General features: G+C 41.3%; 56 protein-coding genes and 1 pseudogene. 10 read left to right on the top strand and 47 right to left on the bottom strand.

Annotated elements, in window-relative coordinates; all coding sequences use genetic code 11:
• Nucleotides 1-56: 56 nt before the first annotated feature.
• Nucleotides 57-1,085, top strand: a complete 1,029-nt coding sequence (gene queA / locus ACVR1G_RS08765; protein WP_447452799.1) for a tRNA preQ1(34) S-adenosylmethionine ribosyltransferase-isomerase QueA — start codon at nucleotides 57-59, stop codon at nucleotides 1,083-1,085.
• Between the two features lie 226 nt (nucleotides 1,086-1,311).
• On the opposite strand, the gene ACVR1G_RS08760 is transcribed toward queA, so the two are convergent.
• The 15 genes from ACVR1G_RS08760 to ACVR1G_RS08690 form a co-directional block, all read right to left on the bottom strand.
• Entirely contained in the window at nucleotides 1,312-2,076 is a 765-nt protein-coding gene (locus ACVR1G_RS08760) for an amino acid ABC transporter ATP-binding protein (RefSeq protein ID WP_447452798.1), read from the bottom strand.
• Between the two features lie 9 nt (nucleotides 2,077-2,085).
• Nucleotides 2,086-2,760: an amino acid ABC transporter permease gene (locus tag ACVR1G_RS08755; protein WP_447452797.1), complete on the bottom strand. Its 675-nt coding sequence runs from the start codon at nucleotides 2,758-2,760 to the stop codon at nucleotides 2,086-2,088.
• 14 nt (nucleotides 2,761-2,774) lie between these two features.
• Nucleotides 2,775-3,467 (bottom strand): amino acid ABC transporter permease, encoded by a 693-nt coding sequence (locus ACVR1G_RS08750; RefSeq protein ID WP_447452796.1) that lies wholly within the window; start codon nucleotides 3,465-3,467, stop codon nucleotides 2,775-2,777.
• Between the two features lie 9 nt (nucleotides 3,468-3,476).
• A complete protein-coding gene (locus tag ACVR1G_RS08745) occupies nucleotides 3,477-4,334 on the bottom strand; it encodes a transporter substrate-binding domain-containing protein (protein ID WP_447452795.1) in 858 nt (285 codons plus the stop codon).
• A gap of 21 nt (nucleotides 4,335-4,355) precedes the next feature.
• Nucleotides 4,356-5,363 carry a uroporphyrinogen decarboxylase family protein gene (locus tag ACVR1G_RS08740; protein WP_447452794.1) on the bottom strand — a complete coding sequence of 336 codons (1,008 nt, stop codon included), beginning with the start codon at nucleotides 5,361-5,363 and terminating at the stop codon, nucleotides 4,356-4,358.
• A gap of 605 nt (nucleotides 5,364-5,968) precedes the next feature.
• Nucleotides 5,969-6,802 (bottom strand): hypothetical protein, encoded by an 834-nt coding sequence (locus ACVR1G_RS08735; RefSeq protein ID WP_447452793.1) that lies wholly within the window; start codon nucleotides 6,800-6,802, stop codon nucleotides 5,969-5,971.
• A gap of 160 nt (nucleotides 6,803-6,962) precedes the next feature.
• Nucleotides 6,963-8,003, bottom strand: a complete 1,041-nt coding sequence (locus ACVR1G_RS08730) for a serine hydrolase (RefSeq protein WP_447452816.1) — start codon at nucleotides 8,001-8,003, stop codon at nucleotides 6,963-6,965.
• A 168-nt stretch (nucleotides 8,004-8,171) separates the two neighbouring features.
• On the bottom strand, nucleotides 8,172-8,780 hold the full coding sequence (sodA, locus tag ACVR1G_RS08725; protein WP_447452792.1) for a superoxide dismutase SodA: 609 nt from the start codon (nucleotides 8,778-8,780) through the stop codon (nucleotides 8,172-8,174).
• A gap of 345 nt (nucleotides 8,781-9,125) precedes the next feature.
• The gene (gene holA / locus ACVR1G_RS08720) at nucleotides 9,126-10,172 is read right to left on the bottom strand and encodes a DNA polymerase III subunit delta (RefSeq protein ID WP_447452791.1); all 1,047 of its coding nucleotides are present in this window, start codon (nucleotides 10,170-10,172) and stop codon (nucleotides 9,126-9,128) included.
• 55 nt (nucleotides 10,173-10,227) lie between these two features.
• Nucleotides 10,228-10,911, bottom strand: coding sequence for a DUF805 domain-containing protein (locus tag ACVR1G_RS08715; RefSeq protein ID WP_447452790.1), 684 nt, complete (start codon nucleotides 10,909-10,911; stop codon nucleotides 10,228-10,230).
• 830 nt (nucleotides 10,912-11,741) lie between these two features.
• Nucleotides 11,742-12,545: a DUF805 domain-containing protein gene (locus ACVR1G_RS08710; protein WP_447452789.1), complete on the bottom strand. Its 804-nt coding sequence runs from the start codon at nucleotides 12,543-12,545 to the stop codon at nucleotides 11,742-11,744.
• Between the two features lie 126 nt (nucleotides 12,546-12,671).
• On the bottom strand, nucleotides 12,672-14,903 hold the full coding sequence (locus ACVR1G_RS08705) for a DNA internalization-related competence protein ComEC/Rec2 (protein ID WP_447452788.1): 2,232 nt from the start codon (nucleotides 14,901-14,903) through the stop codon (nucleotides 12,672-12,674).
• Nucleotides 14,900-15,547, bottom strand: coding sequence for a helix-hairpin-helix domain-containing protein (locus ACVR1G_RS08700; protein WP_447452787.1), 648 nt, complete (start codon nucleotides 15,545-15,547; stop codon nucleotides 14,900-14,902). Before ACVR1G_RS08700 ends, ACVR1G_RS08705 begins: the two co-directional genes overlap by 4 nt.
• Nucleotides 15,548-15,752: 205 nt before the next feature.
• Complete coding sequence (locus ACVR1G_RS08695; RefSeq protein ID WP_447452786.1) at nucleotides 15,753-16,493, bottom strand: lysophospholipid acyltransferase family protein; 741 nt, start codon at nucleotides 16,491-16,493, stop codon at nucleotides 15,753-15,755.
• Between the two features lie 10 nt (nucleotides 16,494-16,503).
• Nucleotides 16,504-17,433 carry a peptidase U32 family protein gene (locus ACVR1G_RS08690; RefSeq protein WP_447452785.1) on the bottom strand — a complete coding sequence of 310 codons (930 nt, stop codon included), beginning with the start codon at nucleotides 17,431-17,433 and terminating at the stop codon, nucleotides 16,504-16,506.
• Nucleotides 17,434-18,042: 609 nt separating this feature from the next.
• Here ACVR1G_RS08690 and ACVR1G_RS08685 point away from each other — a divergent pair.
• Complete coding sequence (locus ACVR1G_RS08685) at nucleotides 18,043-18,339, top strand: DUF3270 family protein (protein WP_447452784.1); 297 nt, start codon at nucleotides 18,043-18,045, stop codon at nucleotides 18,337-18,339.
• A 147-nt stretch (nucleotides 18,340-18,486) separates the two neighbouring features.
• Here the strand turns inward: ACVR1G_RS08685 and ACVR1G_RS08680 are convergent, their stop codons facing one another.
• The 9 genes from ACVR1G_RS08680 to miaA form a co-directional block, all read right to left on the bottom strand.
• On the bottom strand, nucleotides 18,487-19,281 hold the full coding sequence (locus ACVR1G_RS08680; protein ID WP_447452783.1) for a DUF6612 family protein: 795 nt from the start codon (nucleotides 19,279-19,281) through the stop codon (nucleotides 18,487-18,489).
• 351 nt (nucleotides 19,282-19,632) lie between these two features.
• Nucleotides 19,633-20,064, bottom strand: a complete 432-nt coding sequence (locus ACVR1G_RS08675) for a YtxH domain-containing protein (RefSeq protein ID WP_447452782.1) — start codon at nucleotides 20,062-20,064, stop codon at nucleotides 19,633-19,635.
• 2 nt (nucleotides 20,065-20,066) lie between these two features.
• Nucleotides 20,067-20,465: a DUF948 domain-containing protein gene (locus tag ACVR1G_RS08670; protein ID WP_447452781.1), complete on the bottom strand. Its 399-nt coding sequence runs from the start codon at nucleotides 20,463-20,465 to the stop codon at nucleotides 20,067-20,069.
• Between the two features lie 27 nt (nucleotides 20,466-20,492).
• Nucleotides 20,493-21,278 carry a prolipoprotein diacylglyceryl transferase gene (lgt, locus tag ACVR1G_RS08665; protein WP_447452815.1) on the bottom strand — a complete coding sequence of 262 codons (786 nt, stop codon included), beginning with the start codon at nucleotides 21,276-21,278 and terminating at the stop codon, nucleotides 20,493-20,495.
• Nucleotides 21,275-22,204: an HPr(Ser) kinase/phosphatase gene (hprK, locus tag ACVR1G_RS08660; protein ID WP_447452780.1), complete on the bottom strand. Its 930-nt coding sequence runs from the start codon at nucleotides 22,202-22,204 to the stop codon at nucleotides 21,275-21,277. The genes lgt and hprK overlap by 4 nt, the downstream gene beginning before the upstream one ends.
• A gap of 201 nt (nucleotides 22,205-22,405) precedes the next feature.
• Nucleotides 22,406-22,675 carry a PspC domain-containing protein gene (locus tag ACVR1G_RS08655; RefSeq protein ID WP_447452779.1) on the bottom strand — a complete coding sequence of 90 codons (270 nt, stop codon included), beginning with the start codon at nucleotides 22,673-22,675 and terminating at the stop codon, nucleotides 22,406-22,408.
• Nucleotides 22,676-22,785: 110 nt separating this feature from the next.
• A complete protein-coding gene (locus ACVR1G_RS08650; RefSeq protein WP_447452778.1) occupies nucleotides 22,786-23,241 on the bottom strand; it encodes a SprT family protein in 456 nt (151 codons plus the stop codon).
• Nucleotides 23,228-25,360 carry a Tex family protein gene (locus ACVR1G_RS08645; RefSeq protein ID WP_447452777.1) on the bottom strand — a complete coding sequence of 711 codons (2,133 nt, stop codon included), beginning with the start codon at nucleotides 25,358-25,360 and terminating at the stop codon, nucleotides 23,228-23,230. The genes ACVR1G_RS08650 and ACVR1G_RS08645 overlap by 14 nt, the downstream gene beginning before the upstream one ends.
• A gap of 43 nt (nucleotides 25,361-25,403) precedes the next feature.
• Nucleotides 25,404-26,300, bottom strand: a complete 897-nt coding sequence (gene miaA / locus ACVR1G_RS08640) for a tRNA (adenosine(37)-N6)-dimethylallyltransferase MiaA (RefSeq protein WP_447452776.1) — start codon at nucleotides 26,298-26,300, stop codon at nucleotides 25,404-25,406.
• Nucleotides 26,301-26,370: 70 nt separating this feature from the next.
• Here miaA and ACVR1G_RS08635 point away from each other — a divergent pair, with 70 nt between their 5' ends.
• Nucleotides 26,371-26,547 carry a DUF3042 family protein gene (locus tag ACVR1G_RS08635; protein WP_447452775.1) on the top strand — a complete coding sequence of 59 codons (177 nt, stop codon included), beginning with the start codon at nucleotides 26,371-26,373 and terminating at the stop codon, nucleotides 26,545-26,547.
• 112 nt (nucleotides 26,548-26,659) lie between these two features.
• Here ACVR1G_RS08635 and ACVR1G_RS08630 read toward each other — a convergent pair.
• The 4 genes and pseudogenes from ACVR1G_RS08630 to trhO form a co-directional block, all read right to left on the bottom strand.
• Nucleotides 26,660-26,853 (bottom strand): annotated as a pseudogene (locus tag ACVR1G_RS08630) (TfoX/Sxy family DNA transformation protein).
• A gap of 111 nt (nucleotides 26,854-26,964) precedes the next feature.
• On the bottom strand, nucleotides 26,965-27,423 hold the full coding sequence (locus ACVR1G_RS08625; RefSeq protein WP_447452774.1) for a hypothetical protein: 459 nt from the start codon (nucleotides 27,421-27,423) through the stop codon (nucleotides 26,965-26,967).
• Nucleotides 27,413-28,072 carry a uridine kinase family protein gene (locus ACVR1G_RS08620; protein ID WP_447452773.1) on the bottom strand — a complete coding sequence of 220 codons (660 nt, stop codon included), beginning with the start codon at nucleotides 28,070-28,072 and terminating at the stop codon, nucleotides 27,413-27,415. The genes ACVR1G_RS08625 and ACVR1G_RS08620 overlap by 11 nt, the downstream gene beginning before the upstream one ends.
• A 54-nt stretch (nucleotides 28,073-28,126) precedes the next feature.
• A complete protein-coding gene (gene trhO, locus ACVR1G_RS08615) occupies nucleotides 28,127-29,113 on the bottom strand; it encodes an oxygen-dependent tRNA uridine(34) hydroxylase TrhO (RefSeq protein WP_447452772.1) in 987 nt (328 codons plus the stop codon).
• Nucleotides 29,114-29,257: 144 nt separating this feature from the next.
• Between trhO and ACVR1G_RS08610 the strand changes: the two genes are divergently transcribed.
• Complete coding sequence (locus ACVR1G_RS08610; RefSeq protein ID WP_447452771.1) at nucleotides 29,258-29,923, top strand: DUF6287 domain-containing protein; 666 nt, start codon at nucleotides 29,258-29,260, stop codon at nucleotides 29,921-29,923.
• A 125-nt stretch (nucleotides 29,924-30,048) separates the two neighbouring features.
• Here ACVR1G_RS08610 and ACVR1G_RS08605 read toward each other — a convergent pair whose 3' ends face one another.
• The 3 genes from ACVR1G_RS08605 to ACVR1G_RS08595 are packed head-to-tail and all read right to left on the bottom strand — an operon-like array spanning nucleotide 30,049 to nucleotide 32,047.
• Complete coding sequence (locus ACVR1G_RS08605; protein WP_447452770.1) at nucleotides 30,049-30,738, bottom strand: Bax inhibitor-1/YccA family protein; 690 nt, start codon at nucleotides 30,736-30,738, stop codon at nucleotides 30,049-30,051.
• A gap of 24 nt (nucleotides 30,739-30,762) precedes the next feature.
• Nucleotides 30,763-31,266: an HDIG domain-containing metalloprotein gene (locus ACVR1G_RS08600; protein WP_447452769.1), complete on the bottom strand. Its 504-nt coding sequence runs from the start codon at nucleotides 31,264-31,266 to the stop codon at nucleotides 30,763-30,765.
• Nucleotides 31,267-31,306: 40 nt separating this feature from the next.
• Nucleotides 31,307-32,047, bottom strand: a complete 741-nt coding sequence (locus tag ACVR1G_RS08595) for a TrmH family RNA methyltransferase (protein ID WP_447452768.1) — start codon at nucleotides 32,045-32,047, stop codon at nucleotides 31,307-31,309.
• Nucleotides 32,048-32,103: 56 nt separating this feature from the next.
• Here ACVR1G_RS08595 and ACVR1G_RS08590 point away from each other — a divergent pair, with 56 nt between their 5' ends.
• Entirely contained in the window at nucleotides 32,104-32,382 is a 279-nt protein-coding gene (locus tag ACVR1G_RS08590) for an acylphosphatase (RefSeq protein WP_447452767.1), read from the top strand.
• Between the two features lie 81 nt (nucleotides 32,383-32,463).
• On the top strand, nucleotides 32,464-33,390 hold the full coding sequence (gene yidC, locus ACVR1G_RS08585; protein WP_447452766.1) for a membrane protein insertase YidC: 927 nt from the start codon (nucleotides 32,464-32,466) through the stop codon (nucleotides 33,388-33,390).
• Between the two features lie 186 nt (nucleotides 33,391-33,576).
• On the opposite strand, the gene ACVR1G_RS08580 is transcribed toward yidC, so the two are convergent.
• The 7 genes from ACVR1G_RS08580 to ACVR1G_RS08550 all read right to left on the bottom strand — a co-directional run bounded on the left by ACVR1G_RS08580 (nucleotide 33,577) and on the right by ACVR1G_RS08550 (nucleotide 42,645).
• Nucleotides 33,577-33,705, bottom strand: coding sequence for a hypothetical protein (locus tag ACVR1G_RS08580; protein ID WP_447452765.1), 129 nt, complete (start codon nucleotides 33,703-33,705; stop codon nucleotides 33,577-33,579).
• 129 nt (nucleotides 33,706-33,834) lie between these two features.
• A complete protein-coding gene (greA, locus tag ACVR1G_RS08575) occupies nucleotides 33,835-34,320 on the bottom strand; it encodes a transcription elongation factor GreA (RefSeq protein ID WP_447452764.1) in 486 nt (161 codons plus the stop codon).
• Nucleotides 34,321-34,458: 138 nt separating this feature from the next.
• Nucleotides 34,459-36,342: an endolytic transglycosylase MltG gene (gene mltG, locus ACVR1G_RS08570; RefSeq protein ID WP_447452763.1), complete on the bottom strand. Its 1,884-nt coding sequence runs from the start codon at nucleotides 36,340-36,342 to the stop codon at nucleotides 34,459-34,461.
• Between the two features lie 100 nt (nucleotides 36,343-36,442).
• Entirely contained in the window at nucleotides 36,443-36,934 is a 492-nt protein-coding gene (locus ACVR1G_RS08565; RefSeq protein WP_447452762.1) for a GNAT family N-acetyltransferase, read from the bottom strand.
• Between the two features lie 356 nt (nucleotides 36,935-37,290).
• Nucleotides 37,291-38,622: a UDP-N-acetylmuramate--L-alanine ligase gene (gene murC / locus ACVR1G_RS08560; RefSeq protein ID WP_447452761.1), complete on the bottom strand. Its 1,332-nt coding sequence runs from the start codon at nucleotides 38,620-38,622 to the stop codon at nucleotides 37,291-37,293.
• 15 nt (nucleotides 38,623-38,637) lie between these two features.
• The gene (gene zapJ / locus ACVR1G_RS08555; protein ID WP_447452760.1) at nucleotides 38,638-39,279 is read right to left on the bottom strand and encodes a divisome accessory protein ZapJ; all 642 of its coding nucleotides are present in this window, start codon (nucleotides 39,277-39,279) and stop codon (nucleotides 38,638-38,640) included.
• 273 nt (nucleotides 39,280-39,552) lie between these two features.
• Nucleotides 39,553-42,645 (bottom strand): pilus expression-regulating Snf2 family helicase, encoded by a 3,093-nt coding sequence (locus tag ACVR1G_RS08550; RefSeq protein WP_447452759.1) that lies wholly within the window; start codon nucleotides 42,643-42,645, stop codon nucleotides 39,553-39,555.
• 239 nt (nucleotides 42,646-42,884) lie between these two features.
• Here ACVR1G_RS08550 and ACVR1G_RS08545 point away from each other — a divergent pair, with 239 nt between their 5' ends.
• Nucleotides 42,885-43,469, top strand: a complete 585-nt coding sequence (locus ACVR1G_RS08545; protein ID WP_447452758.1) for a GNAT family N-acetyltransferase — start codon at nucleotides 42,885-42,887, stop codon at nucleotides 43,467-43,469.
• A gap of 585 nt (nucleotides 43,470-44,054) precedes the next feature.
• Here the strand turns inward: ACVR1G_RS08545 and der are convergent.
• From der to ACVR1G_RS08500, 9 genes are all read right to left on the bottom strand, one after another.
• Entirely contained in the window at nucleotides 44,055-45,365 is a 1,311-nt protein-coding gene (gene der / locus ACVR1G_RS08540; RefSeq protein WP_447452757.1) for a ribosome biogenesis GTPase Der, read from the bottom strand.
• 41 nt (nucleotides 45,366-45,406) lie between these two features.
• Nucleotides 45,407-46,306 carry a primosomal protein DnaI gene (gene dnaI / locus ACVR1G_RS08535; protein ID WP_447452756.1) on the bottom strand — a complete coding sequence of 300 codons (900 nt, stop codon included), beginning with the start codon at nucleotides 46,304-46,306 and terminating at the stop codon, nucleotides 45,407-45,409.
• On the bottom strand, nucleotides 46,307-47,461 hold the full coding sequence (locus tag ACVR1G_RS08530; RefSeq protein ID WP_447452755.1) for a replication initiation and membrane attachment family protein: 1,155 nt from the start codon (nucleotides 47,459-47,461) through the stop codon (nucleotides 46,307-46,309).
• Entirely contained in the window at nucleotides 47,448-47,945 is a 498-nt protein-coding gene (nrdR, locus tag ACVR1G_RS08525) for a transcriptional regulator NrdR (RefSeq protein WP_447452754.1), read from the bottom strand. The genes ACVR1G_RS08530 and nrdR overlap by 14 nt, the downstream gene beginning before the upstream one ends.
• A 139-nt stretch (nucleotides 47,946-48,084) precedes the next feature.
• A complete protein-coding gene (locus ACVR1G_RS08520) occupies nucleotides 48,085-48,762 on the bottom strand; it encodes a response regulator transcription factor (RefSeq protein ID WP_447452753.1) in 678 nt (225 codons plus the stop codon).
• A 90-nt stretch (nucleotides 48,763-48,852) separates the two neighbouring features.
• Nucleotides 48,853-49,389: a YceD family protein gene (locus tag ACVR1G_RS08515; protein ID WP_447452752.1), complete on the bottom strand. Its 537-nt coding sequence runs from the start codon at nucleotides 49,387-49,389 to the stop codon at nucleotides 48,853-48,855.
• A 404-nt stretch (nucleotides 49,390-49,793) separates the two neighbouring features.
• Nucleotides 49,794-50,693, bottom strand: a complete 900-nt coding sequence (htpX, locus tag ACVR1G_RS08510; protein ID WP_447452751.1) for a zinc metalloprotease HtpX — start codon at nucleotides 50,691-50,693, stop codon at nucleotides 49,794-49,796.
• A gap of 9 nt (nucleotides 50,694-50,702) precedes the next feature.
• Nucleotides 50,703-51,257, bottom strand: a complete 555-nt coding sequence (locus ACVR1G_RS08505; RefSeq protein ID WP_447452750.1) for a LemA family protein — start codon at nucleotides 51,255-51,257, stop codon at nucleotides 50,703-50,705.
• A gap of 297 nt (nucleotides 51,258-51,554) precedes the next feature.
• The gene (locus ACVR1G_RS08500; protein ID WP_447452749.1) at nucleotides 51,555-54,062 is read right to left on the bottom strand and encodes a bifunctional 2',3'-cyclic-nucleotide 2'-phosphodiesterase/3'-nucleotidase; all 2,508 of its coding nucleotides are present in this window, start codon (nucleotides 54,060-54,062) and stop codon (nucleotides 51,555-51,557) included.
• 519 nt (nucleotides 54,063-54,581) lie between these two features.
• On the opposite strand from ACVR1G_RS08500, the gene rsmG reads away from it, so the two are divergent.
• The 3 genes from rsmG to ACVR1G_RS08485 are packed head-to-tail and all read left to right on the top strand — an operon-like array spanning nucleotide 54,582 to nucleotide 57,371.
• Nucleotides 54,582-55,295, top strand: coding sequence for a 16S rRNA (guanine(527)-N(7))-methyltransferase RsmG (rsmG, locus tag ACVR1G_RS08495; protein WP_447452814.1), 714 nt, complete (start codon nucleotides 54,582-54,584; stop codon nucleotides 55,293-55,295).
• Between the two features lie 17 nt (nucleotides 55,296-55,312).
• Entirely contained in the window at nucleotides 55,313-56,686 is a 1,374-nt protein-coding gene (locus tag ACVR1G_RS08490) for a TrkH family potassium uptake protein (RefSeq protein WP_447452748.1), read from the top strand.
• Nucleotides 56,687-56,699: 13 nt separating this feature from the next.
• Nucleotides 56,700-57,371: a potassium channel family protein gene (locus ACVR1G_RS08485; RefSeq protein WP_447452747.1), complete on the top strand. Its 672-nt coding sequence runs from the start codon at nucleotides 56,700-56,702 to the stop codon at nucleotides 57,369-57,371.
• Nucleotides 57,372-57,671: the final 300 nt, after the last annotated feature.

Genomic DNA, 57,671 nt, shown 5'->3' with positions numbered 1-57,671 from the left:
AATCCTCTCTCATGATATAATAGGAAAGCTGATAATTAACAGAAAGAAGATAAGCCATGCACACAGATGATTTTGATTTTACTTTACCTGAAGAACTCATTGCTCAGACCCCCTTGGAAAAACGCGACAGCTCAAAACTACTAGTCATTGACCGACAAACACATATGATGACAGATACTCGCTTTGACCACATCTTAGATGAGCTAGATCCTGGTGATGCGCTGGTTATGAACAACACACGTGTTCTTCCAGCCCGGCTCTATGGTGAAAAATCAGAAACCCACGGGCATGTAGAGTTTCTTTTGCTCAAAAATACTCAAGGTGATCAGTGGGAAGTCCTTGCTAAACCAGCCAAGCGACTAAAGGTAGGAACCAAGGTTAGTTTTGGCGACGGTCGTCTCACAGCAACCATTCGTGAGGAATTAGAGCACGGCGGGCGTATCGCCGAATTCCACTACCAAGGTATCTTCCTTGAAGTTTTGGAAAGTTTGGGCGAGATGCCCCTACCACCCTATATCCACGAAAAATTAGGAGACAAGGAGCGCTACCAAACTGTCTATGCTAAAGAGAACGGTTCTGCTGCTGCACCTACTGCTGGTCTGCATTTCACCAAGGAGCTCCTCCAGAAGATTGAGAATAAAGGTGTAAAACTTGTTTATCTAACACTGCATGTTGGACTGGGGACATTTAGGCCTGTTGCCGTTGACAATATCGAAGAGCATGATATGCACTCAGAATTTTACAGTCTATCCGATGATGCAGCACAAACCTTACGTGAGGTAAAAGCAGCAGGTAAACGTATCGTTGCCGTGGGCACTACATCCATCCGTACCTTGGAAACCATTGGGAATAAATTTGGGGGCACTATTCAAGCTGACTCTGGCTGGACCAATATTTTTATCAAACCCGGCTACCAATTCAAAATCGTTGACGCTTTCTCTACTAATTTTCACCTCCCCAAATCAACACTTGTCATGCTGGTGTCTGCTTTCGCCGGTCGTAAATTTGTCCTCGATGCCTACCAGCATGCCATTGAGGAAGGCTACCGCTTCTTTAGTTTCGGCGATGCCATGTTTGTTAAATAGTAAAAGAGCCGCAGATTCCACCTCTCTTCTATCGTTACCTAAAAGTGCTAACGATGGTTTTAAGTGGTCGATCTGTGACTCTTTCTTTTTTTATCGTTGTTATCAAGGGCGCCAAGTTCGGTGATAAACGAGAACCCAGTGCTTTAGTTGTTTAGGCCACCCAGAAATAGAACTAATAGAACTGGATTTATTTTAAATGACTTCCGTCTATAAGCCGTAATTTTGACTAGATAATATAATCAACAGCATAAGCATCGTCTGATAGAATGCGTGCCAAAAAGCGGCGTGTCCGCTCCTCCTTCGGTGCAGAGAAAAATTCCTGAGGCGGAGCTGATTCAATAATATGACCCCCATCCATAAAGACCACATGGTTGGCGACATCCCTAGCAAAACTCATTTCATGCGTCACCACAATCATGGTAATACCTTCTTGCGCTAACTGTTTCATAACACCCAGAACATCACCAATCAGCTCCGGATCCAGAGCCGATGTCGGCTCATCAAAAAAGATAACATCAGGCTTGACAGCAATAGCACGCGCAATACCAATACGCTGCTGCTGACCACCAGATAGCTGATTGGGGTAATAATCTTTTTGGCTCAGCAGCCCCACTTTTTCCAAGGCTTTTAAAGCTATTGGCTCTGCCTCTTCCCTAGGAATTTTTCTTGCAATTACAAGTCCCTCTAAAATATTTTCCATAGCCGTCTTATTGGCAAAGAGATTATAGTGTTGAAAAACAAAGGCTGTTTTTTGGCGGATAGTTAGAATATCCTTCCGATTTAAATTTTCCAGATTATAGGACCGGTTATCTAGGACAAGTTCCCCTTGATCAGCCTTTTCCAGATGATTGAGGCAGCGCAAAAAGGTGGTCTTTCCTGAACCACTGGGACCCAAGATAACAACAACATCTCCCTTATTGACCTGCAAACTAACATTATCAAGGACGGTCTTATCCCCAAACTGCTTTGATAAATTTCTAATATCTAACATAATATCTCCTTAAGCAAACCGCTTTTCTAAGGCTGAAAAGCCCCACTGAATCACCCCACAGATGATAAGATAAATGATAAAAATAACTAAGTAGGACTCAAAATACTGATAGCCATGGGCCGCTTCCACCTTAGCAATCGCTGTGATATCCTTAACTGTCATAACAAAGACCAAGGATGTTCCTTTAACAATATTGATAACCAAATTGCAAAGATTCGGAAGAGCATTTCTCAGGGCTTGAGGAAAAACAATTCTGATATAACTCTGACTTGTCGTCAAACCAATCGACTGAGCGGCTTCTAGCTGTCCTTTATCAACCGTTAAGATAGCGGAACGTAAAATCTCCGACAAGGTTCCCGTTGTCATCAGACTAAAAATGATAAAGGCATAATAAATGGGATTGAGCTTAAAGATATCAAATCCACCTGATTTTAAAATCGCATTTAAGACACTGGGTAAAAGGCTATAGAAGAATAAGATTAGCAGTATGGGAGGTGTTGCTCGAATAAAAGCCAAGTAGACTACAGAAAAAGCTGTTACTCCTTTTACTCTGTAGATTCTTCCCAATGCCAACAAAAGAGCTGGAAAAAAACTCAACAGAATAGAAACAGCCATAATCGCCAAGGTAACGGGAACACCTCTTAAGGAGAGTAAAAATGTATGAAGAATATAGCTAAAATCCATGATCCCTCCTAGGTCTAAGCATTGCCCCTATCCAGACGATGTTCCATCAAGTGAGAGGCTACTGATAAAATCAGAGCAAGCCCCCAATAAATAAGAGCTACCGCTGTATAGGTTTCCAGCGAATAATTTCCCAAATTACGACTGATCAGCAAATTTCCCGCTCCCATAACATCTACCAAACCGATAGTGTAGGCTAGGGCTGCATCTTTCATCAAATTCAAAATAGCCGTTGTAATATTGGGAAGCGCAATTCTAAAAATCTGCGGTAACAAGATGCGGCGGAAAGTCTGATAGCCAGTTAAACCGATACTTAATCCAGCTTCCAGCTGTCCTTTAGGGACTGCTAAATAGGCTGCTTTAAAAACTTCTGATATAGAAGCAGCAAAGAGTAAAACCATGGTCACTACAACAAAAATAGTTCGTGACCAGCTATCAACATCCAAATGGAGCCACCAAACCAAAAATTCAGGCAGGCCATAAAAAACTAAAAAGAGTAAGACAATGGGCGGCGTACAGCGCAAGGCGAAAACATACCCTCTAGCAATGCGTGCCAGCCCCATATCAGGTACGACCTGTGCCCAAGTCAAACCGGCTCCCAGAAGCGTCCCCAAGAACACTGTCAGGGTAATAACCCACAAGGTCAGAGGTAAAGCAGACAAAATCGTTGGCAGAAACTTAAAAATATAGGATGGCGTATAAGAAACCATGGCTCCTCCTTATTTTGTCACGTAATTAAAGACATCTTCTCCAAAATATTTCTTTGATAATTTAGCCAGAGTACCGTCCTTTTCTAATTCTTTAACAGCTTTAGCATACTCTTTAACAAATTTTTTATTAGATTTATTGCGATGAATTAAAGGATAGGTCTCAATACCTTTGTATGGAACCCAGGTCAACTGATCAGCATATTTGTGGTAGGCACCGTCTTTGTCCTTAACCGCCTGCTCAAAGGATAACTTTATATCAAAATAGGCATCATAGCGCCCTTCCAGTACCCAAGCATAGGCATCTGCCATGGTAAAGCTCTCAGCTGCTTTGAGGTCTATTGGACTGTCCTTATGATCCTTGTTATAGTCTTCAATCACATTCCACTGAGCATTTTGAGGGGAAATAGGAACCAGTTTACCACTGGATTGGGCAAAAGAATTAATGTCTTTGAATTTTTCTTTATCGTCCTTACGAATCGTAAAACCGATGACACTAGCACCAATTGCATCTTTAGGAATAATAAATTTTTCAGCCCGCTCCTTCGTATACCAGGCCCCCTTTGTCCCGATATCGTACTTTCCAGATTCCAAGCCAATCAACAAATCTTCATCGCTCGTCCCAGTGTATTTAAACTTATACTGGGGCAGTTTCTTATCAATGGCTTTTAGAACGTCAACTTCATAGCCTGTATGCTTACCCTCGTCATTAACATAATCATAGGGCGCATAATTTTGTGTATGAGCCACTTTTAAGGTAGTTACTTTACCATTAGCGGCACCATCTCCAGCAAGCTGACGGCCAATAAAGGTACCACCAATCAGTAAAACAAGGATTCCCCCAATCACAAACCATTTTTTCTGTACCATCCATTTACCTCCACTTTATCTTTACTGCGCAGCGGCTTCTCTTACCCAAGCGATACGCTCAGCGGCAATATCACTGGGAATTGTACAATCCGCACCAATAACAGTAGCCCTTGTACCTGCTTCTTGCAGCAGGTCTCTCACGTGTGCTTGCACTTCCTCTTTACTGCCACGATAGAGCAGGCCTTCTTTAGTATTGACAAAGCCGCCTAAAACCGTTTTCCCACCAAAGAGTTCACGTCCCTGAGACAGACTAACTCCTTCTGGACCTACTGCCCAGTTGTAAACCTGCGCCGGGTAATCCTTAAAGGACCGAATATCGTTACTGGCCCCTTCATAGCCACAGATATGAAGAACACTTAAGCCATCAGCCTGACGGGCTGCCTCAAGAATCCTCAAATCGCTAGGAGCTATATAGTTCCGATAGTCCTCAGCAGAGACCCTGTCATCCTGAATAGATTGTACACTGAGATAAATCCCTTCAATATTAGCTTCGGTAATGATTTTTCTGACGAGAATAGCAATATCTTCGGCAATGGTATCCAGTACTTTTTTCAAGGTTGATGCATCTTCTTGCAGCAAATTCGCAATAATGGTATCTCCGCTTGCTATCTGACCAGCCAACTGCCATTTAAGGTAAGTCACAGGAGCAAAAATATTATAAATCGCAACAATATCCTCTGTGAAACTATTCTTAATCGCTTTAACTAACTCTACCTGCTGTTCAAACCAAGGATGATCCTCGCCGATAGAATGGATATCAGCTAATTCTTGGACAGAAGAGACATCCGTAGTAATCAGGGGGTTAGGGTAAGTGAAAAAACCATCACTCATAATTTTGATAAAATCAGGATTAACGTCCTTGATAAATTGACGATGCCCTTCAAGATTCTTATTAAAAAGCGTGCGACTGTTAAGCCCTTGTCCTAATTCCTCTTCTGGCAAAAAATGATACCAAAAGCCAACTGGCACTCTATCCACAGCCTCTCCACGAAAAGCCTTTAAAACCCATTCCTTTTTACTATCAGTCATAAGCTCATCTCCTTATCTAAATAAAATGCGAATCCCTTGAACGTTTTAAAGAAAAATAGGAAATAAAACAATCTATGCCATGGTTCTAAAGCAAATTCCCCTGAAGACATCCAGTCTGTACCAGTCATCATCTTCACTAGCTCATACATCTGGTAAAGCATTCAGCACAGTGATTAGCCTAGCCCCAGTAAGAATTACAATCATTTAAAATGAGAACAACATTTGCTCTAAAATGTCTTACTTATATGGCAAAAACAAGAAGAGATATTGTTACTTCCCATAAAACTTGCTCTTATCTTACCATCTCCAAAGACATCTGCCTAATCTATTTTTATTATTGTTGACTATAAATTTTTCTTATGGTTTATCGGACGATGGCCAAACTAAGTGCAACGATTTTCCATAAAAGCCTAAGAATTATTGGCAGTCCAACCATTCATCTTAATATCTACTATAACCGTTTAACATAACTTGATTACAGTTGCTATCGATTCCATAAGTAACACAAAAAAGAGCTGAGCCAAACTCAACTCCTCTCTTAAATATTAACTACTATCCTTCCAAATAAAATAACTCAGCTAAATAATCAATAATTAATGATATTTTTATTTCATTTGTTTCACAGCTGCCTTGGCCTGTTTGACAAGGTAAAGGGACTTTTCTTCCTGAGAAACCTTTTTAAAAAGCTTTTTAGCAATATCTTTATCCTCTGCCAATCGAGCATTTTCTGCCAAGAGATAGTCCCGAAGTACTTCTTCAAGCTTATAGTTAACGGGGATATCATCAAAATCACTAACAGCCTCTTTATCCTTTAATACGCTGTTCATCAAGCTGAGAATCTGCTGAGTATAAGTCTTTTGTGTGGCCTCGGCATCATTTTGAACCACCAATTCCTCTACCCTAGACAAATAATTTTGAAGATCTACCTCTTTTCCTTCAAAGAGCCCAGTCGCAAATTCAACCAAATAGTAAGTCAACAAAAGCGGCGTCCGCTCCTTAGGTGATACTCGAACCTTCAAGGGGTTAACCATTTCAAGAAATTTATTAGTCTCTTCAAAATTCCCTTGCAACCAAGCCAGCTCAGCCTTACGAATAATGATTCGATCCCAATTCGTTTGAAACTTCACAGTTACCAAGGTTTCATAGTCCAAAATTTGGGCATACTTTTCCAAGTCAAGATCTTGATTGAGAATAGCAGATGCTTCCTTGCGATAGATGTTATTTTCACGTACATACTGGACCCCTAAAGCCAAAAGCGGTAAAAAGCTAATCAAGCTAAAAGCGGCTCCCATAATATTTTTAGGATACATAAACCAGTAAACAAGAGCTGCTACGAACAAGAGTAAAAAGAGAAGAAACCAGTTGCGTACCAGCGTTAAATAAGTATACATTCTCTGTTTAATATCATCTAATTGGCCTTCACGGTAAGATGTCAACATATTATCTCCTTTTATTAAGATACTAAGGGCCAGCCGATTCGCTTGACGAAAATTTGGCTGGAAATAATGAGCTCAGCACTATCATTGATTCAAAATTGCTTCCATTATACCATAAACAAGGGGAGACTTGAAATCTTTTTGAGATAAAACAAGAAAAGGGCTAATTCATATTGACCCTGTGCCACTCATTAATGACATAAGTCAACATAGCCAGCTGGCTATAGCCATAACCATTGATTTCTGAACTGCTTTCGCTAGAACCACCTAGGTAACGTGTGTAGATAGCAATAAGATAAGGACTAGACTCCATGACAATAGCATCGACATTGAGCGCCTCTCTAACATAGCCTGGCTTTTGATAAATCGTTAAATCACTTGGCAGATAGGTTTTATAATATTCATCCGGAAAGGACTCTCCCAAATAGTTTAAAATATCTTTATACTTCTCCTGATTCTTATAGAGATAATCCAAAACCTGAATATAATAGCTTGTTGTTGTTTTATTACCTTGGTATTGGAAGGCTGGTACATCAGGATTATTCGACTTACCGTAACGCGTATACATACTGTAGGCTTTTTCAACACCGCCCAGCAAGCTAGCTAAGCCATATGCTGGTGTATTTTCTGATACTACCAAAGAACCATACTGCATTTCTGGGATACTCATACTACCGCCATAATTATTGACATAAGCGTCATGCTCACCTTGGTATTCATAATCCAACTGTGTGATATCGAAACGCTGGTCATAATTAAACTGGCCGTCTTGCACAGCATCAACCACTAGCATATTTAAAGGAAGCTTATAAGTCGATCCTGCCGTCATAAGCTCAGTATCGTTCATCGAGAAGCTTTCATTGGTTGCAGGATTTTTATAAGAAAAAGCTACCTGTGACGGATCAATCCCTTGCTCAGCTAAAAAGGTGTTAATGGTATCATTCAAACTCATATTAGCATAGTCGTAATAAAGTCCCAAAGCATTCATGTGATCAGCATCCGCCATCATGACAGCCTGTTTTTCCTCGGCAGATTTATTGCGCGGCATCACCTTTTCTTCCTTCTGGTTGCCTCGGCTGGAACCAGACGTTTGGTCGGCCTGCTGCCTAGCTGCTTTCCAACTATCTCGCAAATAAAAACTGCCTAGAATACCTAGAACAATAAGCAGAATAATACTTAATACTATAGTAATTCTTTTTGATATAACTTCCATCACTATTATTTTAAGGGAAAATTGAGTTTTTGCAAGCTAAATCTACTATTTTCAACAATTTTTTTACAACTTCCCATCTTTTATCCCTCATCAAGCGAGTCAAAAATAAAAAGAACGTTCTTCTTGTAAAAGAACGCTCCACATTTAAGCAACGGTAACTTATTTTGTAGCTGCTGCGTAGAGTTCAGAGACCTTATTCCAATTGATAATTTCAAAAAAGGCCTTAATATAATTTGGTCGCACATTGCGGTAACTCAAATAATAAGCGTGTTCCCAAACATCAAGTGCAAGAATAGGTTTCTTACCTTCCATAATTGGTGTATCTTGATTAGCTGTTGAGGTCACTTCAAGCTTTCCATCACCATTAACAACCAGCCAAGCCCAGCCCGAACCAAACCGGCCAGTCGCCGCTGCTGTAAAGGCCTCTTTAAAAGTGGCAAAGGAGCCAAAAGCTTCGTCAATAGCGGCAGCGACCTCGGATGTGATTTCAGTCTTTTCAGGCGACAACAATTCCCAGAATAAAGCATGATTAAGGTGGCCACCGCCATTGTTGATAAGCGCTTGTCGAACATCAGCTGGAATCGCTTCAACATTTGATAAGAGAGCTTCCAAGTCCTCACCAATTTCTGGATGTTTTTCCAGAGCTGCATTCGCATTAGCTACATAGGTGGCATGATGTTTATCATGGTGGAGAGTCATTGTTTCAGCATCGATATAGGGTTCCAAAGCATCATAGGCATATGGAAGATCAGGTAAAATAACGGCCATATAGGTTTCCCCTTTTCTTTTTGATATCCCCATTCTATAGGAAAGTGGTAGAGCTTTCAAGAAATTTGCTTACTTTTCAAATTTACTACTGTGTTCTCACTCTCTCTTTTTACTTAGCGAGGATATAGAATTTTCATTCTTGTATGGATGGGGTAAGTGGTGTTATAGCTTATATTGAAAAGCTATCAAGACCTGTGTCCATATGCAGACTATCTCAGCAAAGCTGGAAGAAAAAATTTTTCAAGATCTATTCTATTGCACCTCTTTGTTAACCTTAAGGAGCATTACCTAATAGCATCGACTAATCTGTTTGCCCTATCAGTATGTTTTCGCACCAGGGTACTACTAGGATAAATCCTGTCTTTCATGCGCTATTTTAAGCAAGACTAAATCGAAGAGATACTCCTTATCCAGTTTTCCTTGCTTAATATCATAATCTGCCTTAATTAGGAGTTCCAAAGAATTTTTAAGGAAAGACAGATTCAAATTCCTGCTGTCTCGCACAGCAAATTTCACTTGGTAGGGATTGATTTTGCGCCCCAAAAGTTCAGATAACCTGCTCACCATAGCCGACTCATTCTTACCCTCCTGACTGAGAATTTTGACCTGAGTAAAAAGGCGAAACTGCCCTATCATGATCGCAATCAGTTTGATTTCATCTTCCCCCTGAAGGCGCAAATCGTGAACCAGATCACGTGCTTCATCTATGCGGTCATTTAAGATAAACTGAGTCAAATCAAAGATATTATCCTGCAGTGTCTTTGGAATAGCTTCATTAATATCCTGAACACTGATACGCCCGTCTGCTTTGTAGTCTTTCAGGAAGACCAAATTCTTTTGAATATCACTAAAATTAAAGCTAGATTTAACCAGAAGTTCTTCAAAAGCACCACTTTCAAAAACCAGTCCTTCTTTATGGGCTAACTTTTGAAAGTAAGTGCGCAATTCTGCTTCCTTAAGTTCCGCTGCTTCAAAAATTTTGGCCTCACGTTTAAGCAATTTGGCCAACCGACGCTTACCGTCTAATTTCCCAGGAGCAAAGATAACCAGACGTGTCGTCTCTACAGGATTAGCCAAATAGGCTTCCAACATTTTTACTTCTTTCTCATCTAAGTAAGACTTTTTAGCAGTCGTGATATCTAAAAGATTATCAAAAATAACAATCTTCTCATCCGAAAAGAAAGGCAGACTTTCCAAGTCCATTTGAGCTTCTGCAAATCTATTCTCAGGAAAATCAAAATAAGAAAAGGTTAAATCACTGGCATCAAACCTCACTCGTTCCAAAAATAGCTGCTTGAGGTGACTATATTGTCCTGAGTCACTTCCTGTCACTAGGGTAATCAAAGGCAACTTTTCCTTAGTTAACCCTTCAACTTCTTCAATTGCAATCATAACGTTATTATATCATAAAAACGATTCGGCCTAAGGCCAAACCGTTCCCTGCTGCTTATTGAAATGGACTTTCTGTATAACCAGATTCGGACATATTTTGTGATTGCGTCGTCGGTGCTGTACTTGTCGCTTCTTGAACAGCTTCTGGCTGGACAGCAGCTCCCTGAAGAGGCTGTTGCGGTGCCTGTGGCTGAGCAGCAGTAAACTGACCTTGAGGTGGGAAGTCAGGATTCATTGGTTGACCGCCAGTCATCGGTTGCTGCGCTTGGGCATTAAAGGACTGATTCATCGGATTCGGTTGCTGAAAACCGGTCGTCGGAGCACCCTGATTAGGATATTGCTGATACTGTTGATACTGCTGATAATTTCCAAATGCCATAACCTTAGACGGCATACAGAGCAAGACAATTAAGGCAATACTTCCAACCCCTGGAACAAAGGCAATAAAAATCCAAGGCCAGTCATAACCGGCATCGCGCAGACGACGAACTGTGATAGCTATCCAAGGCACAATATTAGCCACCACCCAAGCTAGCCACAGTAACCAGAATAAAATACTAAATCCAACACCAGCTGTTCCACTAGCTGAGAAGACAAGAGCCAGCATAAAAATAGTAATAAGCCAAAAACCGAAGATAATAAGGGCATTCATCAAGTAGACCCACCAAAATCCAGGGCGATTTGTGATACCGCTAAAATCGGTATACTGTTTCCAATAATTCTTATATGCTTCAAGCATGAAATAACTCCTTTTTCTTATTAAAGCTTATTTTAAACTAAAACTTAAAACCTGTCAAACAGGACAGTCTTCACGAAAATTGTCTCATGAGATTTATTGGGGAATATTGGTAGGATTTTGTGGCTGATGGGCTTACCCACCCATCTGTTGATCCTGAAACTGATCCTTGCTAGAAATCTCCTCCCCCGTCCGTACTGCCTTTTAGCCATTCCAACGTCAGGAACAAATCCTTGAAACTTTTAATTTGCTTGCTACGGTTGAGCAGCTAGATTCCCTGCTGGCTGCTAGTACAAGAGCTGACTAGGAGTAGAGACGGGCTGAGTATTAGTCCGGCGAGGCGGTTGAGGGACTTGTACTTGGAAACCTTGAACTTGTTGATAAAGAGTGTAAAAGGATTGAGAAGCTTACCCCTGAAATTACTGAGGAGTGGCCTTAGTATACCCAGCTTGCACTTAACCAGCACGGTGTAAAGACTGACCACTCTCCCTTAAAGATTCTTGGAGATAAGCTGGAGAGCACAGTCAAGAAAATCCTAGAGCCCTGCCTTACGGTCTAACTGCCCACCTTTGAAAATCATCCGTACCAAGTGAACAGAAAAGGTAAGAATTAGGCACCTAAACTAATATTAATATCCTCCACCGCTTTTGTCTGAAGCCTGATATTCAACTGTTTGTAGCCATTAACCACTATTATATCGCCTCATATAGAAGGCCGAGTTAGAGACATAAATAACTAATTAAAAAGCCCCACCAACTAGGTGGGCACTCCTATTATTACGTAAAGTTTATACACGAATTGATAATCTCATAAAAGCTCAGCAAATAAAGTTTTTACTGTGGCGTATTTGTGAAATTATTTGAATTTTGCTGAGAAGACTCATCTTGCACTTGCGGTGCTTGAGTTTGTGGCTGTTGAGGCATCTGGGGATTGATCTGTTGAGCTGGTGCAAAGCCATCCCCTTGAGGAATATTAGGATTTTGAGGCATCACAGGAGCTTGCGGTGCAGGCTGACCAAATGGATTCTGAAACGGCTGACCTTGTGGTACAGTTTGACCAGGCTGGCTCGCATTGAACTGCTGTGGCTGTACAGGTACTTGCTGACCATTGGTCAACGCTTGAGCAGCTTGCGGTGTTGTTACAAATTGTACGGCAGCCTGATTATAGAAAGAGTTAGCTTTTGGTTTCTTTTCACGACTTGGAAAAGCCCAAAGTACAATGCTCGCAATGGTCAAAGGAATAGCTAAGACCCAACCGAGCGGGATTAAACTAATCAGCAAAGCTGCACCGTATAAAAAGATAAATGTCCAATGAAAGGCTGCATCACGAAGACGGCGAACACCAATTGCCAAACTAGGCACTAAAATAGCTAGTTCAAAGATAAGCCAAAGAATTAGAGTAACAACGACAACAGGAGAGATATCTGTCCAAATAGATATTCCTTCTGTTGATAAAGCACTTTCCTGCATTTCTGCTACACGACGGCTGAAAGGCAGTACTAAATCAATGATAAAAATTAAATAAAAGCCTAACCTCACTAGATTATTAAAGAGAAAAGGCCACCAAAATTCTGAAGGCTTGGCACGCCCTTTAAAGTCAACATACTGTTTCCAAAAGTTAGTATAAGCTGTAAACATAGGCTATCTCCTAAATAAATGATTACCTACTAGGATAGCATAATTTAAGGTTAATTACAAACTTAGGGGAAAGGAAATATAGAAAGAATCATAAAAACTCCACAATTGCTGATTATGTTAATGACCTTATCGCACAGTTTCCAAAGACCAGCACCACAAGCCATAGCAACGAATCGCCCCCTGTTTATCTGTTCGGTAGATTGCTATGCCCTGTCTGTCCAAGCGTCGCAAAGTTGCCTTACTAGGATGCTTATAACGATTGTGCTGACCGACAGATATAAGAGCTGTATCAGCTCGCAGTTGTTCTAAAAAAGCTTGACTGGTCGAGCCCTTGGAGCCATGGTGACCAACTTTTAGGATATCTGCATGAAGAGTAGGGTAGGCTTGTAAGAGCTCTGCTTCTCCTTGGGTTTCCAAATCACCTGTAAATAAAAAGGTTTTATTCAAAAGCCTTCCGTAAAGAATAAGAGAATCATTGTTACCGCCATCGCCAATACGATTAGGATAGAGAACCTTTAGTTGGCTGCCCATAATAGGCAGTTGATCTCCGGCCTGAACTATCCGTACATTAACTTCAAGATGCCTCAATCGGCTTACAAAAGAAGGCTTGGTCAGACTCCCTGGACTAACCAAGATCTCACCGATTTTAAAATTTTCTGCAACTTCCTCTAAATCTCCAATATGATCAGTATCTGTATGGGTTAGGACTAATTGATCAATTTTCCCCACACCTCTGCTTTTTAGATAAGGAATCACTGTTTTTTCTGCATTGCTCTCTAGTTCTCTCTTTTGCCAATTTTCCTGTTCACCAAAATCGACTCTGCCTCCTGTATCAATTAGTATGGTCTTGCCCCAGCTATCCCGTATAAAAATACTATCGCCCTGCCCAACATCAATCATAGTCACTTCGTTAACTAAAGGATGCTTGACCCAAGCCAAAAGAAAGAAAAGGCCTACCATCAGAGCATACCTGATAGTCTTTTTAGACCAATAGTCATGAAGAAAAGCCAGAGCTAGAATCATAGCTAGGAGTAACAACAAACTAGGGCTGCCAAAAATAGGCGGTCTTCCTAACACAGTATAAATACCAGAGATTACCTTTTCCAAGCCAACAAAAAAGATATTGACACTGGTCAGTTTAATCAAGGGACTGATTAAAAAGGTCAGGCTGAGAAATGGTAGCAATAAAGTATCAAAGAGAAGAGAAAAAATAGCTGTCAATGGAACCGATAAGGGCTGAAAAGCGGAAAAGGAATAAAGCAAGACTGGTAAAATCCCCAAAGAAAGGCTAAACCCTTGCACTGAATATTTTTTAATCCCCGACAAAGCCTCAAAATCAAAGACAGCCAAAATAAATGCATAGGTGAAACTGAGAATACCGCCGAGGCTCAGCAAAAATTGAGGCATAAGCGCGAACATGATAAAAATAGTGATGGCCATATTATCTAAACGTTGGAGTCCTAAGCATTTCAGCCAAGACTGAATCAGACTCCTTACCACTGAGACAGCAAAACCTGTCATAGCCGCATAAAAGACAGAAAAAGGCACCTGTAATATATCTACCCAATCCTGTCGGATTCCTATCCGTAACAGGATCCTACGAAAGGTTCCCACAAAGAAGCCAACTTGCATACCAGATAGCGCAAATAAATGGATGATCCCCAAACTCGTATAAATGTCGCTCATTCTATCAAAGTCTCTATCAAGATAGCCAAATAAAAGTCCTGTCATATAGTGATCCATAGGACTTGGAAAGCTGCCTTGACAATAAACTAAAGCTTGGCGTCGCAGTTCATGCAAACGCTCATAAACAGTCAAACGCCTAGATAAGGCAACAGATTCAATGTGTTCAATATTGACAACCCGATAAATTTGTTGATTTTTTAAATAAGATTGATAATCAAATCCATGGAAATTGCACTGACTTTGAGCTTTCTCCACCTTAGTAGAAACGTGCAGAACAACTTGCTTAGTTAAATGTTGGTAAAACTCTTTTTCCCGTCTTGATCTTAACCGATAAAAAGCCTGATAAGTCCGACCATAAGCCTTAGCATGGAAGCTCAACTGATCGCCATTTACAGACAGTGTGTCCGGCACGATCGTTAATTGTTCAACTCGTTCAGAAGTATTCCTATAGTCATGCTGAATTTTTGACTGATAGGCGTAGATTAGTAGACCAAACACTAGTAAAACAGCAAGAACAAAACCGAAAATGTTAACACTGTAATGCCGCCATAGCTGACTAAGTACAAAAGCTAAAAGCAATACGACCAAAGGATGCCAAAAAACAACTAGATAGTAGATTAAAATCAGTAAAAAAGCCAGATAAATTGGCTTAAAGGGGAAAAAATTACTCATAGTGTTACCTCAGGTGCAATTTTTTCATAGGTTTTATCGCCAATACCTGAAATATTTTTTAGCTCATCAAGGGATTTAAAGCCACCATGCTCTTCTCGGTAGTCAATAATATCTTGGGCGCGTTTTTCACCAATACCTGAAATCGTCTGCAATTCCTCCTTACTAGCTGTATTAATATTAACCTTATCCTGATTATCAGAAGCTTGACTGCTCTTTTCTGTATTATCACTGCTAGCCACCACCTCTGGCGCTTCTTCACCTTGAGCGGCCACATAAACTACGGCTTCATCATCAAGCTTTTGAGCCAGATTCACCGTCTTTTTGTTAGCGTTATCCGCAAAACCACCAGCTTTTTTGATAGCATCTGTCACTCGACTGCCAGCCGGCAGTTCATAGACCCCTTCTGCTTTTACAGCACCTTTAACATCCACCACAATGGTATCAGTTTGCTTGTGAGCATCAGAAGAACTGCCAAAAGACGAACTGCTCTGGCTTACAGAAGACGAGACAGCCTCTGGAAAGCTTGCTGCCTGCCTTCCTCCATACAAATTAACAGCCAAAACCAGCACCAAAATGATCAAAACTGACACCAACCCAGTCACTGCTTTATGCTCTTTAACTGTCTCAATCCAATCATCAAACATCAATCATCCCCCCTTAAGATTTATCGGTGAAACATAATGACGACTCCCAACAAAACTAATACCAACAATAAATACAGATCTTCTTTTGCCATTTTGTTTTCCTCTTCATTTATTAGTTCGTAAAATAAAAAACAATCCAAATGGATTGCTTTAGGGTGAGGGGATAATCTTGATTATGGACGAATTTTTTGTCCGGCCTCACTTCCTATTTTCGATGCCACTCTGGATTCCAGATAAAACTAGCCACGTAACTGAAAGCCATCGTTAAGATAACTAAAATAAAGGCAATTACTCCCAAGGGCAGACGATAAATATAGGTCAGGGGATTGAGTTTTTTGTGGTCATTATAATCTTCGTTTTGGCTATCTAGTTGACGAAAAGCAGTTTGGACACGATTAGCAACAGTCTCGATGCCCTGATCATTCAAGCGCTTAACATCAGAAATATCAATTGGTTGACCAAAGTTCATATCAATACGCTCCCCTTTGAGTAAACCAGAAAAGGATCGAGGACCACTGTAAACAGCCGGCTGAATTTTGACCTTGGCCATCTTGGCAATAACCGCTACACCGCCTTTGACATCTGTTGAATGGCGACTACCGCTCGGAAACATGATCAAAGAGCGTTGACTCTTCTTCAGCATTTGTACAGGATACTTAATAGCCTCCTGTCCTGGATTGTCACGGTCAATCGGAAACGCTCCGCACATACGAATCCACCAGCCAAAGATACGGTTGTTAAACAGTTCTTTTTTAGCCATAAAAAGAAATTGCTTAGGTTTAGTCGCAAACGCAAGATAAATTGGATCCCACCATGTGCGGTGAGGAGCCACTAAGACATAGTTTTCTTGAGGATCCAGCAGATTATTACGATTATGATAATGAGCGTTACCATTGACTACCCACACCAAAAAGGAGACCAGCCAGCGTAAATAAGCATAAAACATAAAAATCCTCCTACTTAACCAAATCAGGATCAAAGTCATAGAATCCTGTATCTAGATTGCGATTAGCCGGGTGAAGCTTACGAATAGACTCATCAAAAAGGAAGGCTTGATCTGATGACCATTGACCAGTTACTATCAAATCACGTGCCTTAGTAAAATATTCAGCTATCTGCACAAAATGATCGCCTGGTGTATAAATCCCATCTAACTTCCAATGTCTATAACCATGCTCAACTAAATCAGACAGTTTACTCATTAAATCGAGGTCATTATTGGCAAATATATGTGTTCCATGATTATCTTCATAGATAGAATAATGGGAGTCGTGGTCACTTGGTTCAGATAAGAAAAGATCCCGCTGGCGCGTCTTTTCATCATCAATGTGAGTAAAATTATAGTAATTTTGCAACAGTGGGCGCTTAGAGTGATGAATAACACTAGCGCCATAAACCAAAACTTCAGCCGGTATCTCCAGATTCTCCGACATCTTAAAGAGTTCAGCTGAAGGAATTTCCCGTGCTAAAACAGCCTCTGAAACACCTGCTACCTTGCCCCAAAAATTAACCTGACGACTAGAAGTAACCATGGTCGAAGCATCGTAGATAATCTTAAAAGGACGCTTATCTCGTTGACAAATATAGAGTACCCCTGCGTCACCCACAGTAATGTAATCAGCACCAATCTTTTCAAGAAAATCCAAATATTCAGGCAAGGCATCCATCATAGCCTGATGCATCAGGGCATTGACGGCCACTGTTAATGTCTTTCCTGCTTCATGTACTAACTGGGCTATTCGTTCCAATTCTTTGTCTGAGAAGGTTTTAGGCAGTCGCAATCCAAAAGCTTTCTCACCTACATAAATACGATCAACCCCCGCTTTTAACAAAGCTTCAGCCTGTCCCACACTCTCTGCGGTTGCTGTGATAATAATTTTTTCCATAATATCCTTATTATAGCAGATTTTTACAGGATATAAAGCCTAAGCAAGCTAGGAGAAAAACACTTTTGTTTAACAGCAGAATTGCCTTACTATTCAACCATTTTTCATGCTTTTCGAAAATCCCGATATATCTTTGACTTATGATATCAGCTCCACTGAGCTTATTCTAGACCACAAAAGGGACCCTTCTGAGCTAGTTCTAAATCATCCGACCAACTAGCTTCTTTATCATTGTTAAATCTAAACTATCCACTGGCTCGTTTAAGCTGTCTGTAGATCATTGCCCAGTCTGATTTTGATTTTCCTTGAGTCGTAGTTATTTACCCTTTTATAGATGAGAATTGTCGCAATTTTAATCAAAAATTGATTCCTTCCCTTTTTTAATAGCCAAAAAACCTTGATATTGCTGAAATTTCGTGACAGATTTCTAATTTTATGTTAGAATATTACCAATCTAACAAAGTTACCTATCTTGCTAGTATAAAAAAGGGAGGAGGCTCTGTCGGCATGCTAGATTTATTCCTATTGGAAAAGTAAGCTGGTCTCTGAGCCCTCATTTATCTATTTTTTAATAACCCTTTATTTATATCTTAGCGAAAGGAGTTTATTATGGCAGCCCAACGCCAACATGATTTTGATTATATTGATAATCAAGAATCCAAATCACTTAATCAATCTGAACCAAAATACCAAGAATTTTATGAAATAGATACTCAGAGTGCCAAGTTACGTGAGCTTCTGTTCTTTGCCCGCATTGCCCTCTTCTCTATCTCATCTGTCCTCTTAACTTTTCTCTTTTTAGCACTGGGGCTTGGAACCCTTGTTTCCTTTACCCTAGCTCTCCTCCTAGGAATTGCTATCACATCAACGATTTCTACTTTTGTCCTATCTATGAAGAAAAAATAAAAATGGTTCGGTTGAACCATTTTTTTAGGTTTCAAATCTACCTAGTAGCCGTCAACAAGAGATTTTTCAGCCTCCAACTTATCTATAATGTTAAACATTTATCCCTTAAAAACTTTTGATCTTTCAAAATCTTGCACTGCCAGACCACTAGCTAATCTCTTCTGTGTCACCGACGCTACCGGAATCATTGAGAATATCATCTGGAGCCTCAAACTTAGACTTTTTAACCTTATTCCACTTAGAATAAGTTGATTTCACCTTTATATTTACTCTTCTAGGAGCTTTTTTATAGGCCATAGTCATCGAAAAATCTGTTAGATAGAAATCTTCTTTGTCAAAAGAAACTTCAAATGTTTTCTTCATGTCACCTTGACTGTAACCAGTTAACGACAAATTTAACTCCTCACTAAAAAGAGAAACAAGATCTATATTTTGACTCTTTAAAACCAAGGTATAGGTGTTTTTGCCTTCTTTTAATTTGAAATCATCCTTCATCGAATAAACAATGTCCAAGAAATCAAAATAATCCGGATCAACATTATAGTTATCAAAAGATTGCTGTCCTCCACTCCAAGAACCAGCTTGGCTATCTCTTGAATAAATAGAGCCTTTATCAGCCATGATAAATTCTTGGTAATTTTCTATACCATTCTCCTTTGTTCTAATCACCCCTCTTGCACGCTGCAACTTACTAGCCTGACTACCATAATCAAGATCGGCCTTCATCTTTTGTGATTTCTCTCCACTGCTGGAGTGGGTAGAAAGAACCATATCAAAATGAACTGTTTCTATATCTTGATTAGCCTTTTTAGCTTTCTTAATAACTTTGGCAACCGTCATTTTTTCTTGGTAAACCTTATTGTCCATATCTTTTGTATTGCAAGCTGCCAAAAAAGATAGACTAACAGCAATGGTGCATAAAATTTTTAAAGTTTTTTTCATAAGGCTCTCCTCCTTATTTGGATTATTCCCCCTCATTTTCTAGTTTAGCACACTTTGTAAACCTTTTCATTACCTTTTTTTATTTCTTAAAGAAATTGTAAAAATCAATAAGAAAATTTACTCGGCCTAGCGTCTCTTTTTAAAAGTAATTAGGCTTTTATTAGCCCTTGAGCTTTCTCCATACAAAGGAAGCAACCGCCCCCTTACAGTGGATAGCAGAAAGACAAAATCCACTTGCAACTGCAAGATGAACTTTTGACTTGCCGATCGGAAAAAAAGAAAAGCACCTCAAACGTCAGCTAAATTTCTACGCTTGAAGCACTCATCATTTAAATCTACTTTTTAAATTTCTTATTCCGGTGTTTCCTCATCACCATCATCTGCTGGATAGTCAATAACAATATCATCAACTTCTGCCTGCGTCTGCGAGGCACCTTCTTTAGGCACCTTAGCAAATTTATCTCGAAAAGCTAGAACCTGATCGTTAGCAAATTCACTCGCCTGCACAGCCTTATCCTTGACATTTTCGATAACATCATCCTTAGTCAGCTCACCTGTTTCAAATTTCTCTTTATAATCTTTAACGGTATGAAGAGCTGCATCCTTATAAACCGCAGCCTTTTCCTTAGCTGCCTGATTGTAGACTTCAGGATTATCCTTATAATCCTTTGCAAAGTCAACAGCCTTCTCCTTGAACTCTTGTCCCTTTTTCGTAGACAGGAAATAACCAGCTGCCACACCTAAAACTGCACCCGATATTAATGTTTTAAAAACCTTACCCATATTTAAACCTCCTTATCTTTCTTTCTAAATAGCTTGCTAGCAAAACGATAGACTGTTGCTGCTGTCCCAGCTTTGGCTGCATTAGAGCCAGCTTTCGTTGCCTTCTTACCGAGCGTCCGCGCTTGGCTATTAAGATCAGAAACACTGACAGATACATCAGCAACAGCTTCAAACAAGGGATCAATAGTGGCCATCTTACTATTGACATCATCAACCAAGACATTAGCCTTGCTGATAAGTTCATTAGTTTGGTGCAAGGTCACATCAAGATCCGACGTTAACAGCGAAATTGTTCGCTTAGTTTCATCAACTGTTCCAGCAATCTTGTGCAAAACAATCACTAAATAGATAACCAGAGCAACAAAAGCCAAGGCAATAATTAACAGTGCATATCCTACCATACATGTCTCCTCTATTATTGTAAAATTTTATTCTGTTTCTTGATAGTAGGGCTGTCGCCCTATCCTACGTCCATGAATAGTCATGGCAATTCCTACTAAGACAAGGAGGGCCGAAAGCCACTGCGACACTCTCAATCCGCCCCACATAAGACTATCAGTCCGCAAACCTTCAATGATAAAGCGACCGCAACCGTACCAAATGAGATAAAACCACGCTACCTCCCCTCGCCGCAGTAACTTAGGACGATGGCGCAAACTCATAATGATAGCAAAACCGAGCAAGTTCCAAAGGGATTCATATAAGAAAGTAGGAACTCGATAATTCCCCTCAATGTACATCTGCTTTTGAATAAATTTGGGTAGATAATTAAGGTGGACCACCGCCTTGCCATAAGCTTCCTGATTGAAAAAATTGCCCCAGCGACCTAAACTCTGAGCCAGCATAACGCCTGGCGCAGCAATATCCAAGAAATCATAGACAATAATCTTTCGCCAATGAGCAAAGATCAGCATGACTGCAACTCCTGTTAGAAGGGCTCCATAGATAGCGATTCCACCATGCCAAGTGGCAAGAATTTCTAGTGGGTTACTCGCATAATAATCCCAGTCAAAGGCCACATAGTAGAGCCGTGCACCGACAATAGCTAAAGGAAAAGCGATTAAAATAAAATCTATAATATCATCCGACGTCATTCCTTTACGGGGTGCTTCTCTCATTGCCAGCCAAACAGCTGCCACCATGCCTGTTACAATACAAAGGGAATACCAACGAATGACTATCGGACCAAAATGAAAAGCTATTGGATCCATCAGTTCTCACCATTCTGGCTAATCAGGCTGGTTAGACGATCTTCAAAAGTTTTTGTCGCATCAAAGCCCATCTGCTTAGCCCTCTGATTCATAGCCGCTGCTTCAATTACAACCGATACATTACGACCTGTTTTAACAGGAATACGCACCCGCGGAATTTTAACTCCTTGTAATTCAATTTCTTCATTGCCGTTGCCTAAGCGATCAAAGACCTTACCTTTCTCAAAATTCTCTAGATAAATGGACAGCTGCACTTGAGAAGAATTACGGACAGCACTAGCACCGTAAAGGCTCATTACATCAATAATACCGACCCCTCGAATCTCCAAAAGGTGGCGTAAAATCTCAGCCGGTTCCCCCCAAAGTGTTTCCTCATCTTTAGCATAGATATCCACGCGATCATCAGCCACAAGGCGATGGCCACGCTTAACCAGTTCCAAGCCAGTTTCGCTCTTACCGATGCCGGAATCTCCCTGAATAAGAACTCCCATGCCATAAATATCAACGAGAACACCATGAACGCTGGTACGTTCAGCTAGACAAGAATTGAGGTACCAAGACATGTCTCCTGAGATACTGGATGTTGCCTGATGAGACTGAAAAATAGGAGTCTCACCTTCTTGGGCGGCTTTCAGCAGTTCCTCAGGAATTTCCAAGTCACGAGCAACCACTAAAGCTGGTGTTTCGGGGCGAAACATAGCTCGTAAAACTGAATAACGGTTGTGAGAGGTCATAGCCATCATGTAGGACCATTCCTTCATCCCCATCAACTGAACACGCTCAGGCGAATAATAGTCGAAGTACCCAGTTAACTCCAAGCCTGGACGCGAAATATCCGAAGTCGTAATTTCTTTTTGCAAGAATTCTGGCTGGGTATATACCGCTTCCAACTTAACCTTTTTAGCTAGCATATCAACAGTAACAGTCATAGGCTTTTCTCATTTCTATTTAATAGCCTTATTATATCATAAAAGCTGAGTAAGGCTAAAGGGCTAATATACATCTATTGCTGACTGTTAGTTTCGAAGCGACTAAATCCAGATAAAACTAGTATTCTAGCAAAAACAAGTAAATCCAAAAATTATTTGAATAAAACAAAAGAGCTGGAAACCCAACTCTCTTAATACGATTCACCAAAACCACTTATGATCATCGTCGACAACTTCTGCATCTTTTCGGCGTCTGGGACCTGTACCATATTTATCGCGCTCAATATCCTCTTTATTAGGAAGCAAAACCGCTAATAGGATGTAAAGAAAGATACCAAAGCCACCTGTAAAGTAAGCAAATACCGCAAAGAGCACGCGCGCTAAAGTAATATCCCAACCAAACTTCTCTGACAAGCCAGCTAGGACACCGCATAATATCCGACCCTGCCGCTTTTTATAAAATTCTGTCATCCGAGTTTCCTCGCTTCCTAAACTATGGAGTGATGAATTCCTGTTACTATCCCACACTCCCCTTACTTTACTAAATAGTATACTATCTTGATAGCAAAATAAAATCAGCCCTAGGGCTGATTTTTACAGCTAAAATCCGATGGTAACAGTATAAGTGTCCCGTGGCAACGACCGCAGCGAAATTTCTGAAGATTGACTCGACGCTGCCTAAAATACAGCTGCCCACAGCTCTGACACTGATAGCAATAAGAGGGGGAAGGATGACTCGCAGGAGCATAGCGCAAACCGCCTACCTCCCTGAGCAAACGTTTAAAATCAGCATCCCCATGCTTATAGCCCTTACCAGCAAAGTAGAGATGGTAATGACAGAGTTCATGTCGTACAATTTGACGAAAGGTTTTCCTATCCAATTTTTCGTACATTTTAGGATTAAAATCCAAATGGCCATCCTTGGGAAAGAAACGCCCACCAGTGGAACGCAGCCGCTTATTCCAGGTAGCCTCATGAACAAAAGGCAAACCAAAATCTTCTAGAGATACCTGTTTGACATAATCAATCAGTTTCACGCGGAGCCACCAGAGAAAGATTTAGTTTTTCGCGATCCAAGTCGACCTTGGAGACCCAGACAGTCACAATATCACCTACAGAAACCACTTGACTAGGGTGCTTAACAAAGTTCTTGGACATTTCAGAAATATGGATAAGACCATCCTCATGCACACCGACATCTACAAAAGCCCCAAAATCCACGACATTACGGACTGTTCCCTCTAGCTGCTGACCAATTTCTAAATCTTTTAAATCTAAAACATCCTGCCGCAAAGTTGGTGCTTCAAAGTCATCTCGCAAATCGCGACCTGGTTTGAGCAAGTCAGCAATAATATCCTGCAGAGTTTCCTGTCCCAATCCTAAATTAGCTGCCATATCAACAATATCAACAGCTGCCAATTTTTCCTTGGCTTCATCATCCAAATCCTCGATGACCAGACGGTTAAACAGCTCTTCAACCGCTGGATAGGACTCTGGATGAACACCCGTATTATCTAACACATTACTACCATTAGGAATACGTAAGAAACCAGCCGCCTGCTCAAAGGCTTTATCACCCAAACGGGGAACTTCTTTTATTTGTTGGCGTGAAGTCAGGCGACCGTTAGCCTCGCGAAATTTAACAATATTTTCAGAAATAGCCTTATTGAGTCCTGATACATGTGATAAGAGGGCTGGACTAGCTGTATTAACGTTAACCCCAACTTGGTTCACCACTGTGTCAACCACAAAATCAAGATTTTCCGAAAGTTTCTTTTGACTGACATCGTGTTGATACTGGCCGACACCAATTGATTTTGGATCAATTTTTACCAGCTCTGCCAAAGGATCCTGCAAACGACGGGCAATGGAAATGGCCGATCGCTTCTCTACACTTAATTCGGGAAACTCTTGACGTGCCAACTCCGAAGCGGAATACACGGATGCTCCGCTTTCATTGACGATAACATAAGAGACATCAGAGAAGTCTTTAAGCACTTCTGCAACAAAGGCTTCACTTTCGCGACTAGCTGTACCGTTTCCAATAGCAATAATTTCTACCTGATAGGCCTGCAACAGCTCAGCTAATTCCGCTTTACTCTTTTCAATCTTAGCCTGACTAGCAGGAGCTACTGGATAAATAACATGAGTTGTCAAGAGTTTGCCAGTTTGATCAACAACAGCTAACTTTGCTCCAGTTCGAAAGGCAGGGTCAAACCCTAGTACAACTTTCCCTTTAAGAGGAGAAACTAAAAGCAGGTGGCGAAGATTATCAGAAAATAGCTGAATAGCCCCATCCTCTGCACTTTCTGTCAACTCTGTACGAATGCGGCGTTCCATAGCTGGAATAATCTTAGTTTTAGCAGCTTTGCTGATTGCTTCGTCAATATAGCTGTTCCTAACCTTAAAACGCGCTTCGTAGAAACGGATAATTTTATCAATATGGTGTTCAAATGTTACCTTGAGTGCTCCCAATTTTTCGCCACGATTAAGGGCAAGTACGCGATAACCCTGAATTTCCGAAATTTTTTCTGAAAAATCATAGTAAATCTGAAATACCTGTTTCTCATCGACGGACTCATCTTTTAGTTGGGAACATAGACGACTGTACTGCCAAATTTCATTATAGGTCCAAGAACGCAAGCGATTGTCCTCAGAAAGAACTTCAATCAAGATATCTATCGCTCCAGCTAGAGCCGTTTCTACCGTTGGAAAGGCTTCACTAACGAAACTTTCTGCTTGCTTTTCTAAGTCAGTCTTGTCTTGTAAAATGAGGCGGGTCAAGCCTGCTAAGCCTGCTTCACGAGCAATAGTCGCCTTCGTACGACGCTTCTCCTTATAAGGCAAGTAGAGCTCTTCAACTTCTACCAACTTTTCGGCAGACTCTATAGCCTGTTTGAGTTCTGGCGTCAGCTTACCTTGCTCTTCAATCTTAGCTAAGACACTCTCCTTACGTTGCGCTAAGGCACTCAGAGATTTATCCGTATCAATAATAGACTTAATCAGAACTTCATCAAGATTTCCAGTTTTCTCCTTACGATAACGCGCAATAAAGGGAATTGTATTACCTTCTTCTGTCAGTTCTAACACAGCCTGAACTTGCTTTTCTTTAATACCCAGTTCTTGAGCAATCATTGTCATATTTGAATTTTCCATAACGTTATTCATTATACCATAAACCTAGAGAGACAAGACCAGCCTATTCCCCAATTTTTTTCTCTAAAAATGTACGAATCGCTGCCTCAATAGTCTCTTGAACGCGAGGGTCGGAAACGTCATAGAAATCAACTGCCATACGATTGCGAAACCAAGTCAACTGACGTTTAGCAAAATGTCGAGTATTCTGCTTAAGTTTATCAACTGCTCCTGATAAATCCTGCTCCCCTTTAAAGTAGGGGAAAAATTCCTTATAGCCAATAGCTCTGGCTGCCTGAGCATCGGGATAATGATCGTAGAGCCACTTGGCCTCCTCAAGCAAGCCTTGATTCATCATAGCATCAACACGCTGATTAATACGCTCATACAGGCGCTGGCGTTCATCATTCAATCCAATGATATAAGCATCATAATTAGATGGACGATTTTTTAAATCACGACCAAATTTAGCTAGCTCTAGAGCTCGGATAAGCCGCCTGCGATTGGGTTCCGAAGGAATCGTGCCTAGCTTTGTCAACTCGATTCGAAGCTGATCATCACTCATCAGCTCTAAAACTTTGCGATAATCAAGAACTGCTTGCTGATCAACAGAACCACCTAGGTGGTAGCCTTCCAAAAGACTCTGCAGATATAATCCAGTCCCTCCAACAATAATCGGCAGTTTCCCACGATTAGTAATATCAGCGATCGCCTCCTTAGCCTCTGTTACAAAATCATAGGCAGAGTATGTTTCGTCAGGATTTCGAACATCTACTAGATGATGAGGAATCAAGGCCTGTTCCTCTGAACTAACCTTAGCTGTTCCGATATCTAGAAAGCGATAAACCTGCTGGCTATCTCCACTAATAATCTCACCATTAAATGTTTGGGCTAAATTAAGGCCCAAGGCCGTCTTTCCAACAGCTGTTGGACCTGCTACTACAATGATTTTTGTTTGCATCTTTTTCCTTGAAAATAAACGAGAATTTGCTAGTATATATTATAACATAAGAAGAAAAGGAGACTCCATTATGGCTAAGAAACATGCTTTTGCTCGTGGTCTGGCGACAGGTGTTATCGGTACAGCTGCTACCGTTGCTGGTGCTGTATTCGCTGTTAAGAAAACAATTATCGAACCAGAAGAAAAGAAAGCAGCCTTCATCGAAGAAAATCGTAAAAAAGCTGCAAGGAAACGCATCGCACGTTAAAACACAGCCCCTTAGGGACCGTGTTTTTTTATCATTCCTTTTTTCTAATAAACTTTTCACCGACCAATGCCGTTGACCAAGAACCAGTTAATGACAATAAGACGAAAAACCTTTAGAGGGCTTCTTTCAAGGTTTCTGATTCACTACCATAAATATCCCGCCAATCCCTGTCCGTTAGCGCACCTTCAAGCGCCCATAAAAGATTGAGTGATGGCTTACAACCAGCCTTTTTCACGCTTAGAAAACCTGCACAGCCCCAAGTTCTGCTAGCTGGCTTGTGCTACTTATTCCTGCTTTTTTTAACATCTCTGCCGATTTGGGACCAAGGTTACAGCAACTGGCAAGGTCTTGTAACTGCTTATTCTGATTTGATGACATCGTTGTTCCTCCCATCATCTTATCTCAGTTATCCACGATCTACTCCATCGCTTGTTGCTCTAAGTAATCTTGCCATCTAGACTGGCGGTGGCGGTAAAACACTTTAGCAAAGGCAAGAACTGCTGGCGTCAACCAGCCTGCATCAATCTCGAGATGGTCTCGGTAAATCGTTCCGTGACCATCCGCCTCCACCTCAATCAGATGGTGCCATTTCTTTATCAAATAACTGCGACCATCATCAAGCATTCTAAATGGTCTACTCGACGGATAAGAAATGACAACGGCCTGCCTGCCCATGGGCAAAAAACCAACGAGATAGAGTCTCATCCAGTAGGTCCCCTCCTGCCAATATTGAGGCAGAGTAGCCTCAGATACAGGTTTGAAAACCACAAGAGGGGAAGCAACATAAAAGAGCGTATCTGGCCGCTTGACCAGATCAATCACAGTCTCAGATGATGCTTCAAAACGGCTACTGAGGGTAAAGGTTTTAACTACCATGACAATCCTTTCTAAGTCTAGGAAAAGAGCAGGTCTCTACCACAAAACCGTTCCCAGACTGATTAATAACTAAGTCAAAATCCTGTTGGTAACCTGCCATATAGAGGTCATACTGCCTGCGACGGTGCTGGTGAGTTTCTTGGATAAAGCGAGGACTGCGACCACGAAGGGCTGTGTCACGCTCCAAACGGCGCGCCAACTCCGTCTCCGAATCTGTGTAGATAAAGATGGATAAATCAAACAACCTCGGCTCTAAAAAGGTCGGTGTCATCCCCACGACGATGGTGACAGGACAAGCCGCCTGCAAGAGATACTCAGGCGACCAAGGGGTATCGATAGTCAAAACATCCATCCCACGCGCCAGCATGGTCAAGTCTCTCCTCAGACTATCCACATCGTGACGGGCAGGGTGACAGGCTGTCAAGGTTCCTATCTGGCCATCATCATCTTGCAAGTAAACCTTCTGACTAGTCGGATTGGACACGATATAGGCATCGGTTCCAATAATTTGGCTCCTACCTTCTGGAAAGGCCGCCTGCAAGGCCTTGGCAAAGGTGGACTTGCCCGAAGCCCCATGCCCGCAGATGCGAACGACAGTTCGTTGGTCTTCCTCAGCAAAACTAATAATCTTCTCTATCGTTTCTTCCATAACTATAGTATAACAGAAAAAGCAAACCAGTTGACTGATTTGCTTTCCTTTGGACTAGACACCAACGTTTGTTGGCAATTCTTCTCCAATTTCCGCTAAACGGGCTGCCCATTCTTCATGGGTCAATCCATGCTCTGCGACATAGCGGTTTTTCGCATGAGCACGGCATTCTGCAGAACAGCCACGGACATACTTATGCTCGTTCTCTTCGGTCATGAAGACCTGTTCATTACAGAATGGATTGGCACAATTAACATAACGTTCACATGGTGTGCCATCAAACATGTCCTTACTGATGATGGTTGGGGTGACACGGTTGATTGGTACTGAAATCCGCTCATCAAAGACATACATGGCTCCTTCCCACAGTTCGCCTTGTACTTCAGGATCTTTACCGTAGGTTACAATACCACCGTGGAGCTGGCCCACATCCTTGAAGCCCTCACGGACCATCCAACCTGAGAATTTCTCACAGCGGACACCACCGGTACAGTAGACCACCACACGTTTCTCCATGAATTTCTCCTTGTTGTCACGAACCCATTGTGGCAACTCGCGGAAGTTACGAATATCTGGACGAATGGCTCCCTTGAAATGTCCAAGATCGTACTCATAATCATTGCGTGTATCTAGGACCACTGTATTCTCATCAAGAAGAGCTTCCTTGAATTGTTGCGGATTGAGATACTCACCCGTTGTTTCAAGTGGGTTAATATCGCTATCAAAATCATTGTCCTCTAAACCTAGGTGGACAATTTCTTTTTTATAACGAACAAACATCTTTTTGAAGGCATCCCGGGGCTCTTGGTCAATTTTGAACCAGAGGTCTGCAAAACGCTCATCCGAGTGCACCCAGTCCATGTATTTTTGGGTCGTTTCAAAATCACCAGAAACAGTCCCGTTGATACCCTCATCCGCAATCAAAATACGTCCTTTCAAGCCAATAGATTTACAAAAATCAAGATGGATTTGAGCATATGCTTTTGCATTTTCGATGGGGACATATTTATAATAAAGTAGAACACGAATATCGTTTGACATTGTTATCCTCGTTTCTTAAATAAGATGACCTTCATTATACCATGCTAGGGTAGCATTTGACCAAACATGTGCCCAGTCGAAACTACCGAAATTATTTTACATCCCATATAAAAAATAGTATGATGGGCTGCAGAGGAGAATATCATGAAGAAAAAAATAACTTTTATGATCTCTGGCCTAACAATTATCATTCTGGCCTTAAGTATCTGGGGGATCCAAAGTCAGAAGCAAGATAGTCAGGCTGCCCATGGTCCTAAGACTAGCCAGACCAGCCGCTCATCTTCCAGAAGCAAAAATTCTAGTGCATCTAAATCTTCCAGCCAGACAGCACCCTCTCCAGATAAGTCAGAGAACTCAGGCAGCTACGAAAGTAAGGATAGTAAAAATACTAATAAGACGGAGCAGGGGCAGTCAGCAGAACCAGCTTTTGACTACCATGCTCTAGCAAGTGGAGACTTCTCCAGCTTAGCAGGAACTTGGTCTGATGCAAATGGACGCACTCTTATCATCGCTCCGGATGGCAGTGCCAATATTTTAGGTACTCCTGCTAGCATAACCGTCACACGAGATGGTAAAGGAGAAGCACTGATGATGGTGACTTACGAAGACGGTACCAGCCTAGGAATACTAATGTATAGCGCCGGTGAAAGGATTCCTGATCGTCATTTTCAAAGTGGCGCCGACACATCTGATAACAGTCGCAATCGCTTAGTCACTGCCGCCAGCGATGTCTTAGATGAAGGGGGGAGTGATCAGTTCAAGAATCAAGTACTCTATAAAACCTCTGCAGACTATGAAGGCTTAAATTAATGATGACCCACTAGGATCTGATAAGCCTAATCCTATGCAGGACAATGTTTACTACTGTTGTACAAAATAAAACCCCTCTCTTGGATTACTTCAAGGGAGGGGTTTGCATCAAGGCAAAACAGTTACTAGTTACGACTACCAAAGATACGCAAAATATTGATAAACAGATTGATGAAATCTAAATAAAGACTAAGAGCCATAGAAACTGCCCAGCCATCTGTCACCTGACCGCGGGTCTGTCCGTAAACTCGCTTAATCAACTGGTTATCATAGGCGATCAACCCTGAGAATACCACAACAGACACAAGACTAATCAGGAAGGAAAAGGGGCCTGAACCGATAAATATATTGACGACACTTGCAATGATAATACCGATCAAACCAGCTATCAGAGCCTTGGCCATACCAGATAAATCCTTTTTAGTTGTCGCCCCAATTAAAGCCATGACAAAGAACACCAAGGCCGAACTGACGAAGGCAGCTAGGACTGTAGATTGGGTATACATAGCCACCAAAAAACTCATAGTAAAGCCGTTTAAAGCCGAGTAAATCAAAAAGAGCGGCAGAGCTAGTGGACTATTGCGACGAGCCGCCCCTGAAGCAAAGACAACTAGGAGCAATTCCACGATAAGGGCCCCCCAGTAAACGTAGGGAGCGTTGTAGAGAATAGCAGCCATATTCTCAGGGAAAACATAGAGCATAAGTGCTGCAACAATAGCAGACAGGCCAATACCAAAACCAACTAAACCGTAAATTTTAGCAAAAAATCGACTTAAACCAGTGTCGGCCTGAGTAATAATTGTTTGTGAGTCCATAATAGATAATCTCCTTCATTCTAATTAATGGTTGTGTGAACCTAATTGCTTACGATTAAAAATCTTACGATTTTTAAAGCGCTGACGCATAGGATAAGCACCTTCTTTGATAGCCCAGTACTTATCAACAAAAGTGACAATATAAGATTCTTTATAACGAGGCGGGGCAATCGTTGCTCCCCACATATGTTTGAGAATAATGTCCCTCTCTTTCTTATTAAGTCTTGTTAACTTATTAGCATTGCGTACAGCAATTCGTGGATGAACCCAAGCATGGCTCTTATTGAACTTGGTTTCACGCCAATCATAGTAAAAGAAATCATGCAAGAGTCCACCTCTAGCTGTTGCCTTCGCATCCCACCCCAGCTTCTTCGCTAAGCGATAACTGGAATAAGCCACATTGATAGAATGTTTCATTCGTGTCGAATAGTGGTGATGGGTAATCTTATCTAGCCTTTGAAACCTAGGGTGTTCAATTAAATGGCCAACAATTGCCATAAATTCTTTATCTTTTTCGTAACGTTTCATAAACTGCTTACTCCTTTGCTAACTGACTAGCAGGAAATTCCTAAATAAACTGAAACATTATAATCCCTGCAGCAACAGCAACATTGAGACTCTCAGCTCCACCTGGCATAGTGATATGAGCCAAGATATCAGCTTCCTCAGCTATCAGCTCCGAAATTCCTTGGCCTTCATTCCCCATGACAATGGCAAAATGCTCACCAGCCTTCACAGCCTGATAGTCCAAAGAATTACTGGCCAAAGTTGTCGCAATGATCTTAACACCAGCTGTTTTACAAGCTGCTACAAAATCTAAAACCCTTCCTTTATAAATAGGGAGATGAAAATGACTCCCTTGCATGGAACGCAGGGTCTTTTGATTATAAATATCAGCGGACTTATCAGAAATAAAGACAGCCTCAAAACCTGCTGCATCAGCTGTACGAATCATCGTTCCTAAATTACCAGGATCTTGGATATCTTCTAAAATCAGATAGGGTCCTTTGAGCTTTAACGGAAGAGTTTGAGAAGCCATACGAACCTCAGCAACAATTCCTTGCGGTGTCGGACTTTCAGATAATTCTCTAAGCACCTCTGGCGTCACAAAAGTCACACCTTCATGATTAGCAACCTTATCAGCCTGCTCCTCTACAACAAAAATATGCTCAAAAACGGCTCCGCTACGCTTGGCTTCTTCAAAGAGATGCCAACCTTCTATCAGATAAGACTGCTTGCGATATTTTTTTTGGAGCAGTTTCTTTGTCTTTTTGATGAGATTATTGGCTTTTGAGGTTATAATAATCATATAATTATTATAGCATATCTTGAGAAAGTCAAGCTCGGTCAAAAGGAGGAATTTTTATGAAGAAAGTCAGAATGATTGCCTCGGGGCGCGTACAAGGAGTTGGTTTCCGCTACTCTACCTTTAATCTTGCTAAGGAAATTGGTGATATTTATGGACGTGTCTGGAATAAGGATGACGGAACCGTTGAAATCTTAGCTCAGTCCAATGATAATGCTAAATTGGCCAAATTTATCCAAGAAATTAGAAAAGGCCCTTCACCGTGGTCTAACGTGACCTATTTAGATGTTAGCATGGCTAATTTTGAAGATTTTACAGATTTTCGTATGGCTAATTAAAAATCCTTCTCTAGAAGTATTGTGAATTTACCTAAAAAAAAGTAAAATAGAACAGTATTACTAAAATCAGAGGAATTTATTGTGAAAAAAACTATAAAACGTCTACTGTTGGCAGGGATAAGTTTGTCTACACTCCTTCTCCTGTCGGGTTGTGTTCGTGTCTCAAATGGCAAACCGACCGGAACTATTTGGAATACTATCGGTCGACCGATGGGACACCTTATCACTTATTTCGCCGATGATCTCGGTCTCGGTTTTGGACTGGGAATCATTCTTGTCACTGTCTTAGTTCGCCTCCTAATTCTACCGCTTGGCTTGCACCAATCGCGCAGTGCTGCTTACCAGACTGCTAAACGTGAGCATTTGGCACCAATCTTTGAACCTATCAATAAACGATTGAAGGAAGCGACAACCCAAGAGGAAAAAATGGCTGCTCAAACTGAGCTTCTAGCTGCTAACCGCGAAAACGGCGTCAGCATGCTGGGGGGGATCGGATGTCTGCCGCTCCTAATTCAGCTGCCTTTTTTCTCTGCCATGTACTTTGCAGCCCGCTATACACCAGGTGTTCTTGATTCAGATTTCCTTTGGTTCAACCTTGGCCATCGAGATATTCCCCTGATGATTATTATTGCTGGTCTCTATCTTATCCAATCGTGGATGGCTGTCCAGCAGATGCCAGAAGAGCAGCGCCAACAAGCTGGAATGACCATGTATATGACACCGCTGATGATGGTTTTCTTTGGTCTAGCTCAGCCATCGGCTGTCGTTCTCTATTGGTTTGTCGGCGGGATCTTCTCCATTTTACAGCAGCTGATTACCAACTACCTCATCAAACCAAAGTTGAAGAAACAAGTCGAAGAAGAATTCAAGCAGAACCCACCGAAAGCTCCTAAAAGTGCCGCCTCTGTTCGTAAGGATGTTACACCTAAGCAAGCTGAACAATCTCAGCAAGCTCTGACGACTAAAAATCGCAAACGTAACGCTGGTAAGCAAAAACATAAAAAATAGTCTTCCCATTCCATAAAAGAGCTCCCTATGTCGTAGGTGTGATTATTCTTACGACCTAGGGAGTTTTATATTATTTCCAACAAAAACACTCTTGTTACCAGTGTACTAGATCCAACAGATATGTTTTTCTTGTATTTCAGATTAGAAAATAGGATTAATTGTTTTTATATTACTAGCTATGATTGATTAAATTAAATAATTTAAACCACCAGTGACGGCTCCTCCTACACCTCCGATGAGAGCTCCCTCAGAAGCTGCATTAAAGAAATCAGCAAAGCTACCACCTTCTACGGCATAAGCTTTTAGGCATCCCACTAAAAGCTAGATCTGAAGCTAATGATACTTCTTAAGAACAAAAAAAGCCTGAGATTCAAAAACTCTCAGACTCAACCAAGGGCAGAAAAATTATATCAGCGAAAATCCACCCGTTTTCTATTATGTTTTTTAATCTGTTGTTTTATTAACACTAATAATCTCAACATCATAGCTACCAGCTGGCGATTCAATGGTGGTCGTGTCACCCACTTTTTTACCAATAAGAGCTTGGGCAATTGGACTTTCATTAGAAATCTTACCGGCAAAGACATCAGCTCCAGCAGCCCCAACAATAGAATAAGTATCTGTATCCTTGGTGCCAACTTCTTGTACTACGACGGTCTTACCAATAGCGACTTCGTCAGAAGCGACGGCATCACTGTCAATAATTTCAGCATAGCGAATCTTAGTTTCTAAAATTTGGATCTGCCCTTCAACAAAAGCTTGTTCGTCCTTAGCAGCATCATATTCTGAATTCTCAGAGAGGTCTCCGTAAGAACGAGCAATTTTGATACGTTCCACAACTTCTGGACGGCGAACAAGTTTCAAATCTTCTAATTCCTGTTCAAGTTTTTCTTTCTCATCAAGAGTCATTGGATAAGTTTTTTCTGCCATTTTTATTCTCTTTTCTATTTTAATGTAATATTCTATAAAGGAGACTGGGACTATTCCCGCCTGCTTCTTCAAACAAGTCTAACACAGAAACAGAAGTCTGGAAACAACCATCACAGACTCCTGAATCTCATTTCTCAATTACTTTTCTTTACTGGAACTCGAATCACTATTGTCTGAAACTTTCTTATTAACGTAAGTCTCGACATTTTTTTGGTGATCTTCGTAGGTCTCAGAATAGTAAACATTACCAGTATCAACATCAGCAACAAAATAAAGGTATTTGGTATCTGCTGGGTGAACAGTAGCGTCAATTGCCGATAAGCTAGGACTGTCAACTGGGCCAGGCATTATGCCTTTGTGTTTGTAATCGTTGTAAGGAGAATCAATTTCGGTATCAATATTAGCGTCCTCTTTGAGAGATGTTTTATCGCCTAATTTCCCAAGAGCATAAAGCACAGCAATATTGGATTGCAGCTCCATATCAGCATCTAAGCGATTGTAAAAGACACTAGCGATATTGCGACGATCATCATCTGTCTGCCCTTCTTTTTCAACCAGAGAAGCAAGAGCTAACGTCTCATTAACATTATAGTTAGACTGGTCAATCGCATCATAATAATCAGCTAGATAAGTATCCATAGTGCCTAACATCTGATCAATCAAATCTTCCAAGCTAACATCCTTTGTATAATCATAGGTCGCTGGGAAGAGATAACCTTCCAATTGATACTTAGCCTTATCGGAATCCGGTATATCTGCTAGGAGTTTGGGATACTTCTCCTTCATTTTATTGACGAAATCTTTATCTTTCATCAACTTGAGAAAATTTTTAGAATTGTAGGGTGTTTTATCAGTTTTTGCTTTAGTATTAGCATTACTTTCGATAGCTTTGGCTATCTGCTCAACAGTATACCCTTCTGGGATAACAATTTTACCTGCGTTAGGATCTGTAGGCTGAGCCGTACCGCCAGCTTGCAGCTGTTTGATTATCTCATCAACACTCATACTAGCTTTGAGATTGTAATAACCATTTTTGAGATTGCTATAATTTTTAAACTTAGTATAGTAGTTAAAAACATTAGCATCCTTAATCAAACCTTTTCTCTCTAAGATTTGACCAATTTGCTTGCTGCTGGATCCTTTAGGTATTTCAACCGTCACATACTTCGTTGCCTTGCTATTGACAGGTGACAAGCTGGATTTAACATAGTAGATCCCATAAGCCCCACCAGCAATCATCATCAACAAAATAAGACTGATAATCCAAGTACTGATACGGCGGGCTAAACGTTTTTTCTTTTTATTACGTTTGACATTTTTACGCGAAGCTTTAGATTCTTGCTCAAGTTCTTCATCGTCAGCATCCTCATCGGAACCGCTGTCATCAGTTTCCTCAGACCAAACAGGCTCTGACTCGTAGTCAGAATAACTGCTAGATTCCGAAGTGCTATCAGTTTCTTGATGTTCAGACTCGACCCAGGACTCTTTATCGCTGCTGCCTGCGCTTCTCTCCTCATCTTCTGAATTTACTAAACCTATAGTGGAACTAGCTGAGTTGATATCCTTAATAGGAATTGGAATAGTAAAGCCTGACAAATCGACATCAGCAATCTCAGGAGCTTCAGATGGCATGGTGGGAAGACTACTGACAAAACCACTGCCCTCCTCAAAATCCTCGTCATCCTCGGGCACACTTTCTCCTAACAAATTCAATTCTTTTAGATGTTCCTGCTCTTGAATTTTTTTTAATGCTTCGGCTTCTGCCAAGGCTCGCTTTTGCTCTTCCTCTGCCGATTTAGCTGCTAGCTCCTCTTGTTCTTTCAGCTTGGCTGCAGCCTCCTGCCAATTAAAATTAGGATCAATCTCACGATTACTGTCGGCATCTAGACTATCGACAATTGATTGGACCGTTCCGTCATCTTGGATACCCCTTGAACGCTTGGCTTCTTCTAATTCGCTCAAAATCTGGCCTTTGAAATCATTGCCAATAGATTTTGACTTATCATCCTTAAAATCGGTCAAAGCTTGTCCTCCTCATTATTATCAGACGCCATTATATCTAAAATTACGGTTAAATGCAACTTTTCACGGTTTCTCTGTCCTATTTGCCTCAAGTTAACAGCTATTCCTTATTGATTTCCCAAACCATATTATACCAGATACTACCACCGTGCTTGGAAGATGATTCACCTTCATCAGCAAAACCGTTCATCTCATAATAAGTAATGAGCTCTCCATGGCAAGTCAAACTGATTCCTTGACGTTCCTGAGCCACAGCCAAATCCTTAAGCGCTGCGAGAAGGGCGGTTCCAATTCCTTGCCCCTGATAGAAGGGAGCAACCGATAAAGACTGAACCAAAATAAACCCGCCAACTGCTGGATTAGCCTCCACTGTATTAAATAATTCATCAGTCAAATAACGGTTCTGCATCACTGAGCCTACAATATAACCAGCTACACGCCCATCTATTTCAGCAATTAAAAAAGTATCAGGAATTTTTCCCAGCCGCTCCTTTATAGCAGTTGGGCTCGCTGCTTCTGCGGCGGAAAAGTTACTCTCCTCAATATCGATAATTTCACCGTAATCCTCTAGCCTTACCTGTCTAATTATCATCTTTTTCCTCCGTTTAAGTTCGTTTATACTCAAAGAAAATCCATCAGAACTAAGCAAGACAGCAAAGTTAAGCGGCTAAGATGCTCAGCAAAGAGCTTTAGGTCCTTGTCTAGAAATGAGAAGGCGACAAAGTGCTTCAGTAACTAACGGCAGTCGCTACCAAAGTCTGCCTATTCACCACTAGGCTTGCCCGCGAGTTAATCAAATTCAACTCTCTAGCGTACCCGACCGCCTGTAGATATTCTGAAGTGAGAAACAAGCAGAATTCGAGGGGACAAAGTTGGCTCACTTTCCCCAAAAGGAAAAGGTGAGAGCTGGAAACGTCAAACATTTCCAATTCTCACCCTCTTATCACGCTATTGCGTATTGGAAGCCAGATTGGCAATCAATTCTTCAAAGGAGCGTTCGTAAAGCTGAATATCACCAGCTCCCATAAAGACATAAACAGCATTATCATGATCAAGCAGCGGTGATACATTATCCACTGTCACAACTTTTGCAGGCTTTTGTAGCTTATCTGCTAAATCTTCAACCTTGACCTGACCTCTATCACGCTCGCGGGCTGAGCCGTAGATTTGAGCCAAGTAAACACTATCTGCCTCATTCAGCGCTTCTGCAAATTCATCCAAAAGAGCAATCGTCCGTGTAAACGTATGGGGTTGAAAAATCGCTACAATCTCCCGCGATGGGTATTTCTGTCGGGCTGCATCCAGAGTGGCAATAATTTCTGTCGGATGGTGAGCAAAGTCATCAATAATGATAGTATCGTTGACAAGTTTTTCCGTAAACCGACGCTTAACACCAGCAAAGGTCTTAAGGTTCTGAGCGACCAAATCCATATTAAAACCAGCAACATAGAGATTAGCAATAACAGCTGTCGCATTCAAAATATTATGTCGGCCATAAGCTGGTACATGAAAAGTTCCTAGATCCTGTCCCTTATGCTTAACCTTAAAGTCAGAACCGTTAGTTGTACGGACAATATTATAAGCTATGAAATCATCAGATTCTTCAAAGCCATAATAATAAATCGGAGCCTGAGCCGTAATCTTGCGCAGATAAGGATCTTCACCATAGACAAACAGCCCCTTTTGTACCTGCTTGGCATAGTCATTAAAGGCATTGAAGACATCATCAATGGAAGTGAAGTAATCAGGATGATCGAAATCAATATTCGTAATAATGGAATAGACAGGGTGGTAGGGCATGAAATGGCGCTCATACTCATCAGATTCAAAAACAAAGTATTGACTGTTAGCTGAACCGCGACCGGTCCCGTCACCAATTAAGAAAGAGGTATCCGTAATATTGCGTAACACATGTGCTAAAAGCCCCGTCGTTGAAGTTTTGCCATGAGCCCCAGCTACACCCAAGCTAGTAAACTGTTCCATGAAATCACCTAAGAATTCATGGTAGCGCTTGAAGGTAAAACCGTGCTGCACAGCATAAGCTACCTCAATGTTATTATCTTGACGAAAAGCATTGCCGGCAATCAGTTCAACATCAGCCGTAATATTGCTTTCATCAAAGGGAAGAATCGTAATCCCAGCTTGTTCAAGTCCACGTTGGGTAAAATAATATTTTTCAACATCAGACCCCTGAACCTTGTACCCCATTTGGTGCAACATCAGAGCCAGGGCACTCATCCCTGAGCCTTTGATTCCGATAAAATGATAGGTTTTAGACATGTGTTTCCATTTCTCCTATTCGCCATCTAACATTAGATTTAACTCTTTGGCAATCTGATGCGTACGACGCTGTCTGGTTTCTTCTTGATTGTAAATTTGGCTCCGCTTGAGGAAGTCGTAATTGTTTTTCTTGGCCTGCCTATTTGAAGGATTTTTAGGTTTCTGGTAGGTCTTAGGCAACTCAGCTAAAATATAGTGATCCTGATGTAGATTATGGCTGAACCGCGCTAGCTCATTGACCGGCGATTCTTTACTAGTATCTGCCGTCTTACCATTAAAGAAAATAGTAGGTTTAGAGGCTGGTGCTTTATCAGTAAACTCGCGACGCTGGAAATTGGGTTTGGCAGGGATTTTAGACTCCTGAGCAATATAGGTCTGGCGCTTACGCTTCAAATCCTGTCTAGCTTCTTCACGCGCCAGCTCAGCATAAGACTTGGCCTTTTCCCTTTCAGCAACGCGCCCTTGAGCGTAGGCTCGACCTGCCGAACTGGCAGACTGTTCTCCCATCACATAATTATCGCTGTAAGACTTATCATGATAGTCCCCGTGAATATTATTAATTAAATCTTCATTATCATAGAGCTGCATCTGAGGAGCTGTCGCAATAACCAACTCATCATCTGCTACTAATGGAAACTGATCCTTTTTTCTAACCATAGATCTCTCTCCTTTTTAAGATACTCAGGGCCATGCTATAACTCTCTGAACTATAGCAACCGGCGGTTAAACCTTGCACAGCAAGTACCAGTGAAATCCGATTGAAAAATAGAAAACTTGACAAAGATGTTGACCTCTAAAAACGGTTATACTCCAGAATAGTCAAAGCTTAAACAACTTCGCTGCTTTTTCTATACAAATCGCATTTTCGACCCTTAAGTAGGGCTCTAACATTACTATTATACCCTAAATGATGGACTTGTCAAAAAGATATCAGCTTTTTACGCCCAAAATTTCTTTGATATCTTCGATTGTCATATTAGCACGACTCTCATTACCGTCAAGGACCGTAGTAACCAAGTTCTTCTTAGAATCCTGCATTTCTAAGATTTTTTCTTCAATAGTTCCCCTCGTAATCAGTCGATAAACTTCAACATTCTGCTGCTGACCGATGCGGTGGGCACGGCTGATAGCCTGCATTTCCACTGCTGGATTCCACCAGAGATCAATTAAAATAACTGTATCAGCCCCCGTTAGGTTAAGACCAACCCCACCAGCTTTGAGAGAAACGAGAAAAATATCCCTGCTGCCATTATTGAAGGCCTTGGTCATTTCCTGCCGCTGCTCAGCCGGTGTAGAGCCGGTTATTTTATAGGTGGTCAAACCGAGTTCATGAGCTTCCTGCTCTGCTATCTCTAACATATCTCTAAACTGCGAGAAAATTAGGGTGCGATGTCCACTGTCTTGAATCTGGCTGAGAAGTTGACGTAGACTGTCAATCTTGCCGCTTTCTCCATCGTAATTCATAAAGAGAGCCGGTGTATCACAGATTTGGCGCAATCGTGTAATCCCCGCTAGAATTTGGATCTTCTGACGATTAAGTTCAGCATCGGAAGCCTGACTAACACTATCTTGCATCTGCCTCAACTGGGCCAGATAGATAGCTTTTTGCTTATCATCTAATTCATTATAATAGGTCGTTTCAGTCAGTTCAGGTAATTCTGGCAGAACCTCTTCTTTTTTGCGCCTCATGATAAATGGCTTGATATAACGAGCTACTTCCGCAGCTTCTAGTTTAAGAAAGGCTTTTTTTGGTGGCAGAAGCCCTGGTAGCACAATTTGAAAGATTGACCAAATCTCTAGAAGCTTATTCTCAATCGGCGTACCAGAGAGTGCAAAACAATGATCAACCTCAAAGGCTCTCAATGATTGAGCTATCTTGGTTTGAGTATTTTTCATTACCTGAGCTTCATCCAAAATTAAATAGTCATAGTGCTGCGTCTGATATTGATCAAAATCCTGACGAAAAGAGGCATAACTGGTAATCATAATCTGGTGCCCCGACTCAATGATAGACAACCTTTCTTGTTTTAAACCGTAAGAAACAGTTACATCAAGTTCGGGAGCAAATTTAGTGAATTCATCCTTCCAATTATAGATTAAGCTGGAAGGTGATAAAATAAGGACTCGAGAACTTTCCTGCAATCTGGAAGTCAAAAAAGCAATTGTCTGCAGGGTCTTACCCAATCCCATATCATCAGCTAAAATGCCACCAAATCCATAATAATCCAGCATAGACAGCCACTTAACACCCGTCAGCTGATAATCCCGCAACTGGGCCTGAACAGATATCTGAGTAGTTTTAAATTCCTGAGGGTGAGTCAAATCATAGGCTAACTGCTGGAAATCAGCTGAAAAATCTACCCGTTTGGAATCCTGATAGAGCTGGGAAATTTGAAAAGCAGCCAAATTACTCAGTTTGAGACGGCCATCCTGCTGCGGTTGAGCCTGCAGAGATTTTAGAGTACGACTAATCTTCTGGGTTTCCTCATCAAAGACAACTAACCGCCCCTGATCATTGACATAATAAGGTTCATTTTTAAATAAAGCTTGAAGGGCTTGATTAATATCTCCCTCGTAGATAGAAGAAAAGTCAAAAGATACATCAAGCAATCCCTGCTGGGCTGATATTTTGACCTGTGGGCTTTCATAATAGCGAAGGGCATCTAAAGTCTCACTTAAGTGAACCTGACCCAAGTTCTGCAAACGAGGGATCGTACGAGTAAAGAAATTATAAAGCTCCTCACCATAAAGTGGCAGATGACGGGCAGTGAACTGCCCCATAAAGCCCTCTGCTGCCAACACCCGATTGATCTGTTCTTCGCGCTTAAAGTTACTGCTAAAGGGTAATTCATTCAAACCGTCCCGGCTTCTTACCTTAACGCCATCGTAATCATACGTTACTTTGAGCAAAATCTCTTGGTTGTCAGCCAAATCCAAGTCAAAACTAGGCTTAAAATCCCTGATAGCAAAAGATCTAGGCGCATCAATACGACCTATCTCTGCAAAATCCAAAAGACTGGCAGCCAATTTCCCCTGGTCGTCCAAATCAAAGTGGACATGCTTACTCAAGTCTTCTTCAATAGCTAATCCCTTGATAGCCTTGACTAGCTTACGCTGCTTTGCAGTAAGGTGATAAAAGGTCTGACGGTAGAGCACATAAGCGTGATCAAAGAAAGATTGACTGGTTTTTTCTGAAATAATCAGCTCCAAAGATAACTGATGGACAAGAACTTTGAAGGTATATAAGCTGTCTTCCCCTGTCAACTCCTTAAAATAAACTTCTCGGTAATCATGATGATTGAGACTGATCTGAAAATCGTAGAGATCCTGCATCAGATGGATCCCCTCTTCAAAAAAGCCATGCGGTAAGCTCAAATGCCGGGCACGGTTAGGCAAAAGATAATCTAGGTGATTGGGATCATCATCAGGAATCAGACGCCAGAGGAAATCAATAAATTCTCGACTAGCTTCATCAAATTGAATATAAGAAATCGGCTCAAAATAATTCTTACCTATTTGATAAGAATCCTCACGCCTTAGAACCTTTAAAAAGGTACTAATATCCCGAATAATATAGCGGCGATCGTCTGGCAGGCGATTAATATAAAGTGTCCACCAGATAGCCGAGGAATAGGAATCTTGCTCTCCAGTAACCGACAAACGATATTTGAGACTATCATCCTCATTAACAGCTAAGCCATCTAAAAAGATGCTACCGAAAGAAAAAAGCTTCTCTTGATGCTGTTGGTAAACGTCATCATTAACCAACTGTTCAACCAATTCTTTACCAATCTCATCGTTTTTTAAATAATATTCAATAGCAGCTAGATGGGGGCAGTAATTCTTTTGCGCAAACATCAAACACTCGCAGCTTACTTTATCGTCATCAAAGGAAAAAGAAAGGGCCACTCCATCTACTTCTGCTTTAATAATCTTATCAACCGTGGATAATATTTTGATTTTGCCTGCTTCAGATAGGACGATTCCTTCATTGCGGATACGTCCCGGAATCAATCTTGCCATACCAAACATTAGTCCAATCTAATTTTACTTATCTTGTCATTATAGCAGATTATACAAACTATTTCACAAAAATAGTGCCATAAAGTTCTTTTATGTTATACTGGTAACACATAAAACCTAGGCTGCAAACCAGCAAGCAAGTCAGCATTTGAACTCTATAGTTAAGTCCTAAGGGCTATTTCCCAACTTTCTTTGAATCACCTACAGCTTAGTATTTTGAGATAAGGAGAATCTCTGCTATGTCACCGACTATTCGTCTTGCTACGCAAGAAGATTTACCCGATTTGTTAAAAATTTATAAACCTTATGTTGAAGAGACAGCTATCAGCTTTGAATACAATTGCCCCTCCCTTGAAGACTTCACTCAGCGTTGGCAAAGTATTAGCCAAATCTATCCCTACTTCGTTGCTGAAAACAAGAAGCAGATCCTAGGCTATGCTTACGCCTCAGCTTTCCATCCCAGAGAAGCTTACCAGTGGTTGGCTGAGGTCACTATCTATCTGGCTCCCAACGCTAAGGGAATGGGGTTAGGCCGCCTCTTTTATGAGCAACTAGAATCCTGCTTGAAAGCCCAAGGAATCCTGACAGCTTTGGCCTGTATTGCGACAACAGCCAAAGCAGATAGCCGCCTGACGAACAATAGTCAGGAATTCCATCAGCATCTAGGATATCAGGTTGTAGGACACTTCAAACAAGCCGGCTATAAATTTGGTCGCTGGTATGATATGAAATGGCTGGAAAAATCTCTTGCTACCACCCCCAGTCAACCCCAGCCTATTATCCCCTTTTCAGAAACTTCTCTCTATCAAGAGTATAAAAGCTAGAATAAAATAGAGAATGAGACAGAAATCAGTAAATCGTGGTAAAATCACGATTTTGATTTTCCTTGCTCTCTTATTTTAAGGCTCAGGCCTCTGCCACTTTCCTGTTTTTAGGTGGCAGGCTTTGGCAGTCTATCTTCAGGCTGCCAAACTCTACTGGAGCATTTTGACACTTGCTTTACAATCTATCTTCTCAATTAAAAAGGTCTAATAGACCTTTTTAACCCACCTCCGCAAAGTTGATTAGGTTGGCCGATATCGCTTGGGTAGCAAGGGATAAGGTATCCAACCAGCAGTGGTTCATTGGTACTAAAGCACCTAATGAACTGTGCAGGGGTAAGACTTCTTGGCAGAGCCAACCAGTTTTTCTCCCAACCACTGCGCCTAGCAAATAAAATTGACCAAATAAACAAGGCTGAGAACTTTTGTCTCAACCTCTTTTTGCTATAAATAGCCATTAAAGTTGCTAAACAAAGAGACAAACTAGGCTTTCTTCTACAGATATTGAACCTGCTTTAATGGAACAAGACATCCACTGCTTAGTCTCATGTGTAAATCCAAACGGGTATATAGCTACTTTATCTAAACCTACTTGCGTTTTCTAACAATTAAATGAATTGGTGTTCCTTCAAAAATGAAGGCTTCGCGAATTTGATTTTCCAAAAAGCGCAGATAAGAGAAATGCATCAACTCTTCTTCGTTAACAAAGATAACAAAAGTCGGCGGTTTGACCGAAACTTGGGTCGCATAGAAGATTTTTAAGCGTTTCCCCTTATCAGTCGGTGTTGGGTTAATAGCGACCGCATCCATAATGACATCATTAAGCACAGCAGATGGAATCCGTCTATTCTGGCTCTGACTAATGCGTTTAATCAGCTCAGGTAGCTTATGCAACCGCTGCTTAGTCTCCGCAGATACAAAGACTATTGGAGCATAAGCCAAAAATTGGAAGTTCTTTCTGATATCCATTTCCCACTGACTTACGGTGTAATTATCTTTCTCAATGGCATCCCATTTATTGACCACAATAATAATCCCTTTGCCAGCCTCGTGAGCAAAACCAGCAATTCGCTTGTCGTACTCTCGAATACCTTCTTCGGCGTTGATAACAACCAGTACAACATCTGAGCGGTCAATAGCCCGCATCGAGCGCATTACTGAGTACTTCTCAGTGTTTTCGTAGACTTTGCCAGATTTACGCATACCAGCAGTGTCGATCATAGTATACTCTTGACCTTCACTGTCTTTAAAGTCAGTATCTATGGCATCACGAGTCGTTCCAGCAAGGGGGCTAGCAATCACGCGCTCCTCACCCAATATGGCATTGATGAGGCTGGATTTGCCAACATTAGGACGTCCAATTAAACTGAACCTGATAATGTTAGGATCATCATCTTCTTTCTCAGCGGGAAGTTTTTCTACAATAGCATCTAAAATATCCCCCGTGCCGATGCCGTGAACTGAAGAAAGAGGATAGGGATCTCCCAACCCTAAGGTATAAAAATCATAAATATCGTTACGCATTTCTGGGTTGTCTACCTTATTGACAGCCAGAATAACAGGCTTATGTGTCCGGTAGAGAATCTTAGCAACATATTCATCAGCGTCCGTCACGCCTTCCTTGCCTGAGACAACAAAGACAATAACATCGCTTTCCGTCATAGCAATATCAGCCTGATGTTTAATCTGCTCCATAAAAGGGGCATCAACATCATCAATCCCCCCCGTGTCAATAATGCTGAACTGACGATTCAGCCACTCAGCCTTAGTATAAATCCGATCCCGAGTAACCCCTTCAACATCCTCAACAATTGAAATGCGCTCACCCGCAATCCGATTAAAAAGGGTTGATTTCCCGACATTGGGACGTCCTACAATAGCCACAGTTGGTAAGGCCATTCCTTAAGTTCCTTTCTATACTCACTGCTTTCCCTGCAGTTCTATCTGCGATTTTCCCCTAGGAGATGAACAGCCTTAGCCAGATAGCGTACACGCTCCAGTACACGCTTAGCCTGCCAAGTCTCATCAGCTCCCTTGATATTACCAAACTTAGCCTCTAAATTAGCTAAGCTGTAATTAGAGGTGAAAAAGGTTGGTAGTTCTTCCAGCATACGGTGTTGTAAAATGACCTGCAAGATCTCATCGCGTACCCAAGATGTCGTCTGCTCTGCTCCAATATCATCTAGAATCAAAACGGGAACCGATTTAACGGCATCGATCTCTTCCTTGACATTGCCACTATTAATAGCATTTTTTATATCAATAACAAAGCTAGGGTAATGAAGCATCGTTGTCTCAACAGACTTTTTTTCAGACAATTCATGCGCCATGGCCGCCAGCATAAAGGACTTACCGATTCCCATATCCCCGTACAGATAGAGGCCTTTTTGACCAGGAGCCGGATAACTGTCTACAAAGCTAACCAAATATTTAAAGACATCCGCACGAGAGCCAGTAAGATCGACATCCTCAAAAGTAATATGTTTATAAGATCTCGGTAAACTAACTACATGAATACGATCAGCAATGGCTTTTTGCGCCTGCGCTTGCTTGAGGGCCTGTGTTTCTTTATAAGAGACATCTGCATAACCCTCATTCATCACAAGAATAGGTTCATACCCCTTAGCCCTATACCTATCATCGGCTGTCTGATACTTGCGACGTTCACCTAAAAACTGATTAAATTTGGGCAGGCTCCGCTTGATCTCATCAGATGTCAACTGATGTTCTTGAATAAAATCTGCGATTGCTTGATCAGCCATAATCTGGTTAGTCAGAGCCTCTAGATCAACACGCTCATGAGCAGTCTTTTTTGCCAAGGTCTCCCCTATACTTTCCATCTACTCACCACCCTTTCCAAGTTTCGCTAACATTTGACGTTTCATCTCATCAAGCTTCTGCTGTTCCTCAGGTGTCGTCTGCTCTTTGTAATTTGGATTACTCCAGTCGGGCACACTGGAAACAGTTTGCTTGGATTTTTGATTTCTTGCTCGACCGTGCTGACGCAGGGCTTCAAAAGCAGCTTCAGCTGTCGTAGCCTTTTTTGATGACACGACATTTGCCAGACTCATCATAGCATTTCTAGCCAAAGTAGCAGAACTGTGTCGCTTAAAATAATAGACTATCATGACATTAATAACTTCATCAAGAAAGTCCATCTCAACCAAGTCTGACAAAATCTTCTTTTCCTTATCAGTCGTTGTTACAGCACCCAAGCCAACTTTAATCTTGGCTAAAAAATTCTCAGGTACTGAGGATTTAGCCTCTCTGATGATAATTTCCTCTTCGCGGCTGAGTTCAGTGGCTTTGTTGGACTTAGGCTGATGGAGTTTGGCTGCGATGCGCTTAGGTAAAATTTTATGGTGACTGGCAGTCTCCTTCGCCAACTGATAAACATCAAACCAAGTAAGGCTGAATTTTTCAGCAAGATTATTCAGTGCGATAACATCCTCTTTTTCCTTGCTAAAATGCAGACCATCAATAGTCATTCTTTGTTTAAAACTATCCAAGTCAAAATAGGTTTTGGATCTCATAGGCTGCACATCAATCTCACCCGTATCTGAAAAAACCTCTGAAAATTTTTTGGAAAGGTTGCGTACCCGACCTAAATCGGATTTTTCCAAATCTGCCACAGCAACATCACCAATATGTCTCTCCAGCAAACGCCTATAAACAGCATGAGAGAGGAAATGTTCTGGTGTCAAAGGCTCCCTAAGTTCGATAATATATTTATCCAACTCCTGATAAAATGCCACCAGATCCATCCCAGTCAGAACAGCAAGAGAATTTTCAAAACGCGGCAGATCAAAGAGTGTGTGATTTAAAATTTCAGCAATCTTATGCAACTGTTGACCGTTATCATAAAAGCTAGTCAGATACTGATAAACCACCACAGCATCACTGCCTATAATCGGTAAATAGAGCCGAATCAGATTAGTCATATCTCTGCTGACCTGATTATTTTTCACAAAAGAAAAATTATCAATCGGTTTCATCTTGTTCCTTATTTTTCTTGTTTTTACTGTGGACACGATTGGTTATCTGCTGCAAGAGATCCTCAATTTCATCCACATCCTTAAAACTGCGGTAGACACTGGCAAAGCGGACGTAGGTGATCTCATCTAAGTCCGCTAGTTCATCCATTACGAGATTGCCGATGACTTCGCTGGTAACTTCGCTGTCGTATTCTCCACGAATCTTTTGTTCAATACGGCTGATTACACTTTCAATATCACTACTGGAGACAGGCCTCTTTTGAGCACTCTGGATAATGCCATTGAGAATTTTATCACGAGAGAACTGCTCCCGCGTACCATCCTTCTTAACAACCAAGAGGGGGACTTCTTCGATGCGCTCAAAGGTTGTAAAACGCGCGCCACAGTTATCACATTCACGGCGGCGGCGGATGGTATTGCCATCTTCAGCCTGACGGCTGTCAATAACGCTGGATTTATTACGATTACATCTTGGACAACGCATGCAAACACCCCAATTCTATCATTCTTTAGTAATACTTTATTTTATCATATTTTTAAGTATAAAAAAAGGATTGACCCTCCCTGTCAAATCCAGTCATCTCTTATCTATTGCCACTCTATCTCATCAGACTATTGCCCAATTAACTACGGATTACATACCCCATCCCTCGCACTGTCTGGATGTATGAGTCATTGCCAGGAATATCAATTTTACCACGAAGGTAACGAATATAGACATCAACGACATTGGTTTCAACCGCACCGTTACTGTAGCTCCAAACATAGTCCAGCAGTTCTTCACGTGTCATCACTGTATTGATATGCCTAAGCAGGGTCGATAATAAGGCAAATTCACGATTGGTCAAAGCAATACTCTCCCCCTTACGTATCACTGACCGATTGGCTTCATCTAATATCAAATCATGGTAAGGAGCCTTTTGGCGATAAATTCTTGTTTTTCCGCGGGCAAAGGCTTCTTCTGCCTTTTCCAGTAATTCTTCAACAGCAAAAGGCTTAATCATATACTCATCCGCTAGTTCATCAGTCTTTGATTGGATGCTGGCAATTGCTTCTCGATCGACCATCATCACAATCGGCATGGACTTCTCTCGTCTAATCTGATGCATCAAATCTAAACCATCCTTATCAGGCAGCTTGAGATCAATAAAAATTAGTTCAAAATCCCTTTCCAGAGCCATCGTCAATCCTGATTTTCCATCTTGACTGACTGTGACTTGATATCCCTTTTCTTGTAACCTTAGAGATACTAAACGTGACAAGCTTTTCTCATCTTCAATAATTAGGATTCGTTTAGCCATACTCTTACCTCCATTCGTTTGTCTATCTCTATTTCCGTAAAACAGTGATAGACCCTCCTCTTTCTTTTTACCTATTCACCTTCTTCAGGTTTACTCCGAATCAAATAAGCCTTCCAAGGCAGCAAAGGGACTCTTAGCTGCTTTCTTTTCGTCCTGCAAAGTCTGGTACTGTGATTCCGTCAATACAGACCAATCCTGCCCCGATGGCAGAACATCGCTTTCTGTTTCTTCTGGTGTTAAGACCTTGAGCGGAATGTTGAGCAAAATATTATCAACAACACTCTCCTTGAGATCAATCTGATCATCCTCTAAGATTAAAACCAAATCATCCTCAACTAATTCTTTTTGGATCTCAGCTTCTGCTGCTTCTACAAAGACTTCTGATACAAAAATATTTTGATCCAAATAAACTGGCTCCATCGATCGGCTTGACGGAAGAACCAATTGATAAGTTAAATCATAATTCAGTAAAAAGAGGCCTTCATCATAGCCAACTAATCCCTTGGCTTTAACGTCTGTGACATCTATAATTTCTGAATTGCGCTCCAATAGCATAGGCTTGATATCCAGTTTTTGATCAAATCGAAGACCATCCGGATTTTTTTTTAATTCTGCAATATTAAACATAAATTCTCCCAATCGATGAACATAAACATAGGCCTTTCCTAGAAAGTACGACCTACGTATGATATTAGTAATTTTTCCTAATCAAGTCGTTAAGTTGCCTACTCAAAGAAAATCAATACAAACTAAAAGCCCTGAAAGGTTCAACTGGCTAATAATAAGAGATGAGACTTATTATTGATAAGTCTCAGAACATAATCCAGTGAACGCTCAGCTATTCTAGATGGGAAAAATTCCATTTTTCATCTAAAAGATACAGCGCTTGCCGCAATAAAATACTATTTTGATTTTCAAGGAATATCACTCTCACAAAATTGATTGCTCTTAATATAGCAGAAATAGTTTGCAATTTCTTTACAAGAAAACAAAAATCGCCCAACGAGAGCGATAGTTTTGTCATATTTAAGTTAAGCTGCCTCTAGGCGGGCAATCCGCTCTTCAATTGGCGGATGGGTGAAAAATAGAGATTTAACCCCGCCTTTTTTCTTAGGATCATTGATATAAAGAGCCGCACTGGCATCATCAACTGGTTGTTGCATAGGCTGGGATTGATCTAATTTTTTGAGCGCACTAATCAGTCCCTGAGGATTTCGCGTCAGCTCTACTGAGCTGGCATCAGCCAAATATTCTCGCTGACGAGAAATAGCTAGCTGAACCAAGCTAGCAGCTAAAGGCGCCAAGATCAAGGCTATTAAAGAGAAAGCTAGCATAAGGACGCCGATACTGCCACCACCTTCACTATCGCTAGAGCGACGTCTGCTACCACCGCCCCACCACATCATACGACCACCGATACTGGAAATCAGAGTAATGGCACTGGCTAAAGCTACAGCGATAGTTGAAATACGAATATCGTAATTTCTAATATGGCTGATTTCATGGCCGATAACCCCTTCTAATTCTTCGCGATTCATAGCCGCTAAAATACCACTAGTTGCAGCAACTGCTGAATTTTCAGGTGAGGACCCAGTCGCAAAAGCATTGAGAGAGGGATCATCAATAACAAAGACACGAGGCATGGGAACTTGTGCTACCATAGCCATATCTTCTACAATATGATAATAGTCAGGATAGTCTCCAGCTGTAATTTCACGGGCATTGTTCATAGACATGACCACATTAGTTGACTGAAAAATCATTGACATAGCATAGATAGTTCCAATAATGAGGGCAATAATGAGACCTCCAAGCCAACTACCCAACCAGAGATAGCCGACAGCAGCTCCAATAATAGCCAATAGGCTAAAAAACAAGAGCAAAAGGAGAACCGTGCGTCGCTTGTTGGATGCAATTTGTTGATAGAGCATGAGTGTCTCCTATAAGTTGAAATCAACCTTGGGAACAGCCTTTTCCTCCTCAGCTGTTTCTAAAAATTGAGACGGTTTAAATCCAAAGATACCAGCAACTAAGCTACTTGGGAAGGTTTGCAGTTTTGTATTGTAATTGGCTGTTGTTGAGTTATAAAGCTGACGTGAGTAAGAAATTTTATTTTCTGTATTGGTTAGTTCCTCTTGCAGCTTTACAAAACTAGCATTGGCTTTCAAATCAGGATAATTTTCTGCTACTGCAAAGATTCCTGATACTTGTTTGGTCAAAGCATCACTAGCCTGCATCGCTTCTGCTGGATTCTTGGCCTGGGCTACCTGTGCCCGCAGTTCAGAAATTTTTGTTAGAGTTTTTTCTTCATAGGCAGTGTAGCCTTTAACAGTCTCAATCAGATTAGGAATAAGATCATTACGACGTTTCAGCTGAACATCGATCTGACTCCAAGATTCCTGCGTCTGCATACGTGAACGTACCAAACCATTATAGCTGATTACAATAAAACCAATAACGACTATAATAACAACTGCTAATATTATCCACAACATAGTTCATCCTCCAAGTTAACAAAGGAAATCGGTAGAAGCCACGCTCATACCAACCTCAGTAAAATTAAAACCTGCCATTCTTTTATGTCACCTTTTTATTATAGCAGAAACCTTAGTAAAAAACAGCTCTTTCAATCGCTATCTTTTAAAAGAAAAAGAGAAGGAATGCCTTTGAGTGTGAGTTCCTAAACCGATAAACTGTCTAAGTGGATTGGATTAAATGGTAATTAAAAACAAAAAGACTCAGCATGAGATAAATCAACACTGAATCTTTTAAAATTTTTAACGCTAAACAAATCATGGTCTTCTTTTTCTAGCTAAGAAAGTAGCTAAAGTCAGGAAGAGATAGCCAACTACATAATATACCTCAATATCAGAAAAACCTGTTTTAGGTAGTGATGTTGGGTCTTCCTGAGCTTTCTTACTAGTCTGAGCCATTGGTTCTGCAGTTGCCTGAACGTAGACAGGCTTCGCAGTCACTCTGCCTTGGACAAAAGATTTCGTAGTTAGAATGTAAATATTCTGATTGTCAAATTGATTTGCATAGGGAGCAGCTGACGATATAAGTGAACTAGATACGTCAGAATCCATGTAAGTATAGCGATATTCCCCAAAACCTTCAGAAGCAGACGGTCCAATATAGGAAATCTCAGCATGGTCAGCTAGGTATTTTTGGGCATTTTCAGATGATAAAAAGCGAATATCTAAGCCCTTGATACTGTCTGTAAAGGACCAATTGCCATCGGCTGAAGGATTGATGGTTTTTTCAGATATTATATAGTCAATGATAGCCTGCCGGTTTTCCAGATTGAGCAGCCGTTTTTCAGCAGCATCTCTGACACCAGGGAAATTACCTGTTGCCCGATAGTTGTTGCTGATGACGATAAAGGTTTGATTGGGGTCAATTGGCTGTCCCTGATATTTAAGTTCGCGAACACGACTGGCAGTCGGATTAACCAATTTTCCTTCGTAGTCATACTTGTTGGGCTGCGTGATATCAAATTTGTAAGTCAGGCCATCAATCACATCAAAGTTATAAGAACGATAGTTACTGTTAATCAGCTGCTGAGGTTTGCTGCTGTTAGGATCGATCTGGTTAAATTGTCCAGCAGACATTTCCAGCCATTCCTTGATTTGAGCACCCGTAAGTTTAATGATAGCAGTGACATTGTCATAGAGATAAAGATCGGCAACATTTTTAATAGCCAATGCTCCGGCAGGAATGTCTGTGTAGTAAGTGGCATCGCCGCGCGTACCCGCTTTAAACGGTGCGGCAGCAGAAAGAATTGGCAAATTGGCATCAGCTGTACCAGCCAATTGTTTTTTACCATACCAGAGTTGGGCATTGTTTACAATTTGAATGGACGGATCATCCAGCACTTGAGCAAAGTAACTGTTAATCGGTGCTGTTGTTTGGCCAACCTTTTGGCGAACATAATCTATCGTACCTTGGTGCTCTTCTTTGACCATATCAATCAGCTCTTGGTCAGCTACAGGAGAAGTCGTATCAATTTTACGGAGTTTAGACTTGCTGTTGGTTACCTGCCACTTACCCTCTTTATAGGTCAAAGTCAAATCCATAATACCAAGATGATCACCAAACTTTCCAGCCATAACAACCGGCTTGCCATTGATGAGACCGTTGATATCATCGACACCTTTGTATTTGGCGTAAAAGCTTGTACCGTCACCATTAGGAAAATCAGCATGTGAATGTCCCGTAGCAACAGCATCAACCCCATCAATGCCAGCTAGGAAATAGCCCTCATTTTCTTCGCCGACTTCATAGTTATCATCACCGATACCCGAATGAGCTAGAACCAAAACGATGTCAGCACCAGCTTCTTTCATGCTTGGAACGATAGCTTTTACTGCTTCAACAGGATCATCAACGATAACCTTGCCTTCAAGATTGGCCTTATCCCAAACTAGAATTTGTCTTGGCAGAACGCCTGTAATGCCGACCTTGACAGTTGTTTGTCTACCCTTTGTATCAGTGAAAACTTTGTTGAGAATGATATAGGGCTGATAATAATACTGATTTGTATGAGCATCGCGGACATTGGCATTGACAATAGGAACGTCTGATGTATTAACCATACGGTTGAGAAAATCAAGTCCGTAATTAAATTCATGATTGCCCAAAGTTTCAGCATCATAGCCTAATTTTTCAAAGGCCTTGTACATGGGGTGGGTCTGCCCTTCCTCAACAGGATTAATAAGAGCCTTATAGGTACCAAATGGAGTCCCTTGAATCGTATCTCCGCTGTCAACAAGGACAATGTTGCTATTTTCCTTACGCGCTTTTTCAATAAGCACAGCTGTTTTAGCAAGCCCGACAGTTTGGGAAGCCTTGTCTTGATAATAGTCGTAGTTGACTAGATTGGTATGGAGATCAGTTGTTGAGAGAATACGCATATCAACAGTCTGTCCTTCAACAGGCTCTGGTGTTTTCACAGTCTCTTTAGCTTGAGATGCTGTTGTAACTGGAGGAGCCATTTTAAACCCTGCAGTATCTGCTTCACTTGTTAACGTTTCCGAACTTTTTCCAGATGAAGGCACGGATTCAACAGATAAAGGTTGAGCACTTGTTTTGGCTTGTTCAGAAGTTGGCACAGCCGACTCAGCAGCCTGATTAGGAACCCCGCGGCCGTCTTCCTCAGCTATATTGCCACTTGCTGTTGAAGCTACCGCACCACTATTAGCCGAAGATAATTCATCTGCTTGAACAAGAAGGCCAGTACCACTGGCTGCCACAAAAAGAGATAGTACTAGCGCACTTTTTAAGAAATAATGTTTAGACATTGTCATCTCCTTTGAGAATAAAAGTAAAGATACACCTCTATTATACAAAAAGAAAGCCTTTTCAGTAAGGAGAAATTAAAAGGGTGTAGACAAAATTCAGAAATTAGAAGAAATTGATTGCCAGCAACTCTCTTATTTTCAGGTATTCGATCTCCTGGAATGGTCTGAACCCCAAAATATCAGCCCATCCTTTTGTTTTTAGAGAGCCATTACACCTCGAGCTATCGGAGTCCACACAGTTAGATGGATCGTATTTTTCGTTTTGTCCTTGTGATAAAAACGTACCTCAACCGTGCGGGGGATCGTTAAAGATCATTGATAAGAGCAGTGGAACTAGTCTCATTAGCAACCTTTGTTTTAAGAGTTTATCCAAAAAACATAAGGACTGAACCAGTTTTTGTCCAGACTTGCAAAAGCATTGAAAAAAAGAAAATTTCTCCACCAATAATTCCTTATTTTTACCTATAATCTAAAACATGGTAGAATAGAGCTATTAAAATGGATAAAAGAAGGAAACTGATGACACCTCAAGAATTTTACGAGCAGCTGGCTGCAGCCGGCTATCCCCTGACAGAACAACAAAAACAGCAATTTGCGACCTACTTTGAACTCTTGATTGACTGGAATAACAAGATTAACCTAACAGCTATCACCGAAAAAAACGAGGTTTATCTAAAACACTTTTACGATTCCTTGGCTCCTGTTTTGCAAGGCATGGTCACTAATCGTCCCATACGACTTTTAGACATTGGAGCCGGCGCCGGCTTTCCCAGCCTGCCCATGAAAATTATCTGTCCAGAACTTCAGGTGACTATCATCGATTCCCTCAATAAGCGTATTAATTTTCTTGAGACCCTTGCTCAAAAACTCAACATAACTGGTGTTCATTTTTACCATGGAAGGGCTGAAGACTTTGGACAAGATAAGGCCTTCCGAGCACAGTTTGATCTAGTAACTGCCAGAGCTGTTGCCCGTTTGCAAATATTGACAGAGCTGACTGTCCCCTTTCTCAAGGTCAACGGTCATCTCATAGCTCTTAAAGCTGCTGCTGCTGACGAAGAACTCTTACAAGCCAAGCAAGCATTGATACTGCTCTTTGCTAAAGTTACTGATACCCAAACCTACCATCTGCCCAATGGAGATCCGCGAACCATTACTATTATCGAAAAGAAAAAGGAAACGCCAAATAAGTACCCTCGCAGGGCAGGCCTTCCAAATAAGAAACCGCTATAAAACAAATCTCATCAATCATGTTTAAACTTTTTAAAAATTTCTCAGTTGCTCAACGCATTAGCCTAAGCTTCATTTCCACTATTGTGATTGGAAGTCTAATCCTATCCCTGCCCGTCATGCAATACAGCTCTGCTCAAAACACAAGCTATCTTGATCATCTTTTTAATACTGTCTCTATGGTCTGTGTTACCGGTTTATCTGTCTTCCCCATGGGAGAAGTCTACAATGGTATAGGTCAAGTCGTTGCTATGTGCCTAATGCAAATTGGTGGACTTGGGCTTGTCAGTCTGATCGCTTTCAGTTACTACAGTATCAATCGTCGCATGTCGCTTAAACAACAGGAATTGCTTCAGTCTTCTATTGGCAATAATTCCAGCGCTGACCTCAAGCGCTACCTTTTTCGCATTTATAAGATAACACTGACTATAGAAAGTCTGACCGCTCTTATTTTAATGACAGACTTTATTCCTCGTTTTGGCTGGTTACACGGCATTTTCAACAGTCTCTTTCTTGCTGTGTCAGCTTTTTGCAATGCAGGCTTTGACAATCTTGGCGCAAACAGCCTGCTTCATTATCAGCTCAACTGGACTGTCAACCTAGCCACTGCTTTCGCCATCATATCAGGTGGCCTAGGTTTTCGCAACTGGATGGCTATTATCGACATGGTAAAATCATGGTTGAGTGAACGTCCTCGTCAGTTTCGTTTGGCAAGGCGAAGGCTCTCTGTTCAGACTCGGCTGGTCTTAGTCACAACTTCTACCATTCTCATTCTAGGAACTATATTGGCCTGGCTCCTAGAACTAAACAACCCCGCCACTATCGGTAACCTTAGCTTCTTCCAGCAAGGTCTCGTTAGCTTCTTTCAGACAGTCACTATGAGAACGGCAGGTTTTGCAACAATTGATTACACACAGGCCGGCAATTCCATCAACTTTATCTTCATGCTTCAAATGCTTATTGGAGGGGCACCAGGCGGGACCGCCGGAGGCCTGAAACTCATTGTCACTGCTATTACCTTCTTGATTTTCAGAGCTGAGCTGTCAGGACAAACTCAAGTCAGTGTCTACAATCGAACCCTTCCTATCCAGTTATTAAAGCAAACACTGACGATCTTAGTCTTTTTCTTTGTCATTCTAATGATAGGTTATGTTAGCCTGTTGGAGCTTGAACCTCATATATCCCCTTTCAAGCTTTTATTTGAGTCCTGCAGCGCTCTAGCGACTGTCGGTGTTTCTATGGACGTGACAAGCCACTTATCTACGGGGGGACGCTGGGTTATCATGGCACTGATGTTTTTTGGACGTGTCGGGCCAATCACAGTGCTCCTGAGCTTGCGACAAAAAAATAAACAAACCATTAACTACGCCCAAACGGATCTAACCTTGGGCTAATGAAAGGAATATTATGTCAGAAAAAATTGTTGGTATCTTGGGACTCGGTATTTTCGGGACTACCCTTGCCGAAGAACTCGCAAGGTTCGGTGAGGAGGTCATTGCCATCGACAATAACCCCGACCACATTCAAGCCATTGCTAATAAGGTCAACAAAGCTATTCTAGGAGATATTACCAATATTGATACCCTGCGTGACGCCGGTATTGACCAATGCCAACAAGTCGTCATTGCTACAGGTAATAGCCTAGACGCTTCTGTCTTAGCGCTGATGAATTGTAAGAAACTGGGTGTCCCTTCTATTGCTGCCAAGGCTCGTAATACGACCTTTGAAGAAGTACTTTATGAAATGGGGGCTAGTCGTGTTATCTCACCCGAACGAGAATCCGGCCACACCCTAGCCTCCACCATACTGCGGCATCGTATCCAAAATATCTTTCATTTGGAAGAAGGCATTGCTATCATAGAATTTCAACTCCCTGAAAGCTGGCGCAACAAAGAACTTTCTAAACTTAACTTGCGCAGTAAGTATGATATCAATGTCATCGGCTATCGCCCAAAAAAGAATGAAGAATTAAAAACCAATCTCCTAGCCGATACCATCTTTCCTGAAGATTCCTCCATTGTCGCCGTAGCCGGTTCCGATACCTTTGAAAAATACGACTATCTGAATGCTCTCAAATAGCCTTCGATACTCACCCGCTCGCATAAGGGCATGTATCACAACATCAAGGAGCATGAAACAGGCTGAAAATTAACATAATAAGGCTCTATAATTTCTGTAGTGGGCAGAATCCTCACTAGAAATTATAGAGCCTTTTGGCTATTAAAATATTCTTTAGAACTTACCAAAAATCAGTAAATCCGCTGTCAGAAAAACATCAGTAAAGGCCTCTTCTAATTACTAAAAAGTGGACCCGATATATATCACTCTAACTTACCATTTTTGACTGTAAAAAGTTACTGCCAAGGATTATAAAAGCGG

It is taken from the genome of Streptococcus dentasini, assembly GCF_053206945.1.
The sequence above is the reverse complement of the archived record's forward strand: the minus strand, read 5'-3'. Positions and strand labels throughout refer to the sequence as shown.

Excerpts from the sequence above, each read along its gene's own strand:
- queA (WP_447452799.1), top strand. The coding sequence starts at position 57 with ATGCACACAGATGATTTTGATTTTACTTTACCTGAAGAACTCATTGCT.
- ACVR1G_RS08760 (WP_447452798.1), bottom strand. The coding sequence starts at position 2,076 with ATGTTAGATATTAGAAATTTATCAAAGCAGTTTGGGGATAAGACCGTC.
- ACVR1G_RS08755 (WP_447452797.1), bottom strand. The coding sequence starts at position 2,760 with ATGGATTTTAGCTATATTCTTCATACATTTTTACTCTCCTTAAGAGGT.
- ACVR1G_RS08750 (WP_447452796.1), bottom strand. The coding sequence starts at position 3,467 with ATGGTTTCTTATACGCCATCCTATATTTTTAAGTTTCTGCCAACGATT.
- ACVR1G_RS08745 (WP_447452795.1), bottom strand. The coding sequence starts at position 4,334 with ATGGTACAGAAAAAATGGTTTGTGATTGGGGGAATCCTTGTTTTACTG.
- ACVR1G_RS08740 (WP_447452794.1), bottom strand. The coding sequence starts at position 5,363 with ATGACTGATAGTAAAAAGGAATGGGTTTTAAAGGCTTTTCGTGGAGAG.
- ACVR1G_RS08735 (WP_447452793.1), bottom strand. The coding sequence starts at position 6,802 with ATGTTGACATCTTACCGTGAAGGCCAATTAGATGATATTAAACAGAGA.
- sodA (WP_447452792.1), bottom strand. The coding sequence starts at position 8,780 with ATGGCCGTTATTTTACCTGATCTTCCATATGCCTATGATGCTTTGGAA.
- holA (WP_447452791.1), bottom strand. The coding sequence starts at position 10,172 with ATGATTGCAATTGAAGAAGTTGAAGGGTTAACTAAGGAAAAGTTGCCT.
- ACVR1G_RS08715 (WP_447452790.1), bottom strand. The coding sequence starts at position 10,911 with ATGCTTGAAGCATATAAGAATTATTGGAAACAGTATACCGATTTTAGC.
- ACVR1G_RS08710 (WP_447452789.1), bottom strand. The coding sequence starts at position 12,545 with ATGTTTACAGCTTATACTAACTTTTGGAAACAGTATGTTGACTTTAAA.
- ACVR1G_RS08705 (WP_447452788.1), bottom strand. The coding sequence starts at position 14,903 with ATGAGTAATTTTTTCCCCTTTAAGCCAATTTATCTGGCTTTTTTACTG.
- ACVR1G_RS08700 (WP_447452787.1), bottom strand. The coding sequence starts at position 15,547 with ATGTTTGATGATTGGATTGAGACAGTTAAAGAGCATAAAGCAGTGACT.
- ACVR1G_RS08695 (WP_447452786.1), bottom strand. The coding sequence starts at position 16,493 with ATGTTTTATGCTTATTTACGCTGGCTGGTCTCCTTTTTGGTGTGGGTA.
- ACVR1G_RS08690 (WP_447452785.1), bottom strand. The coding sequence starts at position 17,433 with ATGGAAAAAATTATTATCACAGCAACCGCAGAGAGTGTGGGACAGGCT.
- ACVR1G_RS08685 (WP_447452784.1), top strand. The coding sequence starts at position 18,043 with ATGGCAGCCCAACGCCAACATGATTTTGATTATATTGATAATCAAGAA.
- ACVR1G_RS08680 (WP_447452783.1), bottom strand. The coding sequence starts at position 19,281 with ATGAAAAAAACTTTAAAAATTTTATGCACCATTGCTGTTAGTCTATCT.
- ACVR1G_RS08675 (WP_447452782.1), bottom strand. The coding sequence starts at position 20,064 with ATGGGTAAGGTTTTTAAAACATTAATATCGGGTGCAGTTTTAGGTGTG.
- ACVR1G_RS08670 (WP_447452781.1), bottom strand. The coding sequence starts at position 20,465 with ATGGTAGGATATGCACTGTTAATTATTGCCTTGGCTTTTGTTGCTCTG.
- hprK (WP_447452780.1), bottom strand. The coding sequence starts at position 22,204 with ATGACTGTTACTGTTGATATGCTAGCTAAAAAGGTTAAGTTGGAAGCG.
- ACVR1G_RS08655 (WP_447452779.1), bottom strand. The coding sequence starts at position 22,675 with ATGACAGAATTTTATAAAAAGCGGCAGGGTCGGATATTATGCGGTGTC.
- ACVR1G_RS08645 (WP_447452777.1), bottom strand. The coding sequence starts at position 25,360 with ATGGAAAATTCAAATATGACAATGATTGCTCAAGAACTGGGTATTAAA.
- miaA (WP_447452776.1), bottom strand. The coding sequence starts at position 26,300 with ATGCAAACAAAAATCATTGTAGTAGCAGGTCCAACAGCTGTTGGAAAG.
- ACVR1G_RS08635 (WP_447452775.1), top strand. The coding sequence starts at position 26,371 with ATGGCTAAGAAACATGCTTTTGCTCGTGGTCTGGCGACAGGTGTTATC.
- ACVR1G_RS08625 (WP_447452774.1), bottom strand. The coding sequence starts at position 27,423 with ATGGTAGTTAAAACCTTTACCCTCAGTAGCCGTTTTGAAGCATCATCT.
- ACVR1G_RS08620 (WP_447452773.1), bottom strand. The coding sequence starts at position 28,072 with ATGGAAGAAACGATAGAGAAGATTATTAGTTTTGCTGAGGAAGACCAA.
- trhO (WP_447452772.1), bottom strand. The coding sequence starts at position 29,113 with ATGTCAAACGATATTCGTGTTCTACTTTATTATAAATATGTCCCCATC.
- ACVR1G_RS08610 (WP_447452771.1), top strand. The coding sequence starts at position 29,258 with ATGAAGAAAAAAATAACTTTTATGATCTCTGGCCTAACAATTATCATT.
- ACVR1G_RS08605 (WP_447452770.1), bottom strand. The coding sequence starts at position 30,738 with ATGGACTCACAAACAATTATTACTCAGGCCGACACTGGTTTAAGTCGA.
- ACVR1G_RS08600 (WP_447452769.1), bottom strand. The coding sequence starts at position 31,266 with ATGAAACGTTACGAAAAAGATAAAGAATTTATGGCAATTGTTGGCCAT.
- ACVR1G_RS08595 (WP_447452768.1), bottom strand. The coding sequence starts at position 32,047 with ATGATTATTATAACCTCAAAAGCCAATAATCTCATCAAAAAGACAAAG.
- ACVR1G_RS08590 (WP_447452767.1), top strand. The coding sequence starts at position 32,104 with ATGAAGAAAGTCAGAATGATTGCCTCGGGGCGCGTACAAGGAGTTGGT.
- greA (WP_447452764.1), bottom strand. The coding sequence starts at position 34,320 with ATGGCAGAAAAAACTTATCCAATGACTCTTGATGAGAAAGAAAAACTT.
- ACVR1G_RS08565 (WP_447452762.1), bottom strand. The coding sequence starts at position 36,934 with ATGATAATTAGACAGGTAAGGCTAGAGGATTACGGTGAAATTATCGAT.
- murC (WP_447452761.1), bottom strand. The coding sequence starts at position 38,622 with ATGTCTAAAACCTATCATTTTATCGGAATCAAAGGCTCAGGGATGAGT.
- zapJ (WP_447452760.1), bottom strand. The coding sequence starts at position 39,279 with ATGGTTAGAAAAAAGGATCAGTTTCCATTAGTAGCAGATGATGAGTTG.
- ACVR1G_RS08550 (WP_447452759.1), bottom strand. The coding sequence starts at position 42,645 with ATGGCAAGATTGATTCCGGGACGTATCCGCAATGAAGGAATCGTCCTA.
- ACVR1G_RS08545 (WP_447452758.1), top strand. The coding sequence starts at position 42,885 with ATGTCACCGACTATTCGTCTTGCTACGCAAGAAGATTTACCCGATTTG.
- der (WP_447452757.1), bottom strand. The coding sequence starts at position 45,365 with ATGGCCTTACCAACTGTGGCTATTGTAGGACGTCCCAATGTCGGGAAA.
- dnaI (WP_447452756.1), bottom strand. The coding sequence starts at position 46,306 with ATGGAAAGTATAGGGGAGACCTTGGCAAAAAAGACTGCTCATGAGCGT.
- ACVR1G_RS08530 (WP_447452755.1), bottom strand. The coding sequence starts at position 47,461 with ATGAAACCGATTGATAATTTTTCTTTTGTGAAAAATAATCAGGTCAGC.
- nrdR (WP_447452754.1), bottom strand. The coding sequence starts at position 47,945 with ATGCGTTGTCCAAGATGTAATCGTAATAAATCCAGCGTTATTGACAGC.
- ACVR1G_RS08520 (WP_447452753.1), bottom strand. The coding sequence starts at position 48,762 with ATGGCTAAACGAATCCTAATTATTGAAGATGAGAAAAGCTTGTCACGT.
- ACVR1G_RS08515 (WP_447452752.1), bottom strand. The coding sequence starts at position 49,389 with ATGTTTAATATTGCAGAATTAAAAAAAAATCCGGATGGTCTTCGATTT.
- htpX (WP_447452751.1), bottom strand. The coding sequence starts at position 50,693 with ATGCTCTATCAACAAATTGCATCCAACAAGCGACGCACGGTTCTCCTT.
- ACVR1G_RS08505 (WP_447452750.1), bottom strand. The coding sequence starts at position 51,257 with ATGTTGTGGATAATATTAGCAGTTGTTATTATAGTCGTTATTGGTTTT.
- ACVR1G_RS08500 (WP_447452749.1), bottom strand. The coding sequence starts at position 54,062 with ATGTCTAAACATTATTTCTTAAAAAGTGCGCTAGTACTATCTCTTTTT.
- rsmG (WP_447452814.1), top strand. The coding sequence starts at position 54,582 with ATGACACCTCAAGAATTTTACGAGCAGCTGGCTGCAGCCGGCTATCCC.
- ACVR1G_RS08490 (WP_447452748.1), top strand. The coding sequence starts at position 55,313 with ATGTTTAAACTTTTTAAAAATTTCTCAGTTGCTCAACGCATTAGCCTA.
- ACVR1G_RS08485 (WP_447452747.1), top strand. The coding sequence starts at position 56,700 with ATGTCAGAAAAAATTGTTGGTATCTTGGGACTCGGTATTTTCGGGACT.